40 protein-coding genes, 1 pseudogene and 2 riboswitches are annotated in these 45,795 nt (G+C 71.9%); of the genes and pseudogenes, 23 read left to right on the top strand and 18 right to left on the bottom strand.

Features of this window, described 5'->3' with window-relative positions:
• Positions 1-193: 193 nt before the first annotated feature.
• The 4 genes from AB0I53_RS31245 to AB0I53_RS31230 all read left to right on the top strand — a co-directional run bounded on the left by AB0I53_RS31245 (position 194) and on the right by AB0I53_RS31230 (position 4,766).
• Entirely contained in the window at positions 194-1,624 is a 1,431-nt protein-coding gene (locus AB0I53_RS31245; RefSeq protein WP_358610894.1) for a pyridoxal-dependent decarboxylase, read from the top strand.
• Between the two features lie 18 nt (positions 1,625-1,642).
• Positions 1,643-2,059 (top strand): hypothetical protein, encoded by a 417-nt coding sequence (locus AB0I53_RS31240; protein WP_358610882.1) that lies wholly within the window; start codon positions 1,643-1,645, stop codon positions 2,057-2,059.
• Positions 2,060-2,325: 266 nt separating this feature from the next.
• The gene (locus tag AB0I53_RS31235) at positions 2,326-4,176 is read left to right on the top strand and encodes a sensor histidine kinase (protein ID WP_358610879.1); all 1,851 of its coding nucleotides are present in this window, start codon (positions 2,326-2,328) and stop codon (positions 4,174-4,176) included.
• Positions 4,128-4,766 carry a response regulator transcription factor gene (locus AB0I53_RS31230; RefSeq protein WP_358610876.1) on the top strand — a complete coding sequence of 213 codons (639 nt, stop codon included), beginning with the start codon at positions 4,128-4,130 and terminating at the stop codon, positions 4,764-4,766. Before AB0I53_RS31235 ends, AB0I53_RS31230 begins: the two co-directional genes overlap by 49 nt.
• 315 nt (positions 4,767-5,081) lie before the next feature.
• On the opposite strand, the gene AB0I53_RS31225 is transcribed toward AB0I53_RS31230, so the two are convergent.
• Positions 5,082-5,999 carry a DMT family transporter gene (locus tag AB0I53_RS31225; protein WP_358610873.1) on the bottom strand — a complete coding sequence of 306 codons (918 nt, stop codon included), beginning with the start codon at positions 5,997-5,999 and terminating at the stop codon, positions 5,082-5,084.
• A gap of 89 nt (positions 6,000-6,088) precedes the next feature.
• On the opposite strand from AB0I53_RS31225, the gene AB0I53_RS31220 reads away from it, so the two are divergent.
• The gene (locus AB0I53_RS31220) at positions 6,089-6,943 is read left to right on the top strand and encodes a LysR substrate-binding domain-containing protein (RefSeq protein WP_358610870.1); all 855 of its coding nucleotides are present in this window, start codon (positions 6,089-6,091) and stop codon (positions 6,941-6,943) included.
• 61 nt (positions 6,944-7,004) lie between these two features.
• On the opposite strand, the gene AB0I53_RS31215 is transcribed toward AB0I53_RS31220, so the two are convergent.
• Positions 7,005-7,274, bottom strand: coding sequence for a DUF1876 domain-containing protein (locus AB0I53_RS31215; protein ID WP_358610867.1), 270 nt, complete (start codon positions 7,272-7,274; stop codon positions 7,005-7,007).
• 295 nt (positions 7,275-7,569) lie between these two features.
• Positions 7,570-7,694: riboswitch (cobalamin riboswitch) on the top strand.
• Positions 7,695-7,771: 77 nt separating this feature from the next.
• Between AB0I53_RS31215 and AB0I53_RS31210 the strand changes: the two genes are divergently transcribed.
• Both AB0I53_RS31210 and cobA read left to right on the top strand, forming a co-directional pair.
• Positions 7,772-8,827 carry a nickel transporter gene (locus AB0I53_RS31210; protein ID WP_358610864.1) on the top strand — a complete coding sequence of 352 codons (1,056 nt, stop codon included), beginning with the start codon at positions 7,772-7,774 and terminating at the stop codon, positions 8,825-8,827.
• A gap of 147 nt (positions 8,828-8,974) precedes the next feature.
• Complete coding sequence (cobA, locus tag AB0I53_RS31205) at positions 8,975-10,198, top strand: uroporphyrinogen-III C-methyltransferase (RefSeq protein WP_358610861.1); 1,224 nt, start codon at positions 8,975-8,977, stop codon at positions 10,196-10,198.
• A gap of 329 nt (positions 10,199-10,527) precedes the next feature.
• Here cobA and cobN read toward each other — a convergent pair whose 3' ends face one another.
• Entirely contained in the window at positions 10,528-14,142 is a 3,615-nt protein-coding gene (gene cobN / locus AB0I53_RS31200; protein WP_358610858.1) for a cobaltochelatase subunit CobN, read from the bottom strand.
• A 113-nt stretch (positions 14,143-14,255) separates the two neighbouring features.
• Positions 14,256-14,377, bottom strand: a riboswitch (cobalamin riboswitch).
• A 132-nt stretch (positions 14,378-14,509) separates the two neighbouring features.
• On the opposite strand from cobN, the gene cobG reads away from it, so the two are divergent.
• Genes cobG through AB0I53_RS31185 form a run of 3 tightly spaced genes read left to right on the top strand, consistent with a single transcriptional unit; the run spans position 14,510 to position 17,942 of the window.
• Entirely contained in the window at positions 14,510-15,754 is a 1,245-nt protein-coding gene (cobG, locus tag AB0I53_RS31195) for a precorrin-3B synthase (protein ID WP_358610855.1), read from the top strand.
• 32 nt (positions 15,755-15,786) lie between these two features.
• A complete protein-coding gene (locus tag AB0I53_RS31190) occupies positions 15,787-16,413 on the top strand; it encodes a precorrin-8X methylmutase (protein ID WP_358610891.1) in 627 nt (208 codons plus the stop codon).
• Complete coding sequence (locus AB0I53_RS31185; RefSeq protein ID WP_358610852.1) at positions 16,410-17,942, top strand: precorrin-2 C(20)-methyltransferase; 1,533 nt, start codon at positions 16,410-16,412, stop codon at positions 17,940-17,942. Before AB0I53_RS31190 ends, AB0I53_RS31185 begins: the two co-directional genes overlap by 4 nt.
• Here the strand turns inward: AB0I53_RS31185 and AB0I53_RS31180 are convergent.
• On the bottom strand, positions 17,930-18,685 hold the full coding sequence (locus tag AB0I53_RS31180; protein ID WP_358610850.1) for a cobalt-precorrin-6A reductase: 756 nt from the start codon (positions 18,683-18,685) through the stop codon (positions 17,930-17,932). The two genes, AB0I53_RS31185 and AB0I53_RS31180, sit on opposite strands and share 13 nt — an antisense overlap.
• A gap of 59 nt (positions 18,686-18,744) precedes the next feature.
• Between AB0I53_RS31180 and AB0I53_RS31175 the strand changes: the two genes are divergently transcribed.
• Together AB0I53_RS31175 and AB0I53_RS31170 are read left to right on the top strand one after the other, a co-directional pair.
• Positions 18,745-19,839 carry a cobalt-precorrin-5B (C(1))-methyltransferase gene (locus AB0I53_RS31175; RefSeq protein ID WP_358610847.1) on the top strand — a complete coding sequence of 365 codons (1,095 nt, stop codon included), beginning with the start codon at positions 18,745-18,747 and terminating at the stop codon, positions 19,837-19,839.
• Between the two features lie 58 nt (positions 19,840-19,897).
• Positions 19,898-20,306, top strand: a pseudogene (locus AB0I53_RS31170) (VOC family protein).
• A 335-nt stretch (positions 20,307-20,641) separates the two neighbouring features.
• On the opposite strand, the gene cobM reads toward AB0I53_RS31170, so the two are convergent.
• The 8 genes from cobM to AB0I53_RS31130 form a co-directional block, all read right to left on the bottom strand.
• Positions 20,642-21,385 (bottom strand): precorrin-4 C(11)-methyltransferase, encoded by a 744-nt coding sequence (gene cobM / locus AB0I53_RS31165; protein WP_358610844.1) that lies wholly within the window; start codon positions 21,383-21,385, stop codon positions 20,642-20,644.
• Complete coding sequence (gene cbiE, locus AB0I53_RS31160) at positions 21,382-22,608, bottom strand: precorrin-6y C5,15-methyltransferase (decarboxylating) subunit CbiE (RefSeq protein ID WP_358610841.1); 1,227 nt, start codon at positions 22,606-22,608, stop codon at positions 21,382-21,384. The genes cobM and cbiE overlap by 4 nt, the downstream gene beginning before the upstream one ends.
• Positions 22,609-22,631: 23 nt before the next feature.
• Complete coding sequence (locus tag AB0I53_RS31155) at positions 22,632-23,039, bottom strand: pyridoxamine 5'-phosphate oxidase family protein (protein ID WP_358610838.1); 408 nt, start codon at positions 23,037-23,039, stop codon at positions 22,632-22,634.
• Positions 23,040-23,125: 86 nt separating this feature from the next.
• The gene (locus AB0I53_RS31150; RefSeq protein WP_358610835.1) at positions 23,126-24,715 is read right to left on the bottom strand and encodes a DEAD/DEAH box helicase; all 1,590 of its coding nucleotides are present in this window, start codon (positions 24,713-24,715) and stop codon (positions 23,126-23,128) included.
• A 226-nt stretch (positions 24,716-24,941) separates the two neighbouring features.
• Positions 24,942-25,904 carry an RIO1 family regulatory kinase/ATPase gene (locus AB0I53_RS31145; RefSeq protein ID WP_358610832.1) on the bottom strand — a complete coding sequence of 321 codons (963 nt, stop codon included), beginning with the start codon at positions 25,902-25,904 and terminating at the stop codon, positions 24,942-24,944.
• Positions 25,905-26,133: 229 nt separating this feature from the next.
• Positions 26,134-26,877 (bottom strand): peroxide stress protein YaaA, encoded by a 744-nt coding sequence (gene yaaA, locus AB0I53_RS31140; protein WP_358610829.1) that lies wholly within the window; start codon positions 26,875-26,877, stop codon positions 26,134-26,136.
• A 44-nt stretch (positions 26,878-26,921) separates the two neighbouring features.
• A complete protein-coding gene (locus tag AB0I53_RS31135) occupies positions 26,922-28,220 on the bottom strand; it encodes a cytochrome P450 (RefSeq protein WP_358610826.1) in 1,299 nt (432 codons plus the stop codon).
• A gap of 75 nt (positions 28,221-28,295) precedes the next feature.
• The gene (locus AB0I53_RS31130) at positions 28,296-28,649 is read right to left on the bottom strand and encodes a VOC family protein (RefSeq protein WP_358610823.1); all 354 of its coding nucleotides are present in this window, start codon (positions 28,647-28,649) and stop codon (positions 28,296-28,298) included.
• Between the two features lie 124 nt (positions 28,650-28,773).
• Between AB0I53_RS31130 and AB0I53_RS31125 the strand changes: the two genes are divergently transcribed.
• Entirely contained in the window at positions 28,774-30,519 is a 1,746-nt protein-coding gene (locus tag AB0I53_RS31125) for a proline--tRNA ligase (RefSeq protein WP_358610820.1), read from the top strand.
• 51 nt (positions 30,520-30,570) lie between these two features.
• On the opposite strand, the gene AB0I53_RS31120 is transcribed toward AB0I53_RS31125, so the two are convergent.
• From AB0I53_RS31120 to AB0I53_RS31110, 3 genes are all read right to left on the bottom strand, one after another.
• Entirely contained in the window at positions 30,571-31,257 is a 687-nt protein-coding gene (locus tag AB0I53_RS31120; RefSeq protein ID WP_358610817.1) for an HAD hydrolase-like protein, read from the bottom strand.
• A gap of 62 nt (positions 31,258-31,319) precedes the next feature.
• The gene (locus AB0I53_RS31115; RefSeq protein WP_358610814.1) at positions 31,320-32,606 is read right to left on the bottom strand and encodes an MFS transporter; all 1,287 of its coding nucleotides are present in this window, start codon (positions 32,604-32,606) and stop codon (positions 31,320-31,322) included.
• Between the two features lie 388 nt (positions 32,607-32,994).
• Positions 32,995-33,405: a YjbQ family protein gene (locus AB0I53_RS31110; RefSeq protein WP_132487358.1), complete on the bottom strand. Its 411-nt coding sequence runs from the start codon at positions 33,403-33,405 to the stop codon at positions 32,995-32,997.
• 57 nt (positions 33,406-33,462) lie between these two features.
• Here AB0I53_RS31110 and AB0I53_RS31105 point away from each other — a divergent pair, with 57 nt between their 5' ends.
• Both AB0I53_RS31105 and AB0I53_RS31100 read left to right on the top strand, forming a co-directional pair.
• Positions 33,463-34,482, top strand: coding sequence for an aminotransferase class V-fold PLP-dependent enzyme (locus AB0I53_RS31105; protein WP_358610811.1), 1,020 nt, complete (start codon positions 33,463-33,465; stop codon positions 34,480-34,482).
• 79 nt (positions 34,483-34,561) lie between these two features.
• Positions 34,562-35,380 (top strand): hypothetical protein, encoded by an 819-nt coding sequence (locus AB0I53_RS31100; protein WP_358610806.1) that lies wholly within the window; start codon positions 34,562-34,564, stop codon positions 35,378-35,380.
• Positions 35,381-35,395: 15 nt separating this feature from the next.
• On the opposite strand, the gene AB0I53_RS31095 is transcribed toward AB0I53_RS31100, so the two are convergent.
• Both AB0I53_RS31095 and AB0I53_RS31090 read right to left on the bottom strand, forming a co-directional pair.
• Entirely contained in the window at positions 35,396-35,848 is a 453-nt protein-coding gene (locus AB0I53_RS31095; protein WP_358610803.1) for a ferritin-like domain-containing protein, read from the bottom strand.
• A complete protein-coding gene (locus AB0I53_RS31090) occupies positions 35,845-36,336 on the bottom strand; it encodes a hypothetical protein (RefSeq protein WP_358610800.1) in 492 nt (163 codons plus the stop codon). Before AB0I53_RS31090 ends, AB0I53_RS31095 begins: the two co-directional genes overlap by 4 nt.
• Before the next feature lie 251 nt (positions 36,337-36,587).
• Here AB0I53_RS31090 and rimP point away from each other — a divergent pair, with 251 nt between their 5' ends.
• The 7 genes from rimP (at position 36,588) to AB0I53_RS31055 (ending at position 43,705) form a co-directional block, all read left to right on the top strand.
• A complete protein-coding gene (gene rimP / locus AB0I53_RS31085) occupies positions 36,588-37,145 on the top strand; it encodes a ribosome maturation factor RimP (RefSeq protein WP_358610797.1) in 558 nt (185 codons plus the stop codon).
• On the top strand, positions 37,142-38,212 hold the full coding sequence (gene nusA / locus AB0I53_RS31080) for a transcription termination factor NusA (RefSeq protein WP_358610791.1): 1,071 nt from the start codon (positions 37,142-37,144) through the stop codon (positions 38,210-38,212). Before rimP ends, nusA begins: the two co-directional genes overlap by 4 nt.
• 59 nt (positions 38,213-38,271) lie before the next feature.
• Positions 38,272-38,640 carry a YlxR family protein gene (locus AB0I53_RS31075; RefSeq protein WP_358610788.1) on the top strand — a complete coding sequence of 123 codons (369 nt, stop codon included), beginning with the start codon at positions 38,272-38,274 and terminating at the stop codon, positions 38,638-38,640.
• A gap of 92 nt (positions 38,641-38,732) precedes the next feature.
• Positions 38,733-41,693, top strand: a complete 2,961-nt coding sequence (infB, locus tag AB0I53_RS31070; RefSeq protein ID WP_358610785.1) for a translation initiation factor IF-2 — start codon at positions 38,733-38,735, stop codon at positions 41,691-41,693.
• A gap of 73 nt (positions 41,694-41,766) precedes the next feature.
• The gene (locus AB0I53_RS31065) at positions 41,767-42,060 is read left to right on the top strand and encodes a DUF503 domain-containing protein (protein ID WP_358610782.1); all 294 of its coding nucleotides are present in this window, start codon (positions 41,767-41,769) and stop codon (positions 42,058-42,060) included.
• Between the two features lie 23 nt (positions 42,061-42,083).
• Positions 42,084-42,584, top strand: coding sequence for a 30S ribosome-binding factor RbfA (rbfA, locus tag AB0I53_RS31060; RefSeq protein ID WP_358610779.1), 501 nt, complete (start codon positions 42,084-42,086; stop codon positions 42,582-42,584).
• Positions 42,585-42,748: 164 nt separating this feature from the next.
• On the top strand, positions 42,749-43,705 hold the full coding sequence (locus AB0I53_RS31055) for a DHH family phosphoesterase (RefSeq protein ID WP_358610888.1): 957 nt from the start codon (positions 42,749-42,751) through the stop codon (positions 43,703-43,705).
• 48 nt (positions 43,706-43,753) lie between these two features.
• On the opposite strand, the gene AB0I53_RS31050 is transcribed toward AB0I53_RS31055, so the two are convergent.
• The gene (locus tag AB0I53_RS31050) at positions 43,754-44,281 is read right to left on the bottom strand and encodes a CGNR zinc finger domain-containing protein (protein WP_358610775.1); all 528 of its coding nucleotides are present in this window, start codon (positions 44,279-44,281) and stop codon (positions 43,754-43,756) included.
• A gap of 68 nt (positions 44,282-44,349) precedes the next feature.
• Here AB0I53_RS31050 and AB0I53_RS31045 point away from each other — a divergent pair, with 68 nt between their 5' ends.
• Positions 44,350-45,675 (top strand): MATE family efflux transporter, encoded by a 1,326-nt coding sequence (locus AB0I53_RS31045; RefSeq protein WP_358610772.1) that lies wholly within the window; start codon positions 44,350-44,352, stop codon positions 45,673-45,675.
• Positions 45,676-45,795: the final 120 nt, after the last annotated feature.

Below are 45,795 nucleotides of genomic sequence, written 5' to 3'. Positions count from 1 at the left end.
CGATAGACGAGGCGAACAGGCCGTTCGCTCCACCACCCCGAACGCACAAGCCGCCCTACTGCAACCCCACCCGACAACATCCCAAACAGCCTCTATAGCGATCCAAAGCACTCACGACTCGGCGACCACCGGAGCCGGCGGCCGCTGGTTTCGGTGGGTGGGGCGTGCGAAGCTGGCTTGGATGAGCGGGCACATGTCTCCGGAGGAGTTCCGGGAGTTCGGCAGGCAGGTCGTCGACTGGATCGCCGACTACTACTCCGGCGTCGAGCGGCATCCGGTTCGGTCCCAGGTTCGGCCTGGGGAGGTCCGGGCGCAGCTACCGGCGCATCCGCCCGAGCGGGGCGAGCCGTTCGAGCGGGTGCTCAGCGACCTCGACGCCGTGCTGGTGCCGGGCGTGACGCACTGGCAGCACCCGAACTTCTTCGCCTACTTCCCGGCCAACGCCACCGGCCCGTCGATCCTCGGCGACCTGCTCTCCAGCGGGCTGGGCGTGCAGGGCATGGTGTGGGCGACCAGCCCGGCGTGCACCGAGCTGGAGACCGTCGTCGTGGACTGGATGGCCGAGCTGCTGGGCCTGCCCGACCACTTCCGGACCGACGCCGTCGGCGGCGGCGTGATCCAGGACTCGGCGTCCAGCGCCGCGCTCGTGGCCTGCCTCGCTGCACTGCAGCGGGTCAGCGACGGGGAGGTGGCGAGCCGGGGCATCACCCGGCGCCACACGCTCTACGTCTCCGCGCACACCCATTCGTCCCTGGAGCGCGCGGCGCGGATGGTGGGCGTCGGCGCGGACAACGTCCGGATCGTCGACGTCGACCCGGACACGCTCGGCATGGATCCCAAGCACCTCGATGCCCTGATCGCCGAGGATCTCGCCGCCGGCGCGGTGCCCACGCTGGTGTGCGCGACGATCGGCACCACCTCGACGACGGCGATCGACCCGGTCCGCGAGGTCGGTGAGGTGTGCCGGGCGCGCGGGGTCTGGCTGCACGTGGACGCCGCCTACGCGGGCGTTGCCGCGGTGTGCCCGGAACTGCGCTGGATCAACGACGGCGTAGCGGAATTCGCCGATTCGTACTGCACGAACGCGCACAAGTGGCTGCTCACCAACTTCGACTGCAGCCTGCTGTGGATGGCCGACCGGCGGCCCATGGTCGACGCGCTGTCGATCCTCCCGGAGTACCTTCGCAACCCGGCAACGGCGTCCGGCGAGGTGATCGACTACCGGGACTGGCAGGTGCCGCTGGGCCGCCGCTTCCGGGCGTTGAAGCTGTGGTCGGTGCTGCGCTGGTACGGCGCAGAGGGCCTGCGCGAGCACATCCGCACCACCGTCGGCCTGGCCCAGGAGTTCGCCGACCGGGTCCGCGACGACCCGCGGTTCGAGCTGCTGGAGCCGCATCCGCTGGGTCTGGTCTGCTTCCGGCCGCTGTTCCCGGAACTGTCCACCGAGGACGCCAACGACCGGATCTACCGGCTGATGGAATCCCTGAACGACTCCGGGGAGCTGTACCTGACCCACACCAAGGTGGACGGCCGGACGCTGCTGCGGCTCGCGGTCGGCTCGCCGCAGACCGAGCGGCGTCACGTGCTCGCGGCCTGGAAGCGGATCCAGGAGGCGATGGGCTGACCTGCCCGCGAGCAGCGCGTGGCCGATCAGCACGAGCACGTGCGCCGGAGCCGGCCAGTCGCCCGCCGCAGCGGTTTGGAGGGCGTGGAACGCGGCGCCCGGCGCGGTGAAGTCGCCGATCGGTTGCAGCGGGCCCGGAATCGCAGCCAGCGGCAGGCCGGGCAGCAGCAGTGCCGCAGCGAGCGCCGCGCCGGTGCGCCGCGGCAGCGCCGCGGTCAACAACCCGCAGCTGAGCAGAGCGAGCGCGGCGAGCATGCATGCGACGAGGAAAGCCCGCTGCGGCGGCATGATGGCTGCGGCGGCCAGCGCCAGCCCGGCGAACACCGTCAGGTGCGCGAGGAACCCGGCAACCAGGTCGCTGCACCGCCGAAGGCTGGCGGCCGCGAACGTCAGCGCGACGACGATGACCGCGGGGAGCCCGACCGCGGGCGCTAGAACGCCGGATAGGACCGAGGCGATCGCCAGCGGTTGACGGGGCAGCCGCGCCAATTCCGCGCCGACGCGGCTCCCCAGATCATCCACAGTGGACGTATCTTCGCTGATTGCCATGGCCTTGACGCTAGGAACGTCTCGCGCCCGCGGACATGCGCCTTGCTACCGTGCTGGCGGGACTTCCGGCCCCCGCGGGAGTAGAGCTAGCTCTACCTCCACGCGGAAGTCACGGCCAGTGTCTTTCCGTTGGTGCCCGAGAAGATGGTCTTATGCGAATTTGGGCACGACAACGTGCGATAACCGCTGGTCGCGGGCTGGCGCTGCTGCTGCTGGCGCTGCCGGGACCGTTGCTGTTCGTGCTGTACCTGCTCGGCGTGATCGTGGCATCGATCGGCCTCCTGGGCCCGGGGGAATGGCTCATCGGACGTTGCCGGGCGGCCGCGAACCACAGTCGGCGGCTCGCGCGGGACTGGGGCGGCGTCGAGGTGCCGGTGCCCTACCGGCCGGCCCCGCCGGACCCGCAGCCGGACGCCGAAGGCTGGTACCGGCACGACAAGGCGCTGTACCGGAAACCGGGCGTCCCGCGTTACCTGAAGCGCGTCGCGTGGCTGGCGGAGGACCCGGCAACGGACCGGGATCTGAACTGGATGCTGCTCAACACGGTCGCCGGCGCGGTGCTAGGCCTGCTGGCGGTGCTCGGTGGCCAGATTTTCCTGCGGGCGCACGGGCTTTGGACGCGCATGCTGCTGAGCCCGGCCCGGCCGCGTCCGAGGCGGGAGCGGGTCTTGCGCGGGTTGCACAACCTCTGGCACCTGGCGGTCCTCGCGCTGCTGGCCGTGGTGAACCTCCTCGCCGGCGCGGTCCTGGTCGTCCTCTTCGCCCTCGCCCACGTGCTGGGCGCCTTCCTGTGGTGGCCCTGGTGCAACCGGGGCGCGCGGCTGCTGGCGGGTCTGGGCCGGAGCCTCGCCGAGAAGTGGTCGGGAGTGGCGATCGGCGAGGCCTACCTGCCGTACGTCGCGCCCGTCCCCACCTCCGACGGCCTCTACCGGGCCGGCCGGAGGCTGAGCAAGTCGCCGCGGCCCGCGATCATGCGGGCCCGCTACCGCCAGGCGATGACCGATCCGGCCAGCTGGCGCGACCTGCTGTGGCTGCTCGGCGACGCCCCGGTCACCGCCGCGCTGCTGGCCCCGCTCGCGGTGTTGTGCTGGGTCTTCGGCTGGGGCTTCTGGATTTCGTTCTGGGTTCGGGTCGGCGCCCTGTTCTTTGACGTCGGGCGGCCGTGGGCGGAGCTGCCCGCCCCGGCGAAGTGGCTCGCGGAAACGCCGCTGCTCGGGATCCCGCTCGGGCTGGCCGCCGGAGCGGCGGTCGTGGCGCTGGCGCCGCTGCTGGTGCGCGTGCATGGCCGGTGGACCGGCCTGCTGCTGGCGCCCACCGAGAAAACCCGGCTGGCGCAACGGGTTCGCCGGCTCGCCGAGACCCGCGCCGACGCGACCGAAGCCGAGGACACCCAGCTGCGCCGCATCGAACGGGACCTGCACGACGGCGCCCAGGCCCGGCTGATCGCGCTGGGGCTGAAACTCGCCGCCGCGGAGCAGCTCCTGGACAGCGACCCGCAGCGGGCCAGGGAACTGCTGGGCGAGAGCAAGGCGGAATCCAGCCAGACGCTCACCGAACTCCGCGCCCTGGTCCGGGGAATCCGCCCGCCGGTGCTCACCGAGCGCGGCCTCGTCGATGCCGTGCGCGCGCTGGCCCTCGACCTGAGCGTGCGGATCGAGGTGGCGGCGGACCTGCCCGGGCGATGCCCGTCCGCGGTGGAGGCCGCGGCCTACTTCGTGACCCGGGAGCTGGTCACGAACGCGCTCAAGCACGCCGGGGCGGACACGATCCGCGTCGAGCTGGGCTACCAGCGGGAGGCGTTGCGGATCGTCGTGACCGACGACGGCGTGGGCGGGGCCGCCCCGGACCGCGGCAGCGGGCTGCGGGGAATCCGGCGCAGGCTCGGTACATTCGACGGAACATTGCACCTCAGCAGCCCGCCCGGCGGTCCGACGCGGGCGACGATGGAGATCCCGTGCGCGTTGTCCTCGCCGAAGACCTCTTCCTCCTCCGGGACGGACTGACCACCCTGCTCGCCGCGCACGGCTGCGAGATCGTCGCGGCCGTGGAGACCGGGCCCGAGCTGGAGCGGGCGCTGCTGGAGCAGCGGCCGGACGTGGCGGTGGTCGACGTGCGGCTGCCGCCCACCCAGACCGACGAGGGGCTGCGGGCCGCGCTGGTCGCCCGGCGCGAGATCCCGGGGCTGCCGGTGCTGGTGCTGTCCCAGCACGTCGAACAGCTCTACGCGCGGGAACTCCTGGCCGACGGCACCGGCGGGATCGGCTACCTGCTCAAGGACCGGGTGTTCAACGCCGAGCAGTTCATCGACGCGGTGCGCCGGGTCGCCGCAGGCGGCACCGCGATGGACCCGGAGGTGATCTCCGCGCTCCTCGCCCGGCGGACCACCCCGCTGCAACGGCTGACGGAGCGGGAGAGCGGCGTGCTGTCGCTGATGGCCGAAGGCCGCTCGAACGCGGCGATCTCGCAGCAGCTGTTCATCAGCGAAGGCGCGGTGAGCAAGAACATCGCGAGCATCTTCGGGAAGCTCGGCCTGGAAACCTCCGACGACACCAACCGCCGAGTCCTGGCAGTGCTGGAATACCTCAAGCAGTGAACGGGGCCGTGAGTCTTTTGGGCTGCTATAGGGCCTGTTTCCAAACTCGTCCTGCGTGGCGGTGCGGGTGGCGGCCCCCTGCGGGAGTCACCGCGGTCTTCTCGCTGTGGGATCCCCGACATCGTGAATGGCCAATTCACCACGTCGGGGTTGTCCTCGCTGGGAGAACCCCGGAGGGGTGGGCATCGTGAACCCGCGGCGGTGCGGGTTGCGTGGGTGGGCTAAGCGGCTGCGCCGCTTCAAATGCAAAACGCCCGCGTTACGACATCCGCACGTCACCACATCCAAAACAGCCTCTATAGCGACCCAAAAGACTCACGGCCCCGTGCGCAGGCTCGCGAGTTCTCGAGACTTGGCTTCGCGGGCCTGATCCGGCCGGGTGCCGAGCACGCACGCCACGGCTCCGAGGGCCATTCCGAGCACGGCGGCGATCGACGGCGTTTCGCCGAGGATCGGCCAGGCCAGCAGGGCGGAAACCGGCGGGACGATGCAGAACAGGGCGCTCGCCCGGCTCGCGCCGCCGACCGCGATCGCCCGCAGGTAGTACGCGGTTCCGGCCACCGATCCACCGAGGACCAGCCACAACAGCACCGCGGTGGCCTGCGCCCAGTGCGTGACGTGGCCCTGCTCGAACACCGCGACCACGCCGACCGCCAGCGCCGCAGCCGCGGACTGCACCGCGCCACCGGTCCGGACATCGACCCCGGCGCAGTACCGCTGCTGGTAGAGCCCTCCTGCGGAGAATCCGAGCAGCCCCAGCAGAGTGAGCAGGATTCCCGGGTTCACCGCGCCGTCGGCGAGCACCTGGCCGCCGAGGGTGACGGCGACGGCGAGCACGCCGAGGACGAGCCCGATCACGCGGATCCGGCTCAGCCGCTCCCGCAGGAACCCGGCCGCGAGCGCCGCGGTGAGGACCGGGTTCATGGCGATCACCAGCGCGGTCACCGATGCCGGGACCCCGACGCTCATCCCGCCGTAGCATCCGCCGAACTGCGCTCCGTAGGTGAGGATCCCAGCGATGGCGGTGTGCCCGAGCCTCTTGCCGCCGGGCCAAGTGGCGCGGGAGCAGACCGCGATCGCCGCGAGCACCAGCGCTGCCAACGTCAGCCGCACGGCGGTCAGGAGGAACGGGGGAGCGGCGGCGACGCCCAGCTTCCCGGTGGGGAATCCGCTGGCCCAGATGAACACGATCGGCGCTGCGAGCGACAGCGGGATCGAGCGCGCGCTCTTCATGATCCCAGCCTCGCCGCCGATCCCGGCCGCGTCCAACGACGATAAGTGATCGCGATCGATTTCGATTGCTGATCGGTTAGGGTGGCCGCATGAGCGCCGTGTTGGACATCGTCGCGCTGCGCAGCATGGTCGCCGTCGCCGACTGCGGAGGGTTCCACCGGGCCGCCGCGGCGTTGTGCCTGACCCAGTCCGCGGTCAGCCAGCACCTGCGCAAGCTGGAGCGGGTGCTGGACCGGAAGCTGGTGGTCCGGGAGGGGCGGCAGGCCAAGTTCACCGCGGCCGGAGAACTCCTGCTGGCCGAGGCTCGGCGCATCCTCGACGCGCACGACGAGGCGCTGTGCCGGCTCGGCGCGGAGGAACGCCGCACGCTCGTCTTCGGCTCCACCGAGCACGCCGCCGACCGGCTGCTCCCCGAGCTGGCGACCCGGATGCGAGCCGCCTTCCCGGCGCGCGAAGTGCGGTTCCGGCTGGACCGGACGGCGCGGCTGGCGGAATCGGTGGACCGCGGCAGCATCGACATCGCGCTGTTGATCGACCGGCCGGTCGGCGGGCGGAGCCGGGACGCGGGACAGCTCCGGCTGGACTGGTACGCGGCACCGGACTGGGCGCCGCCGGGCCCCGGCGAGCCGCTGCCGATGGTCGTCTTCGACGAGCCGTGCATCATGCGGCGGCTCGCGGTCGACGCGGTGACCGGGATCGGCCGGTATCCGGACCTGGTGTGCGAGGCCGCCGATCTGGCCGGGGTGCTCGCGGCCGCGCGGTCCGGCCTCGGCGTCACGCTGCTGCCCTCGGCGAAGCCGCGCCTGGAAGGGCTCGTGGTGCGCGACGACCTCCCGCAACTGGAGCCCGCGCCGCTGCGGGTCCGGGCCCGTCCCGGACTCGCCGACGACCTCGCGGATCTGGCGGCGAAGACCGTGTGCGAAGTGGTCGAAGCGCACTCGTGAGGGCGCTTCTCACGCGGTGAAGGGCTCCTCCGAAGCCTCGGAGGCGCCCTTCGGCTGCGCGTCAGGCGGGCAGGTGCACGCGACGGTGCAGGCGTTCGCTGATGTCGCCGGCGGCGTTGTCCAGCAGCTTGTGCGCCAGTTCGAACAGGGCGCGGGCGATCGCGATCTCGTCGCCGATCTGCGGTACCTCCGGGTCGTCCGGGTGGCGTCGCGCGGTGCCGTGCCCGTGCAGCGCCTGGCCACCCGGCGTGGTGAACCCGACGTCGGCGGTGGTCTTCGCGCCAGCCTCCACGACCTGCAGGTTGAGCGTGATGGTGTGGGTCTCGTTCATGGTCGCCTCCTGTTCCCGTCGGCCCGCGTTCCCGCAGGCCGTTGAGGTCGCCGTAGCCCAAGCATGCGCTGGCCGACCGGAACCGCGAAAGACCGGTGTTCACCCGTTCGAGTCGCCGCCGATCGGCCGCGCAGACTGGTAAGCGCGACGTACCCAACCGGGCCTCGTCACCAAACAAACGGCCCCCCCGGAGCACCTGAGACGCAGATCCGCGGACCGGCTCCCGCCGTGATCGACTTCACCCGGGGTTTGACCTCGGGTCGCGGGGCAGGCAAAGATACGGCCGCCGACAGTGCAGGAACCCGGTGCGAATCCGGGACGGTCCCGCCACTGTGACCGGGGAGTGGGCCCCACTCGTTGCCACGGCTGCCAGCAGCTGGAAGGCCGGGGTGCCACGTCGATCCGGGAGTCAGGAGACTGCGCGCCGGCCCCGCGCCGCGCCGCGGCGTGCGGACACCGAGCCCCTCGGGCGGGAAACCCAGGAGGTCGGAGATCTCATGTCTTGGGATGCCGAAACCAGTCAGCCGCAGGCCAGTTGGGGCGCCACCGAGCGCCGGAAAGCAGCGGCCGTGCTGGCCGCAGTCGGAGTGCTCCACCTGGCGGGTTGGGGAGCGTACCTGCTGCAACAGCAGGAATTCAGCGTGGTCGGAGGGTTGGCCGCCGCGGGGATGACCGCGTACCTGCTCGGATTGCGCCACGGGTTCGACGCCGATCACGTCGCGGTGATCGACGACGCCACGCGGCTGCTGATGCAGCGCGGCAGGCGCCCGGTGTCGACCGGCATGTGGTTCGCCCTCGGGCATGCCAGCGTCGTGCTGTTCCTCGCCGTCGCGGTCGCTTTCATCGCCGGACCCGCCGCGCAGCAGTGGGCCGAGGACGCCGGCGTGCAGGTCGCCACCGTCGTGGACCTGATCGTGATCGCCGTGCTGAGCACGCTGGCCGTGCTCAACGCGCTGGTGCTGCGCGACGCCCTGCGCCTGCTGCGCCGCGCTCGTCGCGGCGCCGTGGACGAGGCCGAGGTCGAGCTGGTCCTCGGGCGGCGCGGTCTGCTCGCCCGGGTGCTGCGCGGGCGGATGCGCAACGTGGCCCGCTCCTGGCACCTGTTCGGCATCGGGCTGCTGTTCGGGCTCGGCATGCAGACCGCCACCGAGATCACCGTGCTGGCGATGGTGTCGCCGACCGAGCACCTGTCCGCGATCGCCGTGCTGAGCCTGCCGCTGCTGTTCGCCGCCGGAATGTGCACAGTGGACAGCGTGGACGGCATGCTGATGTCCCGCGCCTACACGTGGTCGCTGGCGCGGCCCCTGCGGCGGCTCTGGGTGAACGTGACCACCACGGCGCTGACGGTGGTGCTCGCCGCGGTCGTCGCGCTGGTCGTCCTCGCCGGACTGCTCCAAGAGCTCGGCATGTCCTTCGCGCAGCCGATCGCGACCATCGGCGACCACTTCGAACTGCTCGGCTATCTGACCCTGGCCGCTTTCATGGCAGTATGGGGCGGCGCCGCGCTCTGGTGGAAAGTCGCCGCCCGCGGCGACGACGCGGAACGCGCGTGACCGGCGTCCACCGGCTGTTCCAGGTGGCGCCCCGCGGTCAGGCCGGTGATCGTGAGCCACGACGAGGTGGCCTACCGCGTTGCTGCGCACCCTGAGCACCAGGCCCCGGCGAGGTCGCCGGGGCGAAGCCCGACATGGACTACGGAAATGACCAAGCACACTGAACATCACTACTTCGCAGGCCTAGATCTTGCCGGGAAGCGGGTGGTCGTCGTCGGCGCGGGCACCGTCGCGCAGCGCCGGGTTCCGCGCCTGATCAACTCCGGTGCGCTGGTCGACGTCATCGCGCCGGAGGCGACCCCGGCCGTCGAGGCGATGGCCGAGGCAGGCGACCTGAAGTGGCACCGGCGCCCCTATGCAGCGGGTGACCTGGAGGGTGCTTGGTACGTCGTGGCGTGCGCGACCGGGGCCGAGGTGAACGCCGCGGTCGCGGCCGAGGCCGAACAGCGCCGCATCTTCTGCGTTCGCGCCGACGACGCCTCGCAGGGAACCGCCGTCACACCGGCGGTGGCCCAGCATGGCGGGCTGCTGCTCGGGGTGCTGGCGGGCGGCGACCACCGGCGTTCCGCCGCCGTGCGGGACGGGCTCGTGGAGGCGTTGCGCACCGGTGCGGTCGACGAGCGGTCCGAGCCGCCGGCGCCGGGCGTCGCCCTCGTGGGCGGCGGCCCGGGTGACCCGGACCTGATCACGGTCCGCGGGCGCCAGCTCCTGGGCCGCGCGGACGTGGTGATCACCGACCGCCTGGCGCCGGGCGAGCTGCTCGAAGAGCTCGGCCCGCACGTGGAAGTGGTGGACGCCTCGAAGATCCCCTACGGGCGGGCGGCCAACCAGGACGTCATCAACTCGCTGCTGATCGAGCACGCCAAGGCCGGGAAGTTCGTGGTCCGGCTCAAGGGCGGCGACCCGTACCTGTTCGGGCGTGGGTTCGAAGAGCTGCTGGCGTGCGTCGAAGCGGGGGTCGCGGTGACCGCGGTTCCCGGGATCACCAGCGCCTTCGCGGCTCCCGCCGCGGCCGACGTGCCGGTCACCCATCGCGGTGTCGCGCACGAGGTCGTTGTCGTGTCCGGTCACGTCGGGCCGCACGACGAGCAGTCGCTCGTGGACTGGCCGGCGCTGGGCCGACTGCGCGGCACCCTGGTGCTGATGATGGCGGTCAAGCGGATCAGGGAGTTCGCCGCCGTCCTGATCGAGCACGGCCGCGATCCGAAGTCGCCGGTCGCGGTGGTGCAGGAAGGCACCACGCGCAGCCAGCAGACGCTCCGGACGACGCTCGGCCAGGTCGCCGACGCCGTGCGGGACGCGGAGATCAAGCCGCCCGCGGTGATCGTCGTCGGGCCCGTGACGGACCTCGCGCCGACGTCGCGCCGGTAGCGGCGGTGTCGGGGGCAGTTTCAATTGAAACTGCCCCCGGGATACGCCGGTGGCGACTTCTCGCCCCTAGATGTTTGTTTCCTTGGTCGGCTGCGACACCCAACGCGCCCAGCCAGCGGGAGTCGACGCAAGCGCGAAGCGCTTGGCCCACCCTCGCAACTCGCACCGCCGCGGGTTCTGAGCGGTTTTCTCGCGAGGACAGCCCCGACGCGTCGTATTGGACATACGTGTGTCGGGGATCCCACAGCGAGAAAACCGCAGTAACTCCCGCAGGGGGGCCGCTACCCGCGCCGCCACGCAGAACGACCACGGAATCAATCCTCTAGCCGTCAGCGCTGGCCCGGGCCGTCCTCCAGGTCGCCCTCGGTCTGCAGGTAGACATCCTGCAGCGCTTGCAAGGTGTCGGGATTCGGCTCCTGCCACATCTGCCGGTTGGCGGCCTCCAGCAGCCGTTCGGTGATGCCGTGCAGCGCCCACGGGTTGGACTCGGTGAGGAACCGCTGGTTCTCCTCGTCCAGCACGTAGGTCTCGGCGAGCTTCTCGTACATCCAGTCGGCCACGACGCCGGTCGTGGCGTCGTAGCCGAACAGGTAGTCCACCGTCGCCGCGAGCTCGAACGCGCCCTTGTAGCCGTGGCGGCGCATCGCCGCCAGCCACCGGGGGTTGACGACGCGGGCCCGGAACACCCGCGACGTCTCCTCGGTCAGGGACCTGGTGCGGATCGAGTCGGGGCGCGTGCTGTCGCCGATGTAGGCCGCCGGCGCCTTGCCGGTCAGCGCGCGGACCGTGGCGATCATGCCGCCGTGGTACTGGAAGTAGTCGTCGGAGTCGGCGATGTCGTGCTCGCGCGTGTCGGTGTTCTTCGCCGCCACGGAGATCCGCTTGTAGGCGCTCTCCATGTCGGCGCGGGCCGGTTCTCCGTCCAGCTCGCGCCCGTAGGCGAAACCGCCCCACACCGCGTACACCTCGGCGAGGTCGGCGTCGTCGCGCCAGTTCCGGCTGTCGATGAGCGGCAGGATCCCCGCGCCGTACGCGCCCGGCTTGGAGCCGAAGATCCGCATCGTGGCGCGGCGTTCGTCGCCGTGCTCGGCGAGGTCGGCTCGCGCGTGCGCCCGCACGAAGTTCTGCTCGTCCGGCTCGTCGAGGGCGGCGACCAGGCGCACGGCGTCGTCGAGGAGGGCGACCACGTGCGGGAAGGCGTCCCGGAAGAAACCGCTGATGCGGACCGTGACGTCGATGCGGGGACGGCCCAGCTCGCCGAGCGGGATCGCCTCCAACCCGTTGACCCGGCGCGACGCCTCGTCCCAGGTCGGCCGGACGCCGAGCAGCGCCAGCACCTCCGCGATGTCGTCGCCGGACGTGCGCATCGCGCTGGTGCCCCACACCGACAGGCCGACCGAGCGGGGCCAGTCGCCGGTGTCGGCGCGGTAGCGGTCGAGCAGGGATTCGGCGATCGCCCAACCCGTCTCCCAGGCCAGGCGGCTGGGTACGGCCTTGGGGTCCACCGAGTAGAAGTTGCGGCCGGTGGGGAGGACGTTGACCAGCCCGCGCAGCGGCGATCCGCTGGGGCCCGCGGGAACGTACCCGCCTTCGAGGGCGTGCAGCGTCGCGCTCATCTCGTCGGTCGTCGCGGCGAGCCGCGGCACCACCTCGGTCGCGGCGAACTCCAGCACCCGGACGACCGCGTCCTCGGCGCCGCCGAGGATCTCCCGGCAGACCTCCGGCGCCGAGCCGGGGATCCAGCCGCGGTCTTCCATCGCCTGGACCAGGGCGTGCGCGCGGGTCTCGATGTCGTCGACCTGCTCCCGGGCGGCGCTGCCGTCTTCGGCGAGCCCGAGCGCTTCCCGCAATCCGGGCAGTGCGGCGGTTTGCCCGCTCCACATCTGGCGCGCGCGCAGCATCGCGAGCACGAGGTTCACCCGGGCCTCGCCGGCCGGGGCATCGCCGAGCACGTGCAGGCCGTCGCGGATCTGGGCGTCCTTGACCTCGCAGAGCCAGCCGTCGACGTGCAGCAGCATGTCGTCGAACTCCGCGTCGTGCGGCCGTCCTTCGAGCCCGAGGTCGTGGTCGAGCTTGGCGGCCTGCATCAGCGTCCAGATCTGGCTGCGGATCGCGGGCAGTTTCGCCGGGTCCATCGCGGAGATGTTGGCGTGCTCGTCGAGGAGCTGTTCCAGCCGGGCGATGTCGCCGTAGCTCTCCGCGCGGGCCATCGGCGGCACGAGGTGGTCGACCAGGGTGGCGTGCACCCGGCGCTTGGCCTGCGTGCCCTCGCCGGGGTCGTTGACCAGGAACGGGTAGATCAGCGGGAGGTCGGCGATCGCGGCGTCCGGAGCGCACGAGGCGGACATGCCCGCGGTCTTGCCCGGCAGCCATTCGAGGTTGCCGTGCTTGCCCAGGTGCACCATGGCGTGGGCGCCGAACTCGTCGATCAGCCAGCGGTAGGCCGCCAGGTAGTGGTGGCTCGGCGGCAGGTCCGGGTCGTGGTAGATCGCGATCGGGTTCTCGCCGAAGCCGCGGGGCGGCTGCACCATGAGCACGACGTTGCCCGCCTGGACGGCGGCGAGCACGATCTCGCCGTCCGGATCCTGGGAGCGGTCGACGAACAGCTCTCCCGGCGGCGGTCCCCAGTGCTCCTCGATGTCGGCGCGCAGGTCCTCGGGCAGCGTCGCGAACCAGCTCGCGTAGCGGCCGGCGGGGATGCGGACCGGGTTGCCGCTCAGCTGCTCCTCGGACAGCCAGTCCCGGTCCTGGCCACCGGCGGCGATCAGCGCGTGGATCAGGGCGTCGCCGTCTTGGCTCGCGACGCCGGGCAGTGCGTCGGGGCCGTCCGCGGGGCCGACGTCGTAGCCGTGCTCGCGCAGCGCCTGCAGCAGGCGGACCGCGCTGACCGGCGTGTCCAGGCCGACCGCGTTGCCGATCCGGGAATGCTTGGTCGGGTAGGCCGAGAGCATCAGTGCCAGGCGCTTTTCCTGCGGTGGCACGTGCCGCAACGTTGCGTGCCGGACCGCGATGCCGGCAACCCTGGCCGCGCGTTCGCGGTCGGCCACGTAGACCGGCAGACCCTCGGCGTCGTTCTCCTTGAAGGAGAACGGCACGGTGATCAGGCGGCCGTCGAACTCGGGCACGGCGACCTGCGTGGCCATGTCCAGCGGCGACAGGCCCTCGTCGTTGTCCTCCCAGGCGGCGCGGGTGCTGGTCAGGCACAGCCCCTGCAGGATCGGGATGTCGAGTTCGGCGAGCGCGCCGACGTCCCACGCCTCGTCGTCACCGCCGGCGGAGGCGGTGGCGGGTTTCGTGCCTCCCGCGGCGAGCACCGTGACGATCAGCGCGTCCGCCCGGCCGAGCTGCTCCAGCAGCTGGGCGTCGGGCGCTCGCAGGGAGGCGCAGAACAGCGGGAGGGCTTGGCCTCCGGCGTCTTCGATGGCCTCGCACAGCGCGTGCGCGAACGCGGTGTTGCCCGCCATGTGGTGCGCGCGGTAGTAGAGCACAGCGACGGTCGGTCCTTCGGTGCGCCGCGGTGTCCGCTCCAGCACACCCCAGGTCGGCGTTTCCGCCGGCGGCTCGAAGCCGTGCCCGGTGAGCAGGATCGTGTCGGACAGGAAGCGGTGCAGCTCCGCCAGGTTGTCCGGGCCGCCGTGGGCGAGGTAGCGGTGCGCTTCGGCGCACACCCCGCTCGGCACGGTCGAGCATTCCATCAGTTCCGCGTCCGGGGCCTGTTCGCCGCCGAGCACGATCACCGGGCGCGGGCCCGCGAGCAGGGCGTCCAGGCCCTCTTCCCAGGCCCGGCGGCCGCCGAGCAGTCGCACGACGACGAGGTCGACGTCCTCCAGCAGCGGCGGCAGGTCGTCCACGCCCAGCCGCGCCGGGTTGCCGAGCCGGTACTCGGCGTCGGCGGCCCTCGCGCTGAGCAGATCTGTGTCCGAAGTGGACAGAAGTAGGATCATGCGGATCGCTCCTCGGCGTGGCGAACGGCGTCGCTGGGCCTGGGCGCGCGTGCGCGGCGCATGACGGCACCTCTCTCGGGGTCCTCGCCCCGGTTCGTAGGTCGCGGCGACCGGAGTCTCCTGGCTCCCGGATCAGCGCTCGCTCCGTCTTCCCGTCCAGTTCGGACAGTGACTTCCTGGAGTCCGCTCCCCGGTGACAGTGGCGGGACCGCGCCGGATTCGCACCGGCTTCCTCCGCATGTCGCCGCTGAATGCTGCGACCACTCTTCGCAACGAGGCGATCTTACGTCAAGCGGCGCGGGCATGACGCGCGTCGCACCGCTCTTGGTTTGCGTCCGCAACTACCGAGGTCCGTAGTATCACCCGCGTGTTGCACAGAGCCAGACCAGAACGGGACGCGTGTCCCGGCGCGCTGCGGGTGCACGAGGCAGCCGACGGTGGGCTGGCCCGGATCCGCGTCCCAGGCGGCGTGCTCACGCCGTCCCAGGTTCGAGCGATCGCGGCGGCCGCGGCCCTCGGCGACGGTGGTGTGGAGCTCACTTCGCGGGCGAACGTGCAGGTGCGCGGCCTACCCGCGGGAGCGGAGCTGGAACTCGCCGCTCGGCTCCGGGCGGCGGGGTTGCTGCCGTCGGCAACGCACGAGCGGGTCCGCAACATCATCGGCTCGCCCTCCGCAGACGGCCGCGAGCTGGTGGATGTTCGGGCGGTGACCGGAGAACTAGACGCAGCGCTCTGCGCGACGCCGTCGCTGGCGGCCCTGCCCGGGCGTTTCCTGTTCGCCGTCGACGACGGCAGCGCGGACGTCATCTCGCTCGGCGCCGATGTCGGCCTGCTCGCGGAGCGGGCCGGCACCCTGGCGCTGGTGCTCGCCGGCGTGGACTCCGGTGTGCGGGCGACTCCACAACAGGCGGCCGGCGTCGCGATCGCCGCGGCGGAGGCGTTCCTGGCGGAGAAGGCCGCACAGGGCCGCTCTGCGTGGCGGCTGGCCGAGCTCGACGATGGCGCGCGCCGGATCACCGGTCGGCTGTCCGCGACCTTCGACGTCGTCCCGGCCGAGCCGCGGCCGCTGCCGTCGAACCGGCAGAGCACACATGCGCAGGTCGGCAGGGTGGATCGCCGCGACGGAACGGCCGCGGTGGTGGCGGGGGCACCACTGGGCCTCCTGTCGCGGGACCAGCTGGATATCATCACCGCCGCGTCCGACGCCGCGGGTGAACTTCGCCTGACGCCGTGGCGGACCGTCGTCCTGCCCGGTTTGCGGCCGGACGAAGCCGGCCGGTGGATGTCGGACCTCGGTGCGCGCGGTCTGCTCGTCGATCCGTCCTCGGCAGGTGTCGGGGTGACCGCGTGCACTGGTCGTCCCGGGTGCGCGAAGGCGCGGGCCGACGTCCGCGAAGACGCCCGGCGCACGTTGCAAGCCCCGGCCGGCGGCGCTCTGCCGGTGCATTGGTCGGGTTGCGAACGGCGCTGCGGCCGACCACAGGGGCGCGTTGTGGAAGTACTGGCCACCGGTGCCGGCTACGAGGTCGGTCTCGACGAGGAGACACGGGCGTCCGAAGCCGATGCCGACCAGGTATCCGCCGCGCTCGTCGCGGCACGGAGGAAAGTGTGAACGAGAACAACGGGGCGCCCCGCTACCGCGGGGTGCCCGACTACGTCCGGGAAGGGGCGGAGATCTACCGCCGCTCCTTCGCCACGATCCGTGCGGAAGCCGCCCTGAGCGGCCTGCCGCCGGAGGTGGCCGGGGTAGCGGTGCGGATGATCCACGCCTGCGGCATGGTCGACCTGGTCGACGACCTCGCGCACTCTGCGAACGCGGTGATCAACGCGCGCGCCGCGCTCCGCGACGGCGCGCCGGTGCTGTGCGACGCCGCGATGGTCGCAGCCGGCGTGACCCGACGTCGCCTGCCCGCGGACAACGCCGTGATCTGCACGTTGTCCGACGAGCGGGTCCCAGGCCTGGCCCGCGAGCTGGGCACGACGCGCAGCGCCGCGGCGTTGGAGCTGTGGCGCGACCGGTTGGCGGGCTCGGTCGTCGCGATCGGCAACGCCCCGACGGCGCTGTTCCGGCTGCTGGAGATGATCGAGGACGGCGCCCCGAGGCCCGCCGCGGTGCTGGGCCTGCCCGTCGGATTCATCGGTGCCGCGGAATCGAAGGAGGCGTTGGCGGAGCACCCCAGCGGGCTGGAGCACCTGGTGGTGCACGGCCGCCGGGGCGGCAGCGCCATGGCGGTGGCCGCCATCAACGCGATCGCGAGCGAGGAAGAGTGAGCAGCAACGGCAAGGGCACGCTTTTCGGCGTGGGTCTCGGCCCCGGCGACCCGGAGCTGGTGACGGTCAAGGCGGCTCGGCTGATCGAACGGGCCGAGGTGATCGCGTACCACAGCGCCCGGCACGGCCGGAGCATCGCGAGATCCGTCGCCGAGCCGTACCTGCGGCCGGGGCAGATCGAGGAGGCCCTCGTCTACCCGGTGACCACCGAGACCACCGACCACCCGGGCGGCTACCAGGGCGCCATCGACGAGTTCTACGCGGACTGCGCGGCCAGGCTCGCCGCGCACCTCGACGCCGGGCGGGACGTGGTCCTGCTCGCCGAGGGCGACCCGCTCTTCTACGGGTCCTACATGCACATGCACAAGCGGTTGGTGGGCCGCTTCCGGGCCGAGGTCGTCCCCGGCATCACGTCGATCAGCGGCGCCTCGGCTGCGCTGGGGCGCCCGCTGGCCGAACGCGACGAGGTCTTCACCGTGCTGCCGGGCACCCTCCCGCCGGACGTCCTCGCCGAGCGGCTCGCCACGACCGATGCCGCCGCGGTGCTCAAGCTGGGGCGCACCTTCGAAGGCGTGCGGCAGGCGTTCGAGAAGGCCGGACGCGTGGACGAGGCGTGGTACGTCGAGCGCGCGACCACGGATCGGCAGCGCGTCCAGCCGTTCGCGGACGTCGATCCGGACACCGTCCCGTACTTCTCGCTGGCACTGCTGCCCGGACCGGCGAATTCGGACGTCGCAGTCCACGCGACCTCTGCGACGTCTGCGATCGCTGCGGCCGGCGGCGCAGAGCGGGGCGAGGTCGTGGTGGTCGGGCTCGGTCCCGGCGGGCGCGAGTGGGTGACGCCGGAGGCCCAGGCGGAGCTCGCCGCGGCCGACGACCTGGTCGGCTACGCCCCGTACCTCGCCCGGATCCCGGACAACCCGCGGCAGCGCAAGCACGCGTCCGACAACCGGGTGGAGGCGGAACGGGCGGAGTTCGCGCTGGAGCTGGCCAGGCGCGGGTCGCGGGTCGCGGTGGTCTCCTCCGGTGATCCGGGTGTGTTCGCGATGGCCAGCGCGGTGCTGGAGGTCGCGGCGGAGCGCTCGGACGTACCCGTGCGGATCCTGCCTGGCATGACGGCGGCGCAGGCGGTGGCGAGCCGCGTCGGCGCGCCGCTGGGCCACGACTTCTGCGTGCTGTCGCTGTCCGACCGGCTCAAGCCGTGGGAGGTGATCGTCGAGCGGCTGCGCGCCGCGGCCGCCGCTGACCTGGTCATGGCGATCTACAACCCCGCCTCGCGCAGCCGGACCTGGCAGGTCGCGGCCGCCCGGGACGCGGTCCTGGAACACCGCTCGCCCGACACGCCGGTGGTCATCGGCCGGGACGTCGGTGGCCCGGCGGAGAGCATCAAGGTGGTGCACTTGGCCGACCTCGATCCGTCCGATGTGGACATGCGGTGCCTGCTGCTGATCGGCTCGTCGACGACGCGGATCGTCGGCGGCGCCGACGGGCGCGATGTCGTGTTCACGCCGAGGCGCTACCCGGCGTGATCTCGTTGGCGCAGCGCGGAATCGAGCCAGGCGATGGCGTCCTCGACCGTCTCGGCCGATGGCGCGGGAGGCTGGGGTGGTCGCTGGACCACCACCACCGGCAGCCCGAGTTCGCGGGCCGCGGTGAGCTTCGCGCTCGTCATCGAACCGCCGCTGTTCTTGGTGACCACGACGTCGATGCTGTGTTCCCGCAGCAGGGCGAGCTCGTCGCGGACCGTGAACGGCCCGCGGGCGAGCAGCACAGTCGTGTGCGGCGGCAGCGGCGGTTCGGGCGGATCGACGGTCCGAACCAGGAATCGGAGGTCGAGCGCGGCGAAGTGCGCGAGGCCCTGCCGGCCGGTGGTGAGGAAGATCCGTTCGCCCAGCTCCGGCAGCAGCGCCGCGGCCGTCGTCATGGACGGCACCGCCCGCCAGTCGTCACCGGGACCCGGCTGCCAGGCGGGGCGGCACAGCACCAGGATCGGGCAACCCGCGCGATCCGCTGCCGCCACGGCGTTTTCGGTGATCGTGCCGGCGAACGGGTGGGTGGCGTCGACGACCGCGTCGACCTGCTCGCGCCGGAGCCAGTCGGCCAGCCCGTCGGGACCGCCGAAGCCACCGACGCGCACCTCGCCCGGCGGCAGCTGCGGTTCGCGGACCCGACCGGCGAGGGAGGACGTGACGTGCAGGTCTGGCCGCTCGGCGAGCCGCTCGGCGAGCTTCCTGGCTTCGCCGGTGCCACCGAGGAGGAGCACGCGGGTCATCCGACCCGCCTGGTTGTCGTTGCCGTCGTTGCGAACCGCATGAGGAGCATTGTCCCGGTATGAGCGGGCGAGAGGAGGGATCGGGCCTCCGGTACGGCTGGACGACGGGGGCCTGCGCGACGGCGTCGACGGCGGCCGCCTACACGGCGCTGCTGACCGGGACGTTCCCCGATCCCGTCGAGATCGTCCTGCCGAAGGGGCACCGGCCCGCCTTCGCGCTCGCGCGCGAACGGCTGGGTGACGGCTTCGCGACGGCCGGTGTGATCAAGGACGCCGGCGATGATCCCGACGTGACGCACGGCGCTCTCGTGTCGGTCATGGTCAGCCTCGCGGAGCCGGGACAGGGCGTGCTGTTCCGCGCTGGCGAGGGCGTGGGCACCATCACCAAGCCCGGCCTGCCGCTGCCGGTCGGCGAACCGGCGATCAACCCCGTGCCGCGGCAGCTGATCCGCGACGTCGTCGCGCGCGTCGCCGCGGAGCACGGCGGCAGCGGCGACGTCGTCGTCGAGGTGTCCGTCGAGGACGGGGCGGAACTCGCCCGGCACACCTGGAATCCGCGGCTGGGAATCCTCGGCGGACTGTCCATTTTGGGCACCACGGGTGTCGTCGTGCCGTACTCGTGCTCGGCGTGGATCGACAGCATCCGCCGCGGCGTCGACGTCGCGCGGGCGGAAGGGCTGGAGCACGTCGCCGGGTGCACGGGGAGCACCTCGGAGAAGGTCGTCACGGAACTCTACGGCCTGCACGACGAAGCGCTGCTCGACATGGGCGACTTCGCCGGGGCGGTGCTGAAGTACCTGCGGCGGCACCCGGTTCCGCGGCTCACGATCGCGGGCGGCATCGGGAAGATCTCCAAGCTCGCCGACGGGCACATGGACCTGCACTCCAAGCGGTCCCAGGTCGATTTCGCCTCGCTCGCCGGGATCGTCCGCGACGCGGGTGGAAGCGGCGAACTGGTCGGCCGGATCAGGGGCGCCAACACCGCGCTCGAAGCGCTGCAGCACTGCCTCGCCGCGAGCCTCCCGCTCGGCGATCTCATCGCCGACCGGGCGCGGGAGGTCAGCCTCGAAAGCCTGCGCGGGGCACCGGTTTCGGTGGACGTCATCGTCATCGACCGCGCGGGCACCGTCGTCGGCAGGACCGAGGCGGACTAGCGCGCGGGCCGCCGCAATTCGGTGGTGCTCGGAGCGGAAGTCGGGAAGGCTCGCGCGCATGGTTTCGGTATTGCAGAACGTGGCAATCGACTGCGCGGAAGCCTACGAGCTCGCCCGGTTCTGGAGCAGCGTGACCGGCCGTCCGCTGCATCCGGAGTGCGAGCCGGGCGACCCGGAGACCCGAGGTGATGCTGGCCGAGGGGCCGGTGCTGCACTTCAACCAGGTGCCCGAGCCCAAGGAGATCAAGAACCGGATCCACCTGTGCTTGCGCCCTGAGACCTCGCGCGAGCAGGAGGTGGAACGGCTGCTGGGCCTCGGTGCCACCTTCGTCGCCGATCACCGGAACGCCGACGGCTCGGGCTGGGCGGTCCTCGCCGACCCCGAAGGCAACGAATTCTGCGTTCTCCGCAGCGAATCCGAGCGGGCCGCGATGGATTCACGCACCGTCCCGACGGGTGACGCATGATGGCTGCGCACAGCCACTCGCCGAGGTCGAGGGCGGTCGCCTCGCAGCGGACCACGGGTTAGTAGCGCGGCGACGCCCGGTTCCGCGCTCGCCGCGTGGGTTCGCGGTGGTCGAGCGGGACGCGCGCGGCCACCTCATCGCTTGCGGTTGCGGTGCCAGCTGCGGAAAGCTCCGGTGAGGCCGGTACACCTTCCGGGGCAGGAACAGCGGTGCAGCCACCGGCGCGTCCGCTTTCGGTGGACGTCGTCGTCATTGACCGAGCAGTCACCATCGTCGGCCGCATGACCACCGCCACCACCCGAGAGCTCGTCCGGCGAACGCCAAGGGCCCAAGCCCTAGTCGCGGCAGCGGGCGGTGGAGTAGAGGTGGCTGTCGGGGAACTCCGACGCGGTCAGCACCTGGCCCACCACGACGACAGCGGTCCGCACGATGCCCGCGGCGCGCACGCGCTCCGCGATGTCGGAAAGCGTTGCGCGCAGGACGATTTCGTCCGCCCGGCTCGCGTTCGCGACCACGGCCACGGGGCACTCCGGGCCGTAGTTGGGCAGGAGTTCCTCGACGAGCTGCTCGATGCGATTGACCGCGAGGTGCAGCACCATCGTCGCCCGGCTCTGGCCGAGCGTGGCGAGGTCCTCGTGCTCGGGCATCGGTGTCGCGCGCGCGGAAGTGCGGGTGAGCACCACGGTCTGCCCGACGCCCGGCACGGTGAACTCCCGGTTCAGCGAGGCCGCCGCGGCTGCGAACGCCGGCACGCCCGGCACCATTTCGTATGGGACCCCGGCGGCGTCGAGGCGACGCATCTGCTCGGCGACGGCGCTGAACACCGACGGATCCCCGGAGTGCAGCCGTGCCACGTCGAGCCCGGCTTCGTGGGCGGCCAGCATCTCGGCGAGGATGTCGTCCAAGGTCAGCTTCGCAGTGTCCACCAGCTTGGCGTCGTTCGGGCAGTGCGTCAGCAACTCTTCCGGGACCAGGCTGCCCGCGTACAGGCAGACCGGTGACGAGGCGATGACGTCGCGGCCTCGCACGGTGATCAGATCTGCGGCGCCCGGCCCGGCACCCACGAAACGCACCGTCATCGCTTGCTCACCGCCCACTGCGTCACCGGCATCGCCGGCCGCCAGCCGGTGTAGCCACCGATCGGCGCCGCGCGCTCCACCGAGATCCGGACAAGTTCACCGCCGTGGCGGCCGTACCAGTCGGTCACCAGCACCTCCAACTCCAATGTGACCGCGTTGACCACCAGCCGACCGCCTCGTCGCAGGGCGGCCCAGCACGCTTCCAGCACGCCCGGTGCGGTGCCACCGCCACCGATGAAGATCGCGTCGGGCTCGTCCAGCCCGTCCAGCGCGCGTGGTGCGGCTCCGGTGACGACCTGGAGGCCGGGGACGCCCAACGCGCTCGCGTTCGTCGCGATGCGCCGTGCCCGGTCCTCGTGATGCTCGATCGCGATCGCCCGGGAGGACGGATCGCTGCGCATCCACTCGATCGCGATGCTACCGGCGCCGGCACCGACGTCCCACAACAGCTGTCCGGGCGTTGGGGCCAGCCGCGCCAGCGTGATCGCGCGCACGTCGCGCTTGGTGAGCTGCCCGTCGTGCTCGAATGCGTCGTCGGGCAGGCCCGGCGTGCTCGGCAGGGGCATCGCGTCGGGAGCCGGGCGGCATTCGATCGCGATCACGTTGAGCGGACTCACCACCGGCCGATCCCATCCGTCGGCGGTGGAACTCATCCGCTCTTCCTGCGCGCCGCCGAGCTCGGACAGCACGGTCATGTTGCTCGGCCCGTAACCGCGGGCCCGCAGCAGCGCGGCCACGTCGTCTGCGGTGCTGCCGTCGGAACTGAGGACCAGCAACCGGTTTCCCGGCTGAACCCGGGGATGCAGCAGTTCCACCGGCCTGCCGACCAGGCTCACGACGGCCGTCTCCTGCAGCGGCCAGCCCATTCGAGCGCATGCCAGCGACAGCGATGACGGGTGCGCAACGATCCGCACGCGATCCCGGCCCAGCAGCTTCACCAGCGTCGCGCCGATCCCGTAGAACATCGGGTCACCGCTGGCAAGCACGCAGATCGACCGGTCGGCGTGCTCGGCGAGCAGGCCCGGCAACGCCGGCAGCATGGGCGTGGGCCAGGACACCCGTTGTCCGTTCGCCTCGGGCACGAGGTCGAGCTGCCGCGAGCTGCCGAGCAACACATCCGCGGAATTCACGATGTCCTGGGCGTGCGGCGACAGTCCCGCCGCGCCGTCGGCCCCGATGCCCACGACGTGGACGAGCTCCGGCTTCTCCTGGTGAACGGTCACCGCATCACTTCACCACGTCGCCGCTAGAGCGTGCCGAGGACCTTCGTCACGGAGATCTCGATCACCACGCGGGACGGGTTCGCACGGGGTTTCTTGTAGCGCTGCTCGTACCGGGCCTCCGCGTCGGCCACCGCGCCGGGATTGTCCCGAACCACGGCGCGCCCCTGCAGGGTGGACCACCGCCGCCCGTCGACCTGGCAGACAGCGGCGGGCGCCCCATCCGGCCCGGCGGCGAGGATCTGGCGCACCTTGTGCGAGGTGCTCGAAGAGATCACGCGCGCGGTCGCCGTCTCGATGTCGAGGGTCACGCCGACCGGAACCACGTGCGGTGTGCCGTCGCGACGCACCGTTGTCAGCGTGCTCAGGTGCCGTTCCTGCCAGAACTGCAGGAATTCCTCGCTCACGTCGTCCAGCGGCGACTTCTGGCTCACCGGGCTTCCTCCTGCTCGGGGCGTTCGCACAGGTCGCCCCATCGTCCACGAGCATCCGGGGTGACGCGCACCCCGGATGCCGCGCGTCATCCCCGACGTGCTCCGCCGCGGTCGTTGCGGGTGCCGTGAGATCGCCTGCCGCCGCGTCCGGACGGACCGTGCGCGCCGCCGCGGCTGCCGCGATCTCCGTGCGCGCCTTCGGTGCTGCGGCCGCCCTCGCGGCGCCCCTGGCCGTTGCCGTCGAAACCGCGCTCCGCGCGGCGCGGCCCGCGGCTCGCCCTGGGCTCGCCGGTTTCGCGCTCGGTGCGTCGCTTCGCGCCTCGCGGCGCTTCGCCTTGCCTCGTGTTCCTGCTGCGCGGCGCTTCGCGCCGCTTCGGGTCGGCGATGGCGACGCCGTCGGGCTCGCGGGCTCCGGTCAGGCGCGCCAGTTCGGTGTCTTCGGGGCTGACCGTCGTGGTCGTGGCCTTGACGCCGGCCTGGTTCGCCATGGTCCGGAAAGCTTGCTTCTGGTCGTCCGTGACCAGCGTGACCACCGTGCCGGTCGCGCCCGCTCGGGCCGTTCGGCCCGCTCGGTGCAGGTAGTCCTTGGGGTCGGCCGGGGGTTCGACGTGCACCACCAGGCTGACGTCGTCGACGTGGATGCCGCGCGCGGCGACGTTCGTCGCCACCAGGGTCTCGGTCTCGCCGGTCTTGAACTCGTCGAGGATCCGGGTGCGCGCGTTCTGGGCCTTGCCGCCGTGCAGCGCCCCGGCCCGGATTCCGACCGCGCGCAGCTTCTTCGCGAGCCGGTCGGCATGGTGCTTGGTGCGCACGAACATGATCGTGCGGCCTTCGCGGGCCGCGATGCGGGCGAGCACCGCTTGCTTCTCCGCCGCGGACACCAGGAACTGGTGGTGGTCCATGCTGTCCACGCTCGCCGCCGGCGGCGCCAGCGAGTGCACCACCGGGTCGGTCATGTAGCGCTCGACGAGCTTGTCGACGTCGCCGTCCAGCGTCGCGGAGAACAGCAGGCGCTGGCCGTCGGCGGGAACCATGTCGAGCAGTTCCCGGACCTGCGGCAGGAAGCCCATGTCCGCCATCTGGTCGGCCTCGTCGAGAGCGGTCCGCTCCACTTCGGACAGCACGCAGGTGCCCTGGCGCACGTGGTCGGCCAGCCGGCCGGGCGTCGCGACGAGCACGTCCACGCCCCGGCGCAGCGTGTCGGCCTGCCGGGTGAACGAGGTGCCGCCGACGACCTCGCGGACGTAGAGGCCGAGCGCCTTGGCCAGCGGCTTGAGGGCGTCCGTGACCTGCGTGGCCAGTTCGCGGGTCGGCACCAGCACCAGCCCGCGCGGGTGCAGCGGGCGGGCGTTGCCCTGCTGCATCGCCAGCAGCGGCAGGCCGAAGGCGAGCGTCTTGCCGGATCCGGTCTGGCCCCGGCCCAGCACGTCCCGGCCGGTCAACGCGTCCGGGATGGTGGCCGCCTGGATCGGGAAGGCCTCGACCATCCCGCCGTCGGCCAGGGCGCGCACCAGCCGCTGCGGCAGCCCGAGCTGGTCGAAGGGCGCCGGATCGACGGCCGTGATGCCGACCTCGTCGAACAGGCTTCGCTTCGGCGCCTGCGGCTGGGATTGCGGGCGGCGTCGCCGGGGCCGCCGGGACGAGCGCGTGGGTGTGTTGAACGAACTTGATGGCACGAAGAAACTCCCGAGAGGCGGCGCGTCACGGGGAGGCTTCGCGGGGGTCCGCGTGCGATCGCAAGGACGAGCCCGGCGCATTCGCGCCGATAGGTGGATTCCGAGTCCGTCGACTCGTGGGCGGCCGGTGGTTCTCCCGGCCGGGTTCAGCGCCGAGTCTAGCCGATCGCGCGCGGTCACCGGTGGCTGGCGTGCGCGGCGGCCGAACTCGGCGCTGAGACCGCGATCACATCAGATTTCCCGCCGTGGCAAGGAGAACCGCCAGTTCTTCCGGATCCGTCAGGCGCTCGTCGGCGCCGCGGGCGCGAAACCAGCCGGCGATGTTGTCCGCGTCACGTCGCAGGAAGTCGAGCCCCCGCGGATTCGCCGCGAGATCGACCGCCTGCGGCAGGTCGATCAGCATCAGCCTGCCGTCGTGCACGAGCACGTTGTAGGCGGACAGGTCGCCGTGGGTGAAACCCCGCTCGGCCAGCACCACGAGCGCGTCGACGAGTTGCAGCCAGAGCTCGTCGAGCTCGTCCGGCGTCGGTCGCAGCGCCGCGAGCCGCGGGGCCGCCGTGCCGTCGGCGGAGCCCAGGAACTCCAGCAGGACTTCGGTGCCGACGCGCTGCACGGGATACGGCACCGGCGCGCCGGCTTGCCACAGCGACGACAGCACGGCGAATTCGGCCACCGCCCACTGCTGCGCGATCATGCCGCGCCCGAACGAGCTGCGCTGCTGCATCGCCCGCATCTCGCGGGACTTGCGCATTCGCCGGCCTTCCAGATATCCCGCGTCGCGGTGGAACATCCGGTGGTCCATGTCCCGGTACCGCTTCGCCGCGAGCAGGCAGGAGCTCTCACCGGGCACCGACCTGCGCAGCAGGTGCACGTCGGCTTCCTTGCCGGTCTTCAGCACGCCCAGCTCGTGGTCGACCGCGGCCAGCTCGGTCACCAGCCAGGACGGGTGCGGCCCGGGGCCGCGTTCTCCGGTGTCCCATGTGGACCAGCGGTCGGCGCCGCCGGGCAGCGGCTGTGGTTCTGGCTCGTCGCGTAGCGCGGCGAGTCGTTCGCGTTCCTCCTCGGTGAGTCGGCCGCGCCGCATCGGCTCGTCGTCGAAGCCGCGCTTCTTCGGCTGCTTCTGCTTGCGGCTCTTGATCGGCTTCGTGATGCGGATGAAGTCAGGGTCGTACTCGTCGTACGAAGACAAGATCTGGTGCTCCTCAAGCGGGACCTCCGCCGGGCACCGTTGTGTCAGCGCACGCGTGGCGGAGGGATACGGGTTCGGCGGTAGCTGCGCGGAATACGCACGCGCGCGAACATCACAAAGGCCACCATGGCGAACCTCCCTCCGAGCTCCTGCACTGCGTCAACTGGCCGAAGCCAGTCTGATCAATCGACGGCCACCGCCGCAACCGAATTTTCGCGCCCCGAAGGCCTCAGGCCCGGACGACGACGCAGAGCCCGCGGGCGCCCTCGCGTTCCACCTGCAGTCCGGCGTCGTTGGCGACGTCGAGGACGTCTTCGATCGCACCGGGCTCGTCGGGTGCCTGGGCCAGGGCCCGCGCCAGCTTCCCCTTGTGCGACTTGTTGTGGTGGCTGACGACTTTCCGCTTGCCCGTCGCGTCTTCGGACAGCACGCGAACCGCGACGGCGCTCGGCACCTTGGCCAGCGCCGCGTACGCGCCCGACCGCAGGTCGACCACCAGCTCGTCGGCATCGGCCAGCACCGGCTCCAGAACCGGGCGCCACACGCTGCGCAGCGTCCCGAACCCGGGCAGCGCGCTGCCGCCGGACAGGCGGTAGGCGGGGATCGCGTCGGTGCCCCGGACCAGCCCGAACAGCGCCGAGGCGACGGCCAGCCGGGCATCGGCCCGCGCGCGCTCGGCGGTCGGCAGCGACCGGATGTCGAGCGCGTCGTAGAGCACCCCGGTGTAGCGCTCGAGCGCCGGAGCCGTGGGCGAATCCCACAGCTCGGCGTTGCGCTCGACCTCCTCCACCTGGCGCTCCGACAGCCCCAGCGCCGCCAGGCTGGTGGGCACATCACCGGACAAAGTGGACAGTGCCTCGATCAGCTTCCGCCTGGTGGGCGTCAACTCCGGGTGCGACAGGGCGTCCAGATCCAGCGGCGCGCCCTCGCCACCGGCGGCCTTGGTCTCCGAAGGAGGAAGCAGAACCAACACCCCACCAGGCTAAGCGGTGCGCCCCGGCCGCCCGGCCCGGCGGGTCAGGCGGGGGAGAGGGTGCGGTCGGTGGTGGCCGGCAGCGCGGACAGGCCGTGGATGATCGACGTCGGACGGCGCACCACCGCGCCCGCCCGGCGGAGCCCGGGCAGGCGGGTCGCCAGGCAGCGGAACGCGATCTCGGCCTCCATCCGGGCCAGCGGCGCGCCCAGGCAGTAGTGGATGCCCGAGGAGAACGCGAGGTGATCGGCCCGGTCCGGACGGGTGATGTCGAACCGGTCCGGGTCGTCGTGCACCGCCGGGTCCCGCCCGGCCGACGCCAGCACCGCCAGCACCGGCGTGTCCACCCGCAGCCGGCGACCGGCCAGCTCCACCGGCTCGTGCGCGATCCGCATCGTCACCTGAACGGGTGGATCCCAGCGCAGCGTCTCGTCGACCACGGCCGATGCCATGCCCGGATCCGCGCGCAGCAGATCCCACTGCTCCGGGTGCTCCAGCAGCGCGAGGGTGCCGTTGCCGATCAGGTTGACCGTCGTCTCGAAACCGGCGACCAGCAGCACGTCGCACAGCTGCACCAGCTCGGCGCCGGTCAGCTTGTCCTCGTCGAGGGCCGCGACCAGGTCGCTGACGATGTCCTCACCGGGCTCCGTGCGACGCCGCGCGATCAGCCCGGTGAACAGCGTGTCGAGCTCGCCGAAGGACTCCCGCATCTGCCGGAGCTGGCGGGCCGAGCGGACGCCGTCCAGCGCCCCGGCCAGCACCGTGCCGTGGTGCGCCAGCCGCTGGGCGTCCAGCGGCGGCAGCCCGAGCAGCTCGCAGATCACCCGGATCGGCAGCGGGCCGGCGAAGTCCCGGACCACGTCGAACTCGCGGCGCTCGGCCGCCTGGTCCAGCAGGTCGTGGGCGATCTGCTCGATGCGCTCGCGGTAGGTCTCCAGGCGGCGCGGCCGGAAGGCCGGGGCGGCGAGCTTGCGCAACCGGGAATGGTCGGGTGGATCGAGCTCCAGCAGCGAGAGCTGCAGGTCGACCGCGGCGGCCGTCGGATCGCCGTAGGAGCCGTCGCTGGTGCGCACGCCGAACCGCCGGTCCCGCAGCACCTCGTCGCACAGCTGGTGGGTGGTCGCGACCAGTACCCCGAGCCTGCTGCGCACCAGCGGCCCCTGCTCGCGCATCTCCCGGTAGAGCGGGTACGGATCATCCCGCCACGGGGCGTGCAGCAGGCGCGCCATCGGGTCGCCGCGCACGGCGAAGAGCCAGGTCAGCGCCCCTTGTGCGAGCAGTCGCGCGCGGAGGTTGAACTCCGCTAATCGGCCGTGGTCGCTGCGGGCCTGCTGAGCGGACATCGGACCCCCTACGTGAAACGGACACCTACTTCGAGGTAACCGCACGCATGGCGACCCGACAATGGGCCAACCGGATCAGTGCCCGCTGGCCACGCAGAACTCGTTGCCCTCCGGGTCCTGGAGCACGGTCCACTGCAAGCCGCCGGGCGCCTCGTGCTCGCCCAGCTCCGTGGCGCCCAGCTCGACGAGGCGGCGCACCTCGGCCCGCCGGTCGGTGGTGCCCAGGTCCACGTGGACCCGGTTCTTCCCGGCACGCGGCTCGGCCACCTGCTGCAACCCGAGCGCCACCCCGCCCTCCTGGTTCGCGGCGAGCATCACGAACTCGCCGACGTCGAGGACGACGGACGTGTCCAGGGCCTGCGTCCAGAACTCCGCCAGCTTCCGGGGCGATGCGCAGTCGATCGTCACCATGCCGATACTCAGTGCCATGGCGCGGAAGATAGGCGCCGACCCCGACAGCCGCCGGGCGACGCGGGTAATCCGCTGGTGGTGACCCGGGGGTGGGTCGCTACCCTGCGGTTGACGAATCAGGCCGGACGAGGAGCTAGTAGCCGTGATCACGAGGATGTCGACGTTGTTCCTGCGTACCCTGCGCGAGGATCCGGCCGACGCCGAGGTGCCGAGCCACAAGCTGCTCGTCCGCGCCGGCTACGTCCGCCGGATCGCGCCGGGCATCTACTCGTGGCTGCCGCTGGGCCTGCGGGTGCTGCGCAAGATCGAGGAGATCGTGCGCGAGGAGATGAACGGGATCGGCGCGCAGGAGATCCACTTCCCCGCGCTGCTGCCGAAGGAGCCCTACGAGGCGACCAACCGCTGGACCGAGTACGGCCCGAACCTGTTCCGGTTGAAGGACCGCAAGGGTGGCGACTACCTGCTCGGCCCGACGCACGAGGAGCTGTTCGCACTCACCGTCAAGGGCGAGTACAGCTCCTACAAGGACTACCCGGTCATGCTGTACCAGATCCAGACCAAGTACCGGGACGAGGAGCGGCCCCGCGCCGGCATCCTGCGCGGCCGCGAGTTCGTGATGAAGGACTCGTACTCCTTCGACCTGGACGACGAGGGCCTGGCCGCCTCCTACCAGCTGCACCGCGACGCCTACATCCGGATCTTCGACCGGGTCGGGCTGCGCTACGTGATCGTCGCGGCCACCTCCGGCGCGATGGGCGGTTCGGCGTCCGAGGAGTTCCTGGCGGAGAGCGAGACCGGTGAGGACACCTTCGTCCGCAGCACCGAGTCGGGCTTCGCCGCCAACGTCGAGGCCGTGGTCACCCCGGCGCTGGCCGCCGAGCCGGTCGAGGGCAAGCCGGCCGCCGAGGTCCACCACACGCCGAGCACGCCGACCATCGAGACCCTGGTCGACTTCCTCAACGCCAACACCGACCGCAAGTTCACCGCGGCCGACACGCTGAAGAACGTGCTGGTCAAGACCCGGCAGCCGGGTTCGCCGGACTGGGAGCTGCTGGCCGTGGGCCTGCCCGGGGACCGCGAGGTCGACATGAAGCGGCTGGAGGCCTCGCTGGAGCCCGCCGAGGTGGCGCTGCTGGAAGAGCCCGACTTCGCCGCCAACCCGTTCCTGGTCAAGGGCTACATCGGCCCGAAGGCGCTGCAGGACAACGGCGTTCGCTACCTGGTCGACCCGCGCGTGGTGACCGGGACGGCGTGGGTCACCGGCGCCGACAAGACCGACCACCACGTGGTGGACCTGCTGTGCGGCCGGGACTTCACCCCGGACGGCACCATCGAGGCCGCCGAGGTCCGCGAGGGCGACCCGTCGCCGGACGGCCAGGGCACCCTGGTCGCCGCGCGCGGCATCGAGATCGGCCACATCTTCCAGCTGGGCCGCAAGTACGCCGACGCGTTCTCGCTGGACGCGCTCGGCCAGGACGGCAAGCCGAAGCGCATCACCATGGGCTCCTACGGCGTCGGGGTGTCGCGGCTGGTGGCCGCGATCGCCGAGCAGAGCCACGACGAGGTCGGCCTGGTGTGGCCGCGCGAGGTGGCGCCCGCCGACGTGCACGTGGTGATCGCGGGCAAGGACGAGAGCATCCGGGAGCGCGGCGAGGCCATCGCGGCCGAGCTCGACGCGGCCGGCGTGCAGGTGATCCTGGACGACCGGACGGTGTCGCCGGGCGTGAAGTTCGCCGACTCCGAGCTGGTCGGGGTGCCGACGATCCTGGTGGTGGGCAAGGGCCTGACCAGGGGCGTCGTCGAGGTCCGCGACCGGCGCTCTGGCGAGCGCGCGGAGATCGAGGCGGACAACGCGGTGCAGCACCTCATCGACGTCGTCCGCGGCTGAGAAACCCGCTTTCGCTGATAACCTGCAGGAACGTTGCTCTGGAGCCGTGGGTCAGGACAGCGCGGTGAGCACCGCGTCGGTGTCTGCGAGGTTCGGCAGGACCGCGTGGGCGCCCGCAGCGCGGAGGTCGTCCTCGCTGCTGGAACCGGTGGCGACGCCGACCGCGACCGCGCCGAAGCGCAGCGCACCCGCGACGTCGTGCGGCGTGTCGCCGACGACCACGACGGAGTCGGGGGAGATCGGCTTGCCGTGGCGGTCTTCGGCCTTCCCCACGGAGTCCGAGATCAGGTCGTGGCGGTGCACCGAGGCCGCGCCGAAGCCGCCGATCTCGAAGTCGACGTGGTGGTGCAGGCCGAAGGATTCGAGCTTGTGGAAGGCGACCTCCGCGAGGTTCCCGGTCACCAGCGTCTGCGTGAACCGCGGTTCCGCCGCCAGCGCCGTCAGCGCCCGGGCCGCTCCGGGCAGCGCGCTGCCGCGCTGCGAGAGCTCGTCGCGCGTGTCGGCGACCGCGCTGGTCAGCGCCTCGAACATGGCCGCGATCGTGGGCTCGTCCGGGGTGCTGCCGTGGATCTCCAGCACGTCGGTGGTGATCGCCAGCTCGGTGCGGCCGGCGGTGTCCGGCATGCGGTGCAGCGCCTTGCCGGTCACGTCCGCGAGCGCGCGGCGGTACCAGCGGGAGCCGAAGCCCCGGGCGTCGATCAGGGTCAGGTCGATGTCCCACAGCACGAGTCGCGTCACCGCACCATCCTGCCAGTCCGACCGGCCGGGGCGGGACGTCCGTTCTGCCGGGAACCGCGGGCTCAGGAGGCGAGGTCGCGGCGGGCGGTCTCGGTGACCATCGACATGCCCAGCACCGTCAGCGCCAGGCAGCAGATCAGCATGATCGCCACCGGCATCGCCGAATGCGTCGCCCGCAGCAGCGCCGTGCCGATCAGCGGCGCTGCGGCGCCGGCGATCACCGTGGCGGCCTGATATCCCAGCGACACCCCGGAATACCGCACCGAGGTGCCGAAGAGTTCGGCGTAGAAGGCGGATTGCGCGCCGGTCAGCGTGCCGTGCAGCAGCAGGCCGACCGCCACCGCCAGGAACACCAGCGTCGGATCGTGGCTCGCGACCAGCGGGAAGAAGATCGTCGTCCACAGTGCACACCCGATGGCGGCGGTGATCGCCACCGGGCGGCGGCCGAGCCGGTCGGACAACGCCCCGCCGGCGAGCATCGCCAACGCCTGCACGAGAGAACCGATGGTCACCGCGGTGGCCGTGATCGCCGTGGGAAGCCCGATGCTGCCCGCGTAGACCAGCAGGAAGATGGTGAACACGTAGAAGGCCGCGTTCTCGCCCGTGCGCGCCGCGAACACCGCGAACACCGCCCGCGGATACCGGCTCAGTGCTTCGAGCACCGGCGCCTGCTCCTCGCGGCCCTCCTCGGCGACGGCCTGGAACAGCGGCGACTCGGCCACCCGCAGCCGTACCCACAACCCGATGACGACCAGCAGGATCGACGCCAGGAACGGGATCCGCCAGCCCCACGCCGAGTACTGCGCGCCGGCCGTTCCGGCCGCCATCGCGGCCAGAGCGCCCGTGGCGAGCAGGTTGCCCAGCGGCCCGCCGGTCTGCGGCCACGCGGTCCAGAAGCCACGCCGCTCGCGCGGCCCGTGCTCGGCCACCAGCAGCACCGCGCCGCCGAACTCGCCGCCGAGCGCGAAGCCCTGCACCAGCCGCAGCAGCGTCAGCAGCAGCGGCGCCGCGATCCCGATCTGCTGGTAGCCCGGCAGCACGCCGATCAGCACCGATGCGGAGCCCATCAGGACCAGGCTGATCACCAGCAGCCGCTTGCGGCCGATCCGGTCGCCGAAGTGCCCGAACACCAGGCCGCCCAGCGGCCGGGCGGCGAACCCGACGGCGTAGGTGACCAGCGCCAGCAGCACGCCGAGCAGCCCGCCGGAATGCGGGAAGAAGACCGGGCCGAACACGGTGGCCGCGGCGGCCCCGTACAGGAAGAAGTCGTAGAACTCGACGGTGGTCCCGACCACGCCCGCGGACACCACGCGGGCCAGGCGGCGAGTTCCCCCAGCTGTTGTCGTCACGGTCGCAAAGAGTGCTCGCGCGACCACGCCCCGCGCAAGATCCCGGCTCGAAGTTGCCTCGTCCGCAATGCCATTGGAATCAAACCTCCGATTCCAATGAGGTTTTTCCAACCTCGTTTTGGGTGGCGGTGCGGGTAGCGGAACCTCAGACGCTCCCTGGACTGTGGGTGCCCCTCCTTATGTATGTCCAATACGCGGCGGAGGGGCACGGCCTCGCAGGGAGCCCAAGGGCGGGCATTGTCTGAGAACCCGCGGCGGTGCCAGTTGCGGGGGTGGGCCCGAAAGCGCCTCCGGCGCTTGGCGGCAGCGTGCGCGGTCACGGCACGTCGGGCGCCGCAGTCACAGCCGCTCCAGGATGAAAAAGGCTCAATGGAAATCGCGGCCGGGATCAGCCGGGCAGGAAGCTCAGGCGGACCCGGCGGACCGGATTGTCCACATTGGTGTCCACCAGGCACACCGACTGCCAGGTGCCCAGCGCCATCTCGCCGCCCAGCACCGGGATCGACGCGTAGGGCGGGACGAACGCGGGCAGCACGTGGTCCCGGCCGTGGCCCCGCGAGCCGTGCCGGTGCCGCCAGCGGTCGTCGGCGGGCAGCAGGTCCCGCAGCGCGGCGAGCAGGTCGTCGTCGCTGCCCGCGCCGGTCTCGATGATCGCCAGCCCGGCGGTCGCGTGCGGCACCCAGACGTTGAGCAGTCCGTCGCGGGCCCGGGCCGAACGCAGGAACCGCTCGCACTCCGCGCCCAGGTCGTAGACGACCTCCACGGAACCGGTCCGGACCTCGATCTCCTCGCTGTGCATGGGTTCAACCGTAGGCAGCGGTACCGGAACCGGCCCGGCCGGTGCGAGGATGCCGCCATGCGTGAGGCATTCGGTGCGCGGTTCGACGTCCCGGACGGTTATCTCAACACCGCGAGCATCGGCATCCCGCCCGCCGACGCGGCCCGCGCGGTCGCCGAATCGGTGGCGCGCTGGGGGAGCGGCCGCGATCTGCCGGAGGACTTCGAGCCGGCGGTGGCCGCCGCGCGGGCGTCGTTCGCGGGGCTGGTCGGCACCACGGCGGACCGGGTGGCGATCGGAACCACCGCCTCCCAGCTCGTCGGCCTGGTCGCGGCGAGCCTCCCGGCGGGGACTCGCGTGCTGGTCGCCGAGAACGAGTTCACCAGCGTCGTCTTCCCGTTCGCCGCGCAGCCGGACGTGCGGGTGACCGAGGTGCCGCTGGCCGAGATCGCCGAGCACGCCGCCGACCACGACCTGGTCGCGGTCAGCGCGGTGCAGTCCAGCGACGGCCGGATCGTCGACCTCGACGCCCTCCGGCGGATCACCGCCGCGGGTTCGACGCGGGTGCTGATCGACGTCACGCAGGCGCTGGGCTGGCTGCCGGTGCGGCTCGACTGGGCCGACTGGGTCGTCGGCGCGGCCTACAAGTGGCTGTTGTCGCCGCGCGGCGCCGCCTGGCTGGCGGTGCACCCGGATGCGCCCGAGATCGTGCCGAACAGCGCGAACTGGTACGCCGGGCAGGACCCGTGGAGCACCACCTACGGCCTGCCGCTGCGGCTGGCCGGCGGCGCCCGCGCGCTCGACCTCTCGCCGACGTGGTTCGCGCAGGTCGGGGCGGCGGTGGCGATGGAATGGCTGGCCGGGCTCGACATGGCCGCGGTCGCCGCGCACTGCGTCGGGCTGGCCGACGAGTTCAGCGCGGCGCTGGGCCTGCCCGCCGCCGGATCCGCGATCGTCTCGGTGCAGGCGCCGGACGCCGTGTCGAAGCTCACCACGGCCGGGATCACCTGCGCGGCGCGAGCGGGCCGGGCACGCCTGTCGTTCCACCTCTACAACACCGCCGCCGACGTCGAGCGCGCGGTGCGTGCGCTGCGATGACCATCCGGGGTGTCCGACTCGTAATCAGCGCCCGCTACGGTTGGTGCTCGTGCCGGACCGACGAGGTGTGCCCGAAGAGATGACGGGAGCACAAGCCAACACGCAGCGCGAAACCACGCCGCTGCGGCGCGACAACTCGCAGATCAGACCGGATCGCGCTCCGGCGCCGCCTCCAGAAGAGGCCACCCGGCCGGCGTTCGCTCCGCCGCCCCGCCGCGATCCGCCGCCGGTGGTGCAGCCGCCGCAGGCGCACCAGCCGACGAGCCGGCAGGCGCCGGTGGCGCAGCCGCAAGCGCAGCCGGAGCCGCCACCGCGCCGAGTCACGCCGACCGGCTGGCTGTTGCGCGGGCTCGGGCTCGTCGCGATCTCGGTGCTGTCCGGGCTGATCTGGCTGACGATCAAGCCGGACAGCGAGGACGAGGCCGCGCCGCCACCGGAGGTGCCGCGCTACGAGTTCGTCCCGATCCACCGCGAAGAGGCCTTCCAGGGCTGCCAGAGCGTCTCCACGTCCAAGATCAAGAACTTCTTCCAGAAGCAGGAGTGCACGCACCTCACGCGGGCGCTCTACAGCACCAAGCTGCCCGACGGCACCCGGGTGCTGACCTCGCTGGTCACCGTCCTGATGCCGGACGCGGGCGCCGCGCAGCAGCTCAACGACCTGACCACCAAGGACGGCACGGGCAACATCCGGGACCTGGTCGACGACGGCCGGGACGGCACCAAGGGCATGCCCGCGCTGGACGACGACGCGTACGCCTCGGGCCGCCAGGACCGGCTGGTGGTGATCGGCGACTCGGCCTACTTCGACAAGAACACGCCGAACAAGGACCCGGCGCTGCTCGACGTCACCAAAGAAGTCCTGAAGCTCGGCTGGCCGCAGGAGCAGACCCCGCGCTGATCGCGGCGGCCGAGGTCAGGGCTGGCCGGGGAAGGGCTTGGCGGCCGGTTGCGTGCCGATGGTGAGCCGCCACCGGGTGGCCCGGACGGCAGCGGTGGTGAGGCCGTCGAGCGCGGTGCCGCGCAACGCGGCCTCCTCGGCGCTGGTGTTCTCCAGCACCGACCGCCAGCCGATCTCGCAGTCGCTCTCCGCCTTCACCAGCAGCCCGATCGCCGCCTTCTGGTCGCCTACCGGCTCCCCGATGTCGTACGCCGGCTGCGCCGCCGGCGGCGTCTGCTGCGCTTCGCGGATCACCCGCTCCGCGGTGTCGCGCAGCCTCCGGTGCTGCTCCATCGCGTCGCCGATCGCGCTGCGCACGCGGGGCTCGCTCACGAACGCGCTCGCCAGCCCGTACACCCACACCGCCGCGTGCTCCGCGCTCAACGCGCTGCGCAGCGCGTTGCCGGCCTCTTCCGAAAGCTCCGTCATCCGAGCACCTCCCGCAGGCTCGCGCAGCTCGCCGCGACCGATCCCAGCAGCCCGGCGCGGTAGGCCTCCAGCCCGGGCATCAGCTGGGCCGCCCTGTCCTGCGCGCCGGTCAGCGCATCGCGCAGCGCCTTCGTCGCCACGCTAGCCGAGGCCGGTGCCTGCTGCGGCGCCGGATCGGGCACCGACGGCGGGTCTTCCGGATCGCGCGGGTTGACCCGGTCGACCTCGCGCTGCATCGCGTCGGCGTGCTCGGCGCGCACGGCGGCGATCTCGCCGGCGGCGTCGGCCAGGCCCGAATGCGCCTGCGCGATCGCCTTCGCCAGCTGGGCGTCGGATTTCGCCGCGGCCGCCAGCGCCACCAGCGGGTCGGGCTCGTCGGGTGCAGAGCTGCACGCAGTGGTCAGCGCGGCGGCCGCCGGAACTGCCGCGAACAGCCGCAGCACGCTCCGCCGCCCCAGCACCGACCTGGCTTGCGAGGGGGATTCCACGTCGGCCTATCCTGCCAGGCGATCACCCGGCCGGACGCCCGGGCATCGCCCCCGGTGATCGGCACGATCCGCCGATCGTAGGGGTCCCATGCCGCGCTCGGGTGCGGGTGGACGCGATACCCTGGGCGACCGCGGCCGGCACGGACAGCACTGGTCGTGAACGTCCCGCGCGCCGACCCGGCCGCGAGACCCCGTGCCGCGATGTTTCCAGGTCTGCTCCAGACCCCGATCGGATTTTAGGGAGTGCCAACGTGTCCAGCCCGCCGCGCGGTGCGATCACCGCGCAGCTGGAGCCCGTCGTAGCCGAGGCCGTGGCTAGATCGGGCTTCGACCTCGAGGAGTTCGACGTGCAGCAGGCCGGCCGCCGCCGGCTGATCAAGGTCGTCATCGACTCCGACGACGGCGTCGGGCTCGACGAGATCTCCGACGTCAGTCGCGCGGTGTCGGAGGTGCTGGACGCGCACGAGCACGTCCTGGCCGGCTCCTACACGGTCGAGGTCACCTCGCCGGGCGTGGACCGGCCGCTGACCCGCGTGCGGCACTGGCGTCGCGCCCGCTACCGGCTGGTCAAGATCCGGTTCGCCGACGGCGAGAAGTTGGTGGCGCGGGTCGGAGAAGCCGATGATGAAGGCGTCACGGTGCTGGTCGGCGGCGACCTGCGCCGGGTGGCCTACCGTGATGTCGAACGCGCGGTGGTGGAGGTGGAGTTCCAGCAGCCACCGGCGGAGGATTTGGTCAAGCTGGAGCGGGCTGCGAGCGGCGTTTCCCAAGAGGGGGACGACCGGGAAGACACGGAGGAGTCGAGGTGAACGTCGACATCGCGGCGCTGCGGGCGATCGAACGCGACAAGGACATCCCGTTCGAGACGGTCCTGGAAGCGATCGAATCGGCACTGCTCACCGCATACCGCCACACCGAGGGGCACCAGCCGCACGCGCGGGTGGAGGTGGACCGCAAGACCGGTGTCGTGCGGGTCATCGCGCACACCCTGGCCGCCGACGGCAGCGTGCAGGAGGAATGGGACGACACCCCGGAGGGGTTCGGGCGCATCGCGGCGACCACCGCGCGGCAGGTCATCCTGCAGCGGCTGCGCGACGCCGAGCACGAGCGGACCTTCGGCGAGTTCTCCGCCAAGGAGGGCGAGATCCTCGGCGGTGTCATCCAGCGCGACGCCCGCGCCAACTCGCGCGGCATGGTCATCGTGTCGGTCGGGGACAGCGAAGGCGTGATCCCCGCCGCAGAGCAGGTGCCCAGCGAGAACTACGAGCACGGCACCCGGATCAAGTGCTACGTCGTCGGAGTGTCCCGGAGCGCGCGCGGGCCGCAGATCACGCTGTCCCGCACGCACCCGAACCTGGTGCGGCGGCTGTTCGCGCTGGAGGTTCCGGAGATCGCCGACGGCACCGTGGAGATCCCCGCGGTGGCGCGGGAGGCCGGGCACCGCTCCAAGATCGCGGTGCGCTCGACGGTCAGCGGCGTCAACGCCAAGGGCGCCTGCATCGGGCCGATGGGCTCGCGGGTGCGCAACGTGATGAGCGAGCTGGGCGGCGAGAAGATCGACATCATCGACTACTCGGACGACCCGGCGACCTTCGTCGGCAACGCGCTGTCGCCGGCCAAGGTAGTCTCGGTGGAGGTCGTCGACGAACGCACCAAGACCGCGCGGGTGGTCGTGCCGGACTTCCAGCTGTCGCTGGCGATCGGCAAGGAAGGCCAGAACGCCCGGCTGGCGGCGCGGCTGACCGGCTGGCGGATCGACATCCGCAGCGATGCCGACCCGGGCGCGTCGGCCACTTCGGCGGCTCATCCCCCGGCGCAGGAGTCCGGTCTGGACCCCGCGGTGGAGGGTCTGCCGACCGTGGGTTCGGCCGAGTAATGTCGTCGGGTTAGAATCAGAGGAGGTTCGACGCGAAGGGAGCGACAATCCGCACAAGTGTGTCCGGCGAGCATGGCGCAAGCCGTGGGCCGGTTCGTACCTGCGTGGGATGTCGGGCCCGAACGTCATCCTCTGAGCTGCTGCGTGTGGTGGCTGAGGTCGGTCGGGCGGGTCCCGTCGCTGTTCCCGATCCACGACGTCGGCAACCGGGCCGGGGAGCATGGCTGCACCCCGATCCGGCGTGTCTTCGTCTGGCCGAGCGGCGCCGGGCTTTTCCGCGTGCACTCCGTGTGCCGGGAGCCCTGGACACCTCAGCCGTGCAGGCCCACCTGGGTGCCGGGCAACCGCAGCCGGCGGCTCAAGACATGACCGACGCGGGATTCGTCCCGCGCCAGGCAACTGAAGGAAAGCAGGTCGACCCGTCATGAATCAGCCGTGAAGCTGAAGCCATGAACGCGCATCGGCGATAGGACGAGGTCGAGCGGGACTGCCGCCCGGCCTCACCCAGATGAGGAGAGCAGTGGCAGGCAAGGCCCGCGTACATGAGCTCGCCAAAGAGCTCGGTGTTACCAGCAAGGAAGTTCTGAACAAGCTCGCCGAGCAGGGCGAGTACGTGAAGTCTGCGTCGTCCACCGTGGAAGCCCCGGTGGCCCGCAGGCTGCGCGACGCGCTCGCCAAGCCCTCGGCGTCGAAGAAGAGCGACGCCAGTGGCGGCGGCAAGCCCGCTCCGGCAGAGCCCAGGCCGTCCCGCGCCGAAGCGGCGGCGCCGAAGCCTGGACCCAAGCCCGGCCCGCGCCCCGAGGGGCCGGCCGGTGATCGTCCCAAGCCCGGCCCAAAGCCGGGTCCGAAGCCGACTCCCAAGCCCGAGCCCGAGCCCGAGCCCGAGGTCAAGCCGGCCGAGCCGGCCCCCGCCTCGGCCCCGGTGGCCAAGGCCGAGCCGCGTCCGGCGGCCGGCCCCAAGCCGGGCCCGAAGCCCAGCCCGAAGCAGGGCGGCGACGGCGACGCCGGCGTGGTTCCGGCGCGCCCGAAGGCGCCCAAGCCGGGCCCGCGGCAGCCGCGCGTCGGCAACAACCCGTTCGGCGTCGGCAGCGGAGCACCGCAGCAGCGGCCGCCGCGGCCGGGCCCGGGTGGCCAGCGTCAGGGCGGCGGGCAGGGCCCCGGCCGCCAGCACGGTGGTCCCGGTGGCCAGCGTCAGGGCGGCGGTCAGGGTGCCGGCACGGCTCCGGCCGCGGGCAACGCGCCGCGCGGTGACGGTGGCTCGCGCCCGAACCCGGGCATGATGCCGCCTCGCCCGAACCCCGGCATGATGCCGCCCCGTCCGCCGCGCAGCGGTGGCGGTCCCGGCGGCGGCCGCGGTGGTGGCGGCGGCGGCCGTGGCGGACCGGGCGGCGGCGGTCGTCCCGGTGGCGGCGGTGGCGGCGGTCGTCCCGGTGGGGGCGGCGGCGGCTTCCGCGGTGGCGGTGGCGGCGGCGCGCCGAGCGGTGCTCCGGCCGGCGGTGGCTTCCGCGGTCGTCCCGGCGGCGGTGGCCGTCCGGGCGGTCCCGGTGGTCGCGGCGGTGCGGCCGGTGCGTTCGGTCGTCCCGGCGGGCCCGCGAAGCGCGGTCGCAAGTCGAAGCGGCAGAAGCGCCAGGAGTACATGGAGAACATGCAGGCGCCGTCGGTCGGCGGCGTCCGCCTCCCGCGCGGTGGCGGCGAGACCATTCGCCTGCGCCGCGGTGCTTCGCTGACCGACTTCGCCGAGAAGATCAACGCCAACCCGGCCTCGCTGGTGCAGGCGATGTTCCACCTCGGTGAGATGGTCACCGCGACCCAGTCCGTCTCCGACGAGGTGCTGGAGCTCCTCGGCCAGGAGATGAACTACAAGATCGAGATGGTCAGTCCGGAGGACGAGGACCGGGAGCTGCTGCAGTCGTTCGACATCAGCTACGGCGACCCGGGCAGCTCCGAGGACGAGCTGGCGGCGCGGCCGCCGGTGGTGACCGTCATGGGTCACGTCGACCACGGTAAGACGCGGCTGCTGGACACCATCCGCAAGACGAACGTGCAGGCGGGCGAGGCCGGCGGCATCACCCAGCACATCGGTGCCTACCAGGTCCTCACCGAACTGGAAGGCAACGAGCGGCCGATCACGTTCATCGACACCCCGGGTCACGAGGCGTTCACCGCCATGCGTGCCCGCGGTGCCAAGTCGACCGACATCGCCGTGCTGGTGGTGGCCGCCGACGACGGCGTCATGCCGCAGACGGTGGAGGCGATCAACCACGCCCAGGCCGCCGGTGTGCCGATCGTGGTCGCGGTGAACAAGATCGACGTCGAGGGTGCGAACCCGGCGAAGATCCGCCAGCAGCTCACCGAGTACAACCTCGTGGCCGAGGAGTACGGCGGCGAAACCATGTTCGTCGACATCTCGGCGAAGCAAGGCACCAACATCGACAACCTGCTCGAGGCGATCCTGCTCACCGCAGACGCCGCGCTGGACCTGCGGGCCAACCCGCACATGCCCGCCCAGGGTGTGGCGATCGAGGCCCACCTGGACCGCGGTCGCGGTCCGGTGGCCACGGTGCTGGTGCAGCGAGGCACGCTGCGAGTCGGCGACTCGGTGGTGGCCGGCGACGCCTACGGTCGCGTACGCCGGATGATCAACGAGAACGACGAGGACGTCCCCGAGGCGCTGCCGTCGCGGCCGGTGCAGGTCATCGGCTTCACGTCGGTGCCGGGCGCGGGCGACACCTTCCTGGTGGTCGACGAGGACCGGGTTGCCCGGCAGATCGCCGACCGCCGCGGGGCCCGCATCCGCGAGGCGCAGAACGCCGCCAAGCGCAAGCGGGTCAGCCTCGAGGACCTGGACAAGGTGCTCAAGGAGACCAACCAGCTCAACCTGATCATCAAGGGCGACAACTCGGGTACCGTCGAGGCGCTCGAAGAGTCCCTGATGAAGATCGAGGTCGGCGAAGAGGTCGAGCTCCGGGTGATCCACCGCGGCGTCGGTGGCATCAACGAGTCGGACATCAACCTCGCCACCGCGGAGAACACCATCGTCCTGGGCTTCAACGTCCGGGCCGAGGGCAAGGCGGCCGAGGTCGCCAACCGCGAGGGCGTGGAGATCCGGTACTACTCGGTGATCTACCGGGCGATCGAGGACATCGAGCAGGCCCTCAAGGGCATGCTCAAGCCCGAGTACGAGGAAGTCGAGCTGGGCAGGGCCGAGGTCCGCGAGGTCTTCAAGTCCTCCCGGGTCGGCAGCATCGCGGGCTGCATGGTCACCGAAGGCATCATCAAGCGCAACGCCAAGGCGCGCCTGCTTCGGGACAACGTGGTCGTGGCCGAGAGCCTCACCATCAACTCGCTGAAGCGGTTCAAGGACGACGCGACCGAGGTCCGCGAGGGCTTCGAATGCGGTCTGACCCTGGGGTCGTACAACGACATCAAGGTCGGCGACGTCATCGAGCCCTACGAGATGCGCGAGAAGCCGCGCGACTGAGCCGGTGCAGCGCAGGGGGCCGTCACTCGACGGCCCCCTGCGTGCCGGTTCGCCACCGCGGTGAGGAACACCCATGTACGTCGGTGTACTCGAACTGGACGTCCTCCTCGGTGACGTTCATTCCCTGAAGCAGAAGCGCGCTGTCGTGCGGCCCGTGGTGGCCGAGTTGCGGCGGCGCTTCGAGGTTGCCGTCGCCGAGGCCGGAAACCAGGATCTGCACCGCCGCGCGCTGTTCGGCGTCGCGGCGGTCTCCGGCGACGCCGCGCACGTGCGCGAAGTGCTGGAAGCGTGCGAGCGGTTGGTCGCCGCACGCCCCGAATTGGAACTTCTCTCCGCCCGCCAGCGCATGCTCGGGCCGGAAGACTGAACTTTCCCCGAAGGAGGTGCGCCGTGGCTGATACGGCGCGCGCCCGCAAACTCGCCAAGCGCATCGCCCAGATCGTGGCATCCGGGCTGGAGCACGAGGTGAAAGACCCGCGGCTGGCCATGGTGACGGTCACCGACGCCCGGGTCACCCCCGATCTGCGGGATGCCACTGTCTACTACACCGTGTTCGGCGACGACACCGACTACGCCTCCACCGCGGCCGCGCTGGCGAGCGCGACCGGGGTTCTGCGGTCCCGGGTCGGGCAGCAGACCGGCGTCCGGTTCACCCCGACGCTGACCTTCGTCGCGGACACCGTGCCGGACAACGCGCGGCGGATGGATGAACTGCTCGCCAAGGCCAAGGAGGCCGACGAGGAGGTCGCCAGGTTGGCTTCCGGCGCGATGCCGGCCGGCGACGCCGACCCGTACCGCGCCAGCACCGACGATGACGAGTTCGCCACCGACGGTGCAGATGTGGAGTCGTTTTCCGACGCCGATGTGCGTCGTGGGCCACAGAGTGGTTGAGTCGCAGCGCAGCATCAGGTGCGTTGGACATCGGCGGCCGGAACGGCCACCGATGTCGTGGAGGTGAACCTGTGCGCGGGCAACCCGAATCCGGCCGCACCGGCGGCGGTCTTCAGGCCGGCGTCGATCCGGTCGAGCAAGCAGTAGTCGAAGCCGCTCGCAAGCTGTCCGAGGCCTCGGACGTGACGTTGTTCGCGCACATCAACCCGGACGCCGACGCGCTGGGCAGCGCGCTGGCGCTGGGCCGGGCGTTGCGGCGGCGGGGCTGCACGGTCCGGGTGTCCTTCGGGATGCCGGAGCTGCCGCCGTTCTCGCTGCGCGATCTGGACGGCGACGGCCTGGTGGTGGCCGCGGACGAGGTGCCCGCCGCGCCGCCGGTGCTGGTCGTCTGCGACACCGGGAGCCTGCAGCGGCTCGGCCGGCTCGCCGATCGGGTCCCCGCGACGATCGCCGCAGGCGGCGACGTCATCGTGATCGACCACCACGTTTCGAACACCCGCTACGGCACGCTGCACGTCGTCGACGAGCACGCCGAGGCGACGGTGATGATCGTGCTCCGGCTGCTCGACGAGCTCGGCGCGGAACTCGATCTGCCGACCGCGCGGTGCCTCTACGCGGGCCTGGTCACCGACACCCGGTCGTTCCGCCACGCCAGCGCGTCGACGCACCGGGTGGCGGCGCGGCTGCTGGAGGCCGGGGTCGACCCGGAGGCGACGACGCGGCCGCTGCTGGACACACATCCGTTCGGCTGGATGAACATGCTGTCCGGGGTGTTGGGCGAGGCCCGGTTGGAGCCGACCGCGGCGCAGGGCCTCGGGTTCGTGCACGCGACGGTTCGGCTGGCCCATTCCGACGGCCTGCGCAGCGAGGACGTGGACAGCGTCATCGACGTGGTGCGCACGACCAGCGAGGCAGAGGTCGCTGCGGTGCTCAAGGAGACCGCGCCGGAGCACTGGTCGGTGTCGCTGCGCTCGGACAGCCGCGTCGACGTCGGCCACGCCGCGGCGGCCTGCGGCGGTGGCGGGCACCGGCTCGCCTCCGGCTTCACGGCGCAGGGACCGGCGGAGGACATCATCGCGGCGATGCGCAAGGCCCTGGACGAAGCTCCGCTACTGGACTAGGAAGCCGCCCGATTTCAGGCGAAATCGGGCGACTCTCGCGTGGTGCGGTCAGGCTCGGCGGCGGGCTCGGAAGGCCGCGACGTGCATCCGGTTCGCGCAGCGGGGGCTGCAGAAGCGCTTGGCCTGGTTCGTCGAGGTGTCCAGGAAGTAGGTGTGGCAGCCCTCGGCTCCGCAGCGCCCCCAGCGCGTCGTGCCGTGCTGGACCACACCCTGCGCCAAGCCCCACGCGGCGGCCGCCGCGACTTCGTCGACCGCCGGTGCGTCCGGGCCGGCGACGTGGACGTGCCAGTTCGGGGTGCCGTCGTGGCTGCCGTGCCCGGAAAGCCTGGGCCTGGGCGGATGCGCCGACAGCAGGGCGTTGATCTCGGCGAGCACGGTCTCGCCGTCGTTGGCCACCATCGCGTCCAGCGCCCGGCGCAGCCCGGCCCCCACCGTGCGCAGCACCGGCAGGTCATGCGCGTGGAGCCGGTCGGCCCACCACGGCTCGTCGTGGAGCGCGGCGCGCACCGCGTCGAGGCTGCTCAGATCGGCGTTGGCGATCCGCAGAGCAACGGCGGCGTAATCAGCGTTGTCCATCAGTGGTCCTTACCGTACCCTTGGCTGTCAGGCGCGAACCCGCCAATCACAGCTTACCGGGAGACAGAGTGTCGGATCTGGGGGAGCGCGTATCGCCGCGCCGAGTGTTAGCGCTCGCGGTGCCCGCGCTCGGTGTGCTGGCCGCCGAACCGCTGTACGTGCTCGTGGACACGGCCGTGGTCGGGCACCTCGGAGCGGTGCCGCTCGCCGGGCTCGCGCTGGGCGGCACGCTGTTCACCCTGGTGTCGAGCCAGCTGACGTTCCTGAGCTACGGCACCACCGCGCGCACCGCGCGGCTGCACGGTGCCGGGCGCCGCAAGGACGCCGTCGCGGAGGGCGTGCAGGCGACCTGGCTGGGCGTCAGCGTCGGCGTGGTGCTCATGCTGCTCGCGCAGCTGCTGGCCGTCCCGGTCGCGGAGCTGATGGCAGGCCCCGGGCCGATCGCCGACGCGGCAGCGATCTGGATGCGCATCGCGTTGTGCGGCGCGCCGATGGTTTTGATCACCATGGCGGGCAACGGCTGGATGCGCGGCGTGCAGGACACCGCGCGACCGCTTCGGTACGTGCTGGTGGGCAACGGTGTTTCCGCCGTGCTGTGCCCGCTTTTCGTCTACCCCTTGGGCTGGGGGCTGGAGGGTTCGGCGGTCGCGAACCTGATCGGCCAGACGATCGCCGCCGCGCTGTTCGTGCGCGCGCTGGTCGTCGAGCGGGTGCCGCTGAAGCCGGATCTCGCGAAGATGCGCGCCCAGCTCGGCCTCGGCCGCGACCTCGTGCTGCGGACGCTGGCGTTCCAGGCGTGCTTCCTGTCGGCGACGTCCGTGGCGGCGCGGACCGGCGCGGAAGCCGCAGCGGCGCACCAGGTGGTGTGGCAGCTGTGGACGTTCCTCGCGCTCGTGCTCGACTCGTTGGCCATCGCGGCGCAGTCGTTGGTCGGCGCGGCGCTCGGGGCCGGTTCCGCACCGCGCGCCAAGGGAATCGCCCGGCAGATCACCTGGTACGGCTTGCTGTTCGGCATCGTGCTCGGGTTGGTCTTCGCGGCGCTCTCCGGGCCGCTGCCGACGTTGTTCACCACGGACGGCGCGGTGTTGTCGGAGATCCCGCACGCGTGGTGGTTCTTCGTGCTCCTGCAGCCGGTGGCGGGCGTGGTGTTCGCGCTGGACGGGGTGTTCCTCGGCGCCGGTGACGCCGCCTACCTGCGGACCGCGACGTTGCTGAGCGCGGCCATCGGATACCTGCCTCTGATCTGGCTGTCGATGGCGTTCGGCTGGGGCCTGGCGGGGATCTGGACCGGGCTGAGCCTGTTCATGTTCCTGCGCCTGATCACGCTGCTACTGCGAGCCCGCTCCGGCCGCTGGGCCGTCGTCGGCGCCACCCGGGCCGAAGCCACCGCCTAGCGGCATCACGCCTGGTCACGGGGCCGTGAGTCTTTTGGGCTGCCCCCAGCTGCCCGGTCGAACACTGCGAAACGCGCCGGTATTGCCGAACCAGCAGAGTACCGCGCCGTGATCGCCGAC

The organism is Saccharopolyspora sp. NPDC050389, from assembly GCF_040655595.1.
GTDB lineage: Bacteria > Actinomycetota > Actinomycetes > Mycobacteriales > Pseudonocardiaceae > Saccharopolyspora.
The sequence above is the reverse complement of the archived record's forward strand: the minus strand, read 5'-3'. Positions and strand labels throughout refer to the sequence as shown.

Excerpts from the sequence above, each read along its gene's own strand:
- AB0I53_RS31245 (WP_358610894.1), top strand. The coding sequence starts at position 194 with ATGTCTCCGGAGGAGTTCCGGGAGTTCGGCAGGCAGGTCGTCGACTGG.
- AB0I53_RS31235 (WP_358610879.1), top strand. The coding sequence starts at position 2,326 with ATGCGAATTTGGGCACGACAACGTGCGATAACCGCTGGTCGCGGGCTG.
- AB0I53_RS31225 (WP_358610873.1), bottom strand. The coding sequence starts at position 5,999 with ATGAAGAGCGCGCGCTCGATCCCGCTGTCGCTCGCAGCGCCGATCGTG.
- AB0I53_RS31220 (WP_358610870.1), top strand. The coding sequence starts at position 6,089 with ATGAGCGCCGTGTTGGACATCGTCGCGCTGCGCAGCATGGTCGCCGTC.
- AB0I53_RS31215 (WP_358610867.1), bottom strand. The coding sequence starts at position 7,274 with ATGAACGAGACCCACACCATCACGCTCAACCTGCAGGTCGTGGAGGCT.
- AB0I53_RS31210 (WP_358610864.1), top strand. The coding sequence starts at position 7,772 with ATGTCTTGGGATGCCGAAACCAGTCAGCCGCAGGCCAGTTGGGGCGCC.
- cobA (WP_358610861.1), top strand. The coding sequence starts at position 8,975 with ATGACCAAGCACACTGAACATCACTACTTCGCAGGCCTAGATCTTGCC.
- cobN (WP_358610858.1), bottom strand. The coding sequence starts at position 14,142 with ATGATCCTACTTCTGTCCACTTCGGACACAGATCTGCTCAGCGCGAGG.
- AB0I53_RS31180 (WP_358610850.1), bottom strand. The coding sequence starts at position 18,685 with ATGACCCGCGTGCTCCTCCTCGGTGGCACCGGCGAAGCCAGGAAGCTC.
- AB0I53_RS31175 (WP_358610847.1), top strand. The coding sequence starts at position 18,745 with ATGAGCGGGCGAGAGGAGGGATCGGGCCTCCGGTACGGCTGGACGACG.
- cobM (WP_358610844.1), bottom strand. The coding sequence starts at position 21,385 with ATGACGGTGCGTTTCGTGGGTGCCGGGCCGGGCGCCGCAGATCTGATC.
- AB0I53_RS31135 (WP_358610826.1), bottom strand. The coding sequence starts at position 28,220 with ATGTCCGCTCAGCAGGCCCGCAGCGACCACGGCCGATTAGCGGAGTTC.
- AB0I53_RS31130 (WP_358610823.1), bottom strand. The coding sequence starts at position 28,649 with ATGGCACTGAGTATCGGCATGGTGACGATCGACTGCGCATCGCCCCGG.
- AB0I53_RS31110 (WP_132487358.1), bottom strand. The coding sequence starts at position 33,405 with ATGCACAGCGAGGAGATCGAGGTCCGGACCGGTTCCGTGGAGGTCGTC.
- AB0I53_RS31105 (WP_358610811.1), top strand. The coding sequence starts at position 33,463 with ATGCGTGAGGCATTCGGTGCGCGGTTCGACGTCCCGGACGGTTATCTC.
- AB0I53_RS31100 (WP_358610806.1), top strand. The coding sequence starts at position 34,562 with ATGACGGGAGCACAAGCCAACACGCAGCGCGAAACCACGCCGCTGCGG.
- AB0I53_RS31095 (WP_358610803.1), bottom strand. The coding sequence starts at position 35,848 with ATGACGGAGCTTTCGGAAGAGGCCGGCAACGCGCTGCGCAGCGCGTTG.
- AB0I53_RS31065 (WP_358610782.1), top strand. The coding sequence starts at position 41,767 with ATGTACGTCGGTGTACTCGAACTGGACGTCCTCCTCGGTGACGTTCAT.
- AB0I53_RS31050 (WP_358610775.1), bottom strand. The coding sequence starts at position 44,281 with ATGGACAACGCTGATTACGCCGCCGTTGCTCTGCGGATCGCCAACGCC.